The sequence below is a fragment of the Streptomyces nojiriensis genome (genome assembly GCF_017639205.1).
In the GTDB taxonomy this organism is placed as follows: domain Bacteria; phylum Actinomycetota; class Actinomycetes; order Streptomycetales; family Streptomycetaceae; genus Streptomyces; species Streptomyces nojiriensis.
In genome coordinates, this window is sequence record NZ_CP071139.1 from 6,455,002 (window position 1) to 6,512,672 (window position 57,671).

At 71.7% G+C, this 57,671-nt stretch carries 48 protein-coding genes and 1 pseudogene (2 of these 49 only partly in view); 27 read left to right on the forward strand and 22 right to left on the reverse strand.

Annotated features, from left to right (window positions below; translation table 11 throughout):
* From JYK04_RS30190 to JYK04_RS30230, 9 genes and pseudogenes are all read right to left on the reverse strand, one after another.
* Window positions 1–1,248 carry the 5' portion of an NAD(P)/FAD-dependent oxidoreductase gene (locus JYK04_RS30190; RefSeq protein ID WP_229876762.1) on the reverse strand. 156 nt of this gene lie to the left of the window's left edge, so only the first 1,248 of its 1,404 coding nucleotides appear in the window; its start codon is at window positions 1,246–1,248; the stop codon falls past the left edge of the window.
* Window positions 1,245–1,508 carry a ferredoxin gene (locus tag JYK04_RS30195; protein WP_030016402.1) on the reverse strand — a complete coding sequence of 88 codons (264 nt, stop codon included), beginning with the start codon at window positions 1,506–1,508 and terminating at the stop codon, window positions 1,245–1,247. Before JYK04_RS30195 ends, JYK04_RS30190 begins: the two co-directional genes overlap by 4 nt.
* Before the next feature lie 122 nt (window positions 1,509–1,630).
* The gene (locus JYK04_RS30200) at window positions 1,631–2,272 is read right to left on the reverse strand and encodes a hypothetical protein (protein WP_229876763.1); all 642 of its coding nucleotides are present in this window, start codon (window positions 2,270–2,272) and stop codon (window positions 1,631–1,633) included.
* A gap of 100 nt (window positions 2,273–2,372) precedes the next feature.
* Window positions 2,373–3,278, reverse strand: a complete 906-nt coding sequence (locus tag JYK04_RS30205) for a DMT family protein (protein ID WP_189745640.1) — start codon at window positions 3,276–3,278, stop codon at window positions 2,373–2,375.
* 80 nt (window positions 3,279–3,358) lie between these two features.
* Window positions 3,359–4,450, reverse strand: a complete 1,092-nt coding sequence (locus tag JYK04_RS30210) for an LOG family protein (RefSeq protein ID WP_189745642.1) — start codon at window positions 4,448–4,450, stop codon at window positions 3,359–3,361.
* Window positions 4,451–4,476: 26 nt separating this feature from the next.
* Window positions 4,477–5,550, reverse strand: a complete 1,074-nt coding sequence (locus JYK04_RS30215; RefSeq protein WP_189745644.1) for a hypothetical protein — start codon at window positions 5,548–5,550, stop codon at window positions 4,477–4,479.
* Window positions 5,532–6,191 (reverse strand): annotated as a pseudogene (locus JYK04_RS30220) (ABC transporter ATP-binding protein); the annotation flags it as partial. The gene JYK04_RS30215 and the pseudogene JYK04_RS30220, both read right to left, overlap by 19 nt.
* Window positions 6,192–6,502: 311 nt before the next feature.
* Window positions 6,503–7,864, reverse strand: coding sequence for an aspartate aminotransferase family protein (locus JYK04_RS30225; RefSeq protein WP_030008595.1), 1,362 nt, complete (start codon window positions 7,862–7,864; stop codon window positions 6,503–6,505).
* Between the two features lie 3 nt (window positions 7,865–7,867).
* Window positions 7,868–8,371, reverse strand: coding sequence for an Lrp/AsnC family transcriptional regulator (locus JYK04_RS30230; RefSeq protein ID WP_007266859.1), 504 nt, complete (start codon window positions 8,369–8,371; stop codon window positions 7,868–7,870).
* Window positions 8,372–8,539: 168 nt separating this feature from the next.
* Here JYK04_RS30230 and JYK04_RS30235 point away from each other — a divergent pair, with 168 nt between their 5' ends.
* The 3 genes from JYK04_RS30235 (at window position 8,540) to JYK04_RS30245 (ending at window position 11,792) form a co-directional block, all read left to right on the forward strand.
* The gene (locus tag JYK04_RS30235; RefSeq protein ID WP_189745648.1) at window positions 8,540–9,979 is read left to right on the forward strand and encodes a gamma-aminobutyraldehyde dehydrogenase; all 1,440 of its coding nucleotides are present in this window, start codon (window positions 8,540–8,542) and stop codon (window positions 9,977–9,979) included.
* A 92-nt stretch (window positions 9,980–10,071) separates the two neighbouring features.
* A complete protein-coding gene (locus JYK04_RS30240) occupies window positions 10,072–11,250 on the forward strand; it encodes a polyamine ABC transporter substrate-binding protein (RefSeq protein ID WP_229876764.1) in 1,179 nt (392 codons plus the stop codon).
* A 77-nt stretch (window positions 11,251–11,327) separates the two neighbouring features.
* Window positions 11,328–11,792: a hypothetical protein gene (locus tag JYK04_RS30245; protein WP_189745653.1), complete on the forward strand. Its 465-nt coding sequence runs from the start codon at window positions 11,328–11,330 to the stop codon at window positions 11,790–11,792.
* 3 nt (window positions 11,793–11,795) lie between these two features.
* Here the strand turns inward: JYK04_RS30245 and JYK04_RS30250 are convergent, their stop codons facing one another.
* From JYK04_RS30250 to JYK04_RS30270, 5 genes are all read right to left on the reverse strand, one after another.
* The gene (locus JYK04_RS30250; RefSeq protein ID WP_189745655.1) at window positions 11,796–12,995 is read right to left on the reverse strand and encodes a serine hydrolase domain-containing protein; all 1,200 of its coding nucleotides are present in this window, start codon (window positions 12,993–12,995) and stop codon (window positions 11,796–11,798) included.
* Window positions 12,996–13,145: 150 nt separating this feature from the next.
* Window positions 13,146–13,814 carry a response regulator gene (locus JYK04_RS30255; RefSeq protein WP_189745657.1) on the reverse strand — a complete coding sequence of 223 codons (669 nt, stop codon included), beginning with the start codon at window positions 13,812–13,814 and terminating at the stop codon, window positions 13,146–13,148.
* Window positions 13,811–14,977, reverse strand: a complete 1,167-nt coding sequence (locus JYK04_RS30260) for a sensor histidine kinase (protein WP_425282273.1) — start codon at window positions 14,975–14,977, stop codon at window positions 13,811–13,813. Before JYK04_RS30260 ends, JYK04_RS30255 begins: the two co-directional genes overlap by 4 nt.
* Window positions 14,974–15,663: a glycerophosphodiester phosphodiesterase gene (locus JYK04_RS30265; protein ID WP_189745659.1), complete on the reverse strand. Its 690-nt coding sequence runs from the start codon at window positions 15,661–15,663 to the stop codon at window positions 14,974–14,976. Before JYK04_RS30265 ends, JYK04_RS30260 begins: the two co-directional genes overlap by 4 nt.
* Window positions 15,664–15,699: 36 nt before the next feature.
* Window positions 15,700–16,725: an adenosine deaminase gene (locus JYK04_RS30270; protein ID WP_189745661.1), complete on the reverse strand. Its 1,026-nt coding sequence runs from the start codon at window positions 16,723–16,725 to the stop codon at window positions 15,700–15,702.
* Between the two features lie 110 nt (window positions 16,726–16,835).
* On the opposite strand from JYK04_RS30270, the gene JYK04_RS41985 reads away from it, so the two are divergent.
* On the forward strand, window positions 16,836–17,528 hold the full coding sequence (locus tag JYK04_RS41985; RefSeq protein ID WP_189745663.1) for a DUF4190 domain-containing protein: 693 nt from the start codon (window positions 16,836–16,838) through the stop codon (window positions 17,526–17,528).
* A 10-nt stretch (window positions 17,529–17,538) separates the two neighbouring features.
* Here JYK04_RS41985 and JYK04_RS30280 read toward each other — a convergent pair whose 3' ends face one another.
* Window positions 17,539–19,128, reverse strand: a complete 1,590-nt coding sequence (locus JYK04_RS30280) for a TROVE domain-containing protein (RefSeq protein ID WP_189745665.1) — start codon at window positions 19,126–19,128, stop codon at window positions 17,539–17,541.
* A 499-nt stretch (window positions 19,129–19,627) separates the two neighbouring features.
* A complete protein-coding gene (locus JYK04_RS30285; RefSeq protein WP_189745667.1) occupies window positions 19,628–20,182 on the reverse strand; it encodes an NADAR family protein in 555 nt (184 codons plus the stop codon).
* A 194-nt stretch (window positions 20,183–20,376) separates the two neighbouring features.
* On the opposite strand from JYK04_RS30285, the gene JYK04_RS30290 reads away from it, so the two are divergent.
* From JYK04_RS30290 to JYK04_RS30325, 8 genes are all read left to right on the forward strand, one after another.
* Window positions 20,377–21,894, forward strand: a complete 1,518-nt coding sequence (locus JYK04_RS30290; protein WP_189745669.1) for a gamma-aminobutyraldehyde dehydrogenase — start codon at window positions 20,377–20,379, stop codon at window positions 21,892–21,894.
* Between the two features lie 68 nt (window positions 21,895–21,962).
* Window positions 21,963–23,213 carry a polyamine ABC transporter substrate-binding protein gene (locus JYK04_RS30295; protein WP_189745671.1) on the forward strand — a complete coding sequence of 417 codons (1,251 nt, stop codon included), beginning with the start codon at window positions 21,963–21,965 and terminating at the stop codon, window positions 23,211–23,213.
* Window positions 23,214–23,341: 128 nt separating this feature from the next.
* Window positions 23,342–24,490, forward strand: a complete 1,149-nt coding sequence (locus JYK04_RS30300) for an ABC transporter ATP-binding protein (RefSeq protein ID WP_189745673.1) — start codon at window positions 23,342–23,344, stop codon at window positions 24,488–24,490.
* Window positions 24,487–25,416 (forward strand): ABC transporter permease, encoded by a 930-nt coding sequence (locus tag JYK04_RS30305; RefSeq protein WP_189745674.1) that lies wholly within the window; start codon window positions 24,487–24,489, stop codon window positions 25,414–25,416. The genes JYK04_RS30300 and JYK04_RS30305 overlap by 4 nt, the downstream gene beginning before the upstream one ends.
* On the forward strand, window positions 25,416–26,222 hold the full coding sequence (locus JYK04_RS30310) for an ABC transporter permease (RefSeq protein ID WP_189745676.1): 807 nt from the start codon (window positions 25,416–25,418) through the stop codon (window positions 26,220–26,222). The genes JYK04_RS30305 and JYK04_RS30310 overlap by 1 nt, the downstream gene beginning before the upstream one ends.
* A 42-nt stretch (window positions 26,223–26,264) precedes the next feature.
* Window positions 26,265–27,683: an NAD(P)/FAD-dependent oxidoreductase gene (locus JYK04_RS30315; protein WP_189745677.1), complete on the forward strand. Its 1,419-nt coding sequence runs from the start codon at window positions 26,265–26,267 to the stop codon at window positions 27,681–27,683.
* Between the two features lie 312 nt (window positions 27,684–27,995).
* Entirely contained in the window at window positions 27,996–28,496 is a 501-nt protein-coding gene (locus JYK04_RS30320) for a hypothetical protein (RefSeq protein WP_189745679.1), read from the forward strand.
* Between the two features lie 45 nt (window positions 28,497–28,541).
* Window positions 28,542–30,335, forward strand: a complete 1,794-nt coding sequence (locus JYK04_RS30325) for a chitinase (protein ID WP_373297510.1) — start codon at window positions 28,542–28,544, stop codon at window positions 30,333–30,335.
* Here the strand turns inward: JYK04_RS30325 and JYK04_RS30330 are convergent.
* Both JYK04_RS30330 and gabT read right to left on the reverse strand, forming a co-directional pair.
* Window positions 30,301–30,873 (reverse strand): phosphatase PAP2 family protein, encoded by a 573-nt coding sequence (locus JYK04_RS30330; RefSeq protein ID WP_308431130.1) that lies wholly within the window; start codon window positions 30,871–30,873, stop codon window positions 30,301–30,303. The genes JYK04_RS30325 and JYK04_RS30330 overlap by 35 nt on opposite strands.
* Window positions 30,874–31,267: 394 nt before the next feature.
* On the reverse strand, window positions 31,268–32,614 hold the full coding sequence (gene gabT / locus JYK04_RS30335; RefSeq protein ID WP_030012869.1) for a 4-aminobutyrate--2-oxoglutarate transaminase: 1,347 nt from the start codon (window positions 32,612–32,614) through the stop codon (window positions 31,268–31,270).
* 252 nt (window positions 32,615–32,866) lie between these two features.
* On the opposite strand from gabT, the gene JYK04_RS30340 reads away from it, so the two are divergent.
* From JYK04_RS30340 to JYK04_RS30390, 11 genes are all read left to right on the forward strand, one after another.
* A complete protein-coding gene (locus JYK04_RS30340) occupies window positions 32,867–34,963 on the forward strand; it encodes an ATP-binding protein (protein WP_189745684.1) in 2,097 nt (698 codons plus the stop codon).
* A 127-nt stretch (window positions 34,964–35,090) separates the two neighbouring features.
* On the forward strand, window positions 35,091–36,671 hold the full coding sequence (locus JYK04_RS30345) for a PucR family transcriptional regulator (RefSeq protein WP_189745686.1): 1,581 nt from the start codon (window positions 35,091–35,093) through the stop codon (window positions 36,669–36,671).
* 156 nt (window positions 36,672–36,827) lie between these two features.
* Window positions 36,828–38,273, forward strand: coding sequence for an aldehyde dehydrogenase family protein (locus tag JYK04_RS30350; RefSeq protein WP_189745688.1), 1,446 nt, complete (start codon window positions 36,828–36,830; stop codon window positions 38,271–38,273).
* A gap of 350 nt (window positions 38,274–38,623) precedes the next feature.
* Window positions 38,624–40,558 (forward strand): acyl-CoA dehydrogenase family protein, encoded by a 1,935-nt coding sequence (locus JYK04_RS30355; protein WP_189745690.1) that lies wholly within the window; start codon window positions 38,624–38,626, stop codon window positions 40,556–40,558.
* A 91-nt stretch (window positions 40,559–40,649) separates the two neighbouring features.
* A complete protein-coding gene (locus JYK04_RS30360) occupies window positions 40,650–41,978 on the forward strand; it encodes a hypothetical protein (RefSeq protein WP_189745692.1) in 1,329 nt (442 codons plus the stop codon).
* Window positions 41,979–41,999: 21 nt separating this feature from the next.
* On the forward strand, window positions 42,000–43,253 hold the full coding sequence (dxr, locus tag JYK04_RS30365; protein ID WP_189745694.1) for a 1-deoxy-D-xylulose-5-phosphate reductoisomerase: 1,254 nt from the start codon (window positions 42,000–42,002) through the stop codon (window positions 43,251–43,253).
* Window positions 43,250–44,551 carry a M50 family metallopeptidase gene (locus tag JYK04_RS30370; RefSeq protein WP_189745696.1) on the forward strand — a complete coding sequence of 434 codons (1,302 nt, stop codon included), beginning with the start codon at window positions 43,250–43,252 and terminating at the stop codon, window positions 44,549–44,551. The genes dxr and JYK04_RS30370 overlap by 4 nt, the downstream gene beginning before the upstream one ends.
* A 174-nt stretch (window positions 44,552–44,725) precedes the next feature.
* On the forward strand, window positions 44,726–45,883 hold the full coding sequence (gene ispG / locus JYK04_RS30375; RefSeq protein ID WP_189745698.1) for a flavodoxin-dependent (E)-4-hydroxy-3-methylbut-2-enyl-diphosphate synthase: 1,158 nt from the start codon (window positions 44,726–44,728) through the stop codon (window positions 45,881–45,883).
* Between the two features lie 185 nt (window positions 45,884–46,068).
* Window positions 46,069–46,911 (forward strand): GNAT family N-acetyltransferase, encoded by an 843-nt coding sequence (locus tag JYK04_RS30380; protein WP_189745776.1) that lies wholly within the window; start codon window positions 46,069–46,071, stop codon window positions 46,909–46,911.
* A gap of 113 nt (window positions 46,912–47,024) precedes the next feature.
* Window positions 47,025–47,567, forward strand: coding sequence for a GNAT family N-acetyltransferase (locus JYK04_RS30385; protein ID WP_189745700.1), 543 nt, complete (start codon window positions 47,025–47,027; stop codon window positions 47,565–47,567).
* Window positions 47,568–47,609: 42 nt separating this feature from the next.
* Window positions 47,610–49,313: a proline--tRNA ligase gene (locus JYK04_RS30390; protein WP_189745702.1), complete on the forward strand. Its 1,704-nt coding sequence runs from the start codon at window positions 47,610–47,612 to the stop codon at window positions 49,311–49,313.
* A 171-nt stretch (window positions 49,314–49,484) separates the two neighbouring features.
* Here JYK04_RS30390 and JYK04_RS30395 read toward each other — a convergent pair whose 3' ends face one another.
* Genes JYK04_RS30395 through JYK04_RS30410 form a run of 4 tightly spaced genes read right to left on the reverse strand, consistent with a single transcriptional unit; the run spans window position 49,485 to window position 52,418 of the window.
* The gene (locus JYK04_RS30395) at window positions 49,485–50,450 is read right to left on the reverse strand and encodes a slipin family protein (protein ID WP_189745704.1); all 966 of its coding nucleotides are present in this window, start codon (window positions 50,448–50,450) and stop codon (window positions 49,485–49,487) included.
* A gap of 42 nt (window positions 50,451–50,492) precedes the next feature.
* Complete coding sequence (locus tag JYK04_RS30400; RefSeq protein WP_189745706.1) at window positions 50,493–51,395, reverse strand: aminoglycoside phosphotransferase family protein; 903 nt, start codon at window positions 51,393–51,395, stop codon at window positions 50,493–50,495.
* A 16-nt stretch (window positions 51,396–51,411) separates the two neighbouring features.
* Window positions 51,412–51,879 (reverse strand): ferritin-like domain-containing protein, encoded by a 468-nt coding sequence (locus JYK04_RS30405; RefSeq protein ID WP_229876765.1) that lies wholly within the window; start codon window positions 51,877–51,879, stop codon window positions 51,412–51,414.
* Window positions 51,876–52,418 carry a hypothetical protein gene (locus JYK04_RS30410; protein WP_189745708.1) on the reverse strand — a complete coding sequence of 181 codons (543 nt, stop codon included), beginning with the start codon at window positions 52,416–52,418 and terminating at the stop codon, window positions 51,876–51,878. The genes JYK04_RS30405 and JYK04_RS30410 overlap by 4 nt, the downstream gene beginning before the upstream one ends.
* A 167-nt stretch (window positions 52,419–52,585) precedes the next feature.
* On the opposite strand from JYK04_RS30410, the gene rimP reads away from it, so the two are divergent.
* From rimP to infB, 4 genes are all read left to right on the forward strand, one after another.
* Complete coding sequence (gene rimP, locus JYK04_RS30415) at window positions 52,586–53,098, forward strand: ribosome maturation factor RimP (protein ID WP_189745710.1); 513 nt, start codon at window positions 52,586–52,588, stop codon at window positions 53,096–53,098.
* Window positions 53,099–53,100: 2 nt separating this feature from the next.
* The gene (nusA, locus tag JYK04_RS30420) at window positions 53,101–54,111 is read left to right on the forward strand and encodes a transcription termination factor NusA (RefSeq protein ID WP_189745712.1); all 1,011 of its coding nucleotides are present in this window, start codon (window positions 53,101–53,103) and stop codon (window positions 54,109–54,111) included.
* Between the two features lie 145 nt (window positions 54,112–54,256).
* Entirely contained in the window at window positions 54,257–54,544 is a 288-nt protein-coding gene (locus tag JYK04_RS30425; RefSeq protein WP_189745714.1) for a YlxR family protein, read from the forward strand.
* A gap of 148 nt (window positions 54,545–54,692) precedes the next feature.
* A protein-coding gene (infB, locus tag JYK04_RS30430; protein ID WP_189745716.1) for a translation initiation factor IF-2 crosses the window boundary here: on the forward strand, window positions 54,693–57,671 show its 5' portion. Its footprint extends 150 nt past the window's final position; only the first 2,979 of its 3,129 coding nucleotides appear in the window; it begins with the start codon at window positions 54,693–54,695; its stop codon lies off the right edge, out of view.

The following is a 57,671-nucleotide window of genomic DNA, read 5'->3' on the forward strand; positions in this document are numbered from 1 at the left end:
GAACGGCGCGGTGGCCTCGATCTGCTGCTCGTAGAACGGCAGCCACCGGCAGTTGTCGAAGGTGACGGCCGCGATCAGCCGCCCCTGGTACCCGTACGCGGCCGCGAACCGGCGTTCGGCGAGCGAGCCCTGGGTGATGAGGATCTCGGTCCCCATCGGCGGTACCCCGACCGACTTGATGTTCACGCCGAACTGGGAGGACCAGAACGCCGGAACCCAGAGGTGGGGACGGCGGTCGGCGCTCGCGCTGAGCATGTTGTGCGCGGCCGTGTCGGCCTGGGCGACGGCGTTGCCCCAGTGCTCCAGCGACAGGAACTGGTAGCCGAACAGGGCGTGCGGGGAACGTGCCACGTCACCCGCCACGTAGATGTCGTCGGTGACGATGCCCCGGATGTCGAAGGCCCGGCAGCCGGCGTCGCAGGCGATGCCCCGCGGACCCGCGCCCAGCCCGGAGCCGGAGAGCCACTCGGTGTTGCGCTGCGCGCCCAGCGAGACGACCACCACGTCCGCTTCCACGGTGGACCCGTCGGAGAAGTGCGCGGCGCGGACCCGCCCGGAGGGGTCGCCCTCAAGGGAGGTCACCATGACTCCGGTACGCAGGTCGACACCGTTCTCGCGGTGCATCTCGGCCGCCACCGCGCCGATCACGCCGCCCAGCGCCCCGACCAGCGGGGCATCGCCGCGCTCGGCGACGGTGACGTCCAGGCCGCGCTCCCGGCACGCGGAGGCGATCTCGGACCCGGTGAAGCCGGCTCCGATGACCAGCACCCGGCGGGGACCGGCGGCCAGGGCCCGTTGCAGCCCTTCGCCGTCGTCGCGGGTGCGCAGCACGAAGACACCCTTGAGGGCGCCTTCCTCCGCGTTGGGCCAGGGCCGGGCGCGTACGCCGGTGGCGATCAGCAGCCGGTCGTACTCGACCGCGTCGCCGTTGCCGAGCTCGACCCGGCGGGCGGCCATGTCCAGGCCCGTGGCCGGGACCCCGAGGCGCCACTCGGCCTCGATAGCCCGTCGTCGGGGGAGCGCCGTGTGGTCGGCGACCGCGTTGCCCAGCAGGACCTGCTTGGACAGCGGGGGCCGGTCGTACGGCTCGTACGGTTCGTCGCCGATCATCGTGAGCGAACCGGCGAAACCCTTCTCGCGCATGGTCTCGGCGGCCCGCAGGCCGGCCAGGGATGCGCCGACGACGACGATGCGGCCCTCGCGCTTGAGGCGCTCCAGGGATCCGTCGTGCGTTCCTGTACTCGTCACCGCGCGCCTCCGGAAGGAGATCCGGCGCCGGCCACGGCATCCGGGGCCACCATGTTCGCCATGTCCTCGTCCGTGATCTCCAGAAGGATGGCCTGGACCGGACAGGCGGCCACGGCACGCATGACGTCCTCGCGCTGCGCCGGATCCGCCTCCGGGTTGTAGAGCAGCGACTCGTCGCCGTGCATGGCGAAGACATCGGGAGCGAGGAATGCGCACTGGGCGTATCCCTGGCAGCGGTTGAGGTCGACGACAAGCCTCATGACGGTTCTGCCTTTCCTTGGCCGTCCATCCCCGTCACCCCCCCGGAGCCCCCGGGTCCGCCCCTTCCCACCAGCATGCACGCGGCGCCCATAGGCCGCCTGCCGGAGTAAGGATCCCCAGGTCAGGGCGGTTCGGTGGGGGTCGGAGGCCGACGCGGGGTGCCGCGTCGGACGCGCAGGATGTACAGGCTGAGGATCAGCGCCCAGACCGGGAACACGAGCTCGGACCAGGGCACTCCGGAACCGACCACGAGCAGGACCAGGCCGACGACGGTGCCCAGCAGGGCCAGTGGCCGCGGGAAGACGCCGAGCATCCGTCCGATGGTCGAGGTCGCGAGGACGAAGACGGCCGCCATCCTCATGGCGTACGTCGCGAGGAGCGTGTACGCGAAGTGGCGGCCGAAATCGGAGGGCGTGCCCTCGGCCAGCACGGTGCCCGCCGCCGCGGCGGAGGCGAACAGGGTGGCCACGAAGACGAATCCGCTGCCGAGGAACACGGTGGCGACGAACCGGTCCTCGGCCGGGCCCGTATGCGCGCGCAGGGCGCCCATGAACCAGAGGAAGAAGATGCCCGCGAAGGGCACGATCTCCAGTGCCACTTGGACCGCCCAGCGCTTGTCCTGGTCGACGGTCAGGTCGGCGGCGTTGCCCGACGGGACGGCGATCCGCATCAGGACGATCGCCGCCCCGAGCAGCAGGGCGAAGGCGACTCCGGCCATCCCGGCCGCGCGTGGCGTATCGAGCCGATCGGTCGTGGGACTCACGAACCCCTCACTCTCTCCCCTGGTCCAGCAAGCGGCAGCCACTGCCGCGCCACCACCGGGGGGCGGCCGACCGGGTGAGGGGGCCCGGCCGGCCGGTGGGTCAGCCGACCGGCTCCGGCACCGGGGCGGCGGCGCCCTCGTCGGCTCCTTCGTGCTTGCCGTACCAGGCGACGGCCACCGCTCCGGCGACGGCCATGACGAAGCCGAGGGCCGCGAGCCAGGCCAGGCCGGGGCGGGAGGCGTCGCCGAGCCACAGGACGCCGATCGCGCCGGGCAGCACGGTCTCGCCGACGACCAGGGCCGCCGTGGCGCCGTTCACCGAGCCGATCTGCAGGGCGACCGTGTGCAGGTACATGCCGCCGATGCCCGCCACCAGGATGGCGTAGAGGGCCGGGTCGGTGAGGAGGGTGCCGAGGTCGAACGGGTCCACGCCGTCGAGGATCCGGACGCCGACGCCGAGCGCGCCGAAGCCGAGGCCCGACAGCAGGCCCGCCAGGATCGCGGCGCCGCCGCCGAGGAGGCGTACGGCCACCGTGCCGCCCACCATCAGCAGCAGGGTGATCCCCAGCAGCCACCAGTGCGTGGACATCGGCGCGTGGTGGCCGCCCTCGTGGCCCGCGGCCGTCGCCAGCAGCACCAGCGCGGTGCAGACGACACCGATCGAGGCCCATTCCTTCCGGCTCAGCCGGATGCCGAGCATCTTCACGCTCAGCACGGCCGTGATCACCAGGTTGGCGCTGATCACCGTCTGGGAGAGGAAGAGGGGCAGGAGACGGGCGGCCAGGGCGCCGAGTCCGAAGCCCACGAAGTCCAGGATGGTGCCGACGATGAATTCCCAGGTCATCGCCGCTTTCGCGGTGGACGACAGGTTGGGGCCGCCGTGGGCGGTCACCCCGGCGGCGGCCGGGGACATGCGTGCGGCGCGGCGCGAGCCGACGGCTTGCAGCACGGATCCCGTGCCGTAGCAGATGGACGCCGCGACAGCGGTCAGCAGGCCTATGAGCACCAAGGGCTCCGTTCACGTCTGGCAGGTTTTGCGGTACCTCTGCCAGACGTCGGAACGGGCCGGGAAGTTGCTTCCGGAACTCAGCTCATCGAAGCGAGGACGTCAGGGACCTCGTCCACCGAATCGACGAGCGCGATGCGCGACTCCATCGCACGGCCGCGCGCCAGCGCCTGCAGCAGCGGCCAGGCCGGCAGGTGCTCGGTCCAGTGGGTGCGGCCGACCAGGATCATCGGGGCCGGCTCGCCCCGGGACTCGTAGTAGTTCGGCGTCCCGTTGTCGAAGATCTCCTGGACGGTGCCCGCCGCGCCGGGCAGGAAGACCACGCCCGCGTTGGAGCGGGCCAGCAGCCCGTCCTCACGGGTGGCGTTCGCGAAGTACTTCGCGATGTGGCCCGCGAACGCGTTCGGCGGTTCGTGCCCGTAGAACCAGGTCGGGATGCCGACCGAGTCCCCGCCGGCCGGGAAGCGCTCGCGCACGGCGAAGGCCGCGCGCGCCCAGTCGGACACCGACGGCGCGAAGGAGGGGGCCTTGGCGAGCATCTCCAGGGCCTCCGCGAGGGCCTCGTCCGGAGCCGGTGCCAGGTAGGCGCCGAGGTTGGCGGCCTCCATCGCGCCGGGGCCGCCGCCGGTGGCCACCGTCAGCCCGGACCGGGTCAGCGCCCGGCCCAGCTCCGCCGCACCGCGGTAGTCCGTACCGCCGCGGGCCATGGCATGGCCGCCCATCACACCGACGACCCGGACACCGCAGAGGTGCTCGTCGAGGGCGTCGGAGATGGCGTCGTCATGGACGGAACGGAGCATCGAGGAGAAGACGTCGCCGTCGGACTTCGTCTCCTGGAACCAGGCGTACGCCTCGGCGTCCGGAGTGTCCTCGTACCCGTCGGCCAGCCCGGTGAAGAGCTCCTCGGGCGAGTAGAGCAGGCCCCGGTACGGGTTGAACGGCAGGTCCGGCACGGGCGGGAAGACCAGCGCGCCGTCGGCGCGGACCTTCACCGCCGCGTCGGGCTCCATCGCGCAGCCCAGGAACACGGCCGCCGAGGTGTCGGCGGCCAGCAGGGCGAAGGTGCGCTCCAGCAGGTTGACCGACTGGATCCGGTAGCCGCTGAGCGAGCCGCGGGCCACGACCTGGTCGAATTCGGCGAGCGTCTCGATCTCGATGTCTGGGTTGACCATTCGGCCCACCCTAAGGGCTGCTCCGGTCAGCGGGTCAATGCCAGCGACGTCAGCTGCGCCACACCCCAGCTGAGCGGTACGCACACGGCCAGGAGCGCGGTGGCCCGCAGACTCGCGGCGCTGCGCAGGACGTTGGCGGGGGCACCCAGGTCGAGCAGGGCCGTGCGTCCGGGCTGCCGGATCCGGCGGGCCTCCACCACGGATGTGAGGAGGGTCGCGGCGGCGCACAGGGCCACCAGGACGACGGCCGGCCAGGTCAGCGGACCCAGCGGGACGGGCAGCCCGCCCCGGTCGCGCAGGGCGAACGCGGTCAGGGCACCAGTGGCCACCGAGCAGAGCACTCCCAGCGGGGGGCCGATCCGGGGGGCCTCCTCCTGGAGGGTCCGTCCGGCCAGCAGCCGCAGTGCTCCCGGGCGCACGGCCTGGACCAGGCTCCCGCAGGCGTAGGCGAGCCCCGGTCCGGCGAGGGCGAGCCCGACCGCGGTCAGCGACCAGCCGATGAGCGCCCCGGCGTCGCCCCGGCCCGCGTAGGCCGAGGCCGCGAGCCCGCAGGCGGTCAGCGCGATGCCCCAGGGCAGTCCGGTCTGGGGAGCCAGCGGCGGGCGCGGGCGCAGCGCGACGGCGGTGGCGGCCGAAGCGGTCAGCGGGATCAGGGCCAGCAGGGTGAGGGCGCCCGCCACCGGCAGCGGCTGGTCGGCGTGCAGCAGCTCGGCCCCGGTCCCGTCGAACGGCAGCCCTGCCAGCTCCCCGCGCAGGTGGAGGAAGGCGGCCAGGGCCAGGGCGCTGCCCAGGGCGCAGGCGACGGCGGTGGACATCGCGGCGGCCAGCATGAGCCGAACGGGTCCCAGCCCGACGGCGTCGAGTCCCTCGCGGGGCTGGGTCGCGGGGTCGGCCCGTGCCACGACGACGGCGAAGTGCACGGTGACGGCCAGCGGGATCAGGGCCCACAGCAGGCGAGGGAACGATCCGGCGGGCCGGGCCACGGCGCCGGCGAGTACATAGAGGAACAGGAAACCGGTTCCGGCCGAGGCCGCGGCGACGAGGAGCCGCCGCAGCTGGACGAGCGGCCGGGAACCACGGGCTAGGCGGAGAGCGAGCACGCGGCCTGGTCCTCCGTGGTGTCGGCGACGGGGGAGGCGGCGGCCGCGGCCCCCGCGAGGCGGCCGTCGAGCAGGGCGATCCGGCGGTCCGCGACGGACGCGGTGGCCTCGTCGTGGGTGGCCACCAGCACGGTGATGTCGTGGGAGCGGGCCGCGGTGGTCAGCGTCCGGAGCAGCAGGTCCCGCTCCGTGCGGTGCAGGGGGGCCGTGGGCTCGTCGGCGAAGATCACCGCGGGCTCGTTGACCAGGGCCCGGGCGAGTGCGACCCGCTGGCACTCGGCGCGGGTCAGGGCGCGGGGGCGCTTGCGGGCGAAGCCGGCGATGTCGAGGCGGTCCAGCCATTCGCAGGCGGCCATGCGGGCGGTGCGGTGGGAGGCACCGGCGAGCAGCAAGGGCAGGGCCGCGTTCTCCCAGACCTTCAGCTCGGGCAGCAGCTGGGGCTCGTGGCCGATCCAGCCGAACCGGTCGCGGCGCAGCCGTTCACGGACGAGGGCGCCCATGGTGTTCATGGGGACGCTGTTGAACCAGACCTCGCCCTGCTGGGGCCGCAGCTGCCCGGACAGACAGCGGAGCAGGGTGGTCTTGCCGCTGCCGCGGGGACCGGTCAGGGCGAGGATCTCGCCCGGGCGGACCCCGACGGAGATCTCTACGAGGGCGGGGGACCCTCCCCCGGACTTCGTCCGGGGGGACCCCCCGTGGGAGTAGTGAAGGGACCGAGCCCACAGGACGTCATTGTCAGGCGGGGCATTGTCCGGTGGAGACACCATGGCGTACACCTCCGTCCGAGGGAACGAAGCGGAGCCGGTCGAAGTCACTGGCGCCACAGTGAGATGTAAAGAGACGAACGTCTTGGATGGTGACAGCACACGGCCCGGACCCCCTCGTTCTCACTCGAACGGGGGATCCGGGCCGTGTGGTCGGACTACTGCGGCGCGGGCGGTTCAGGCTCCGGTTACAGCTTGGTCCATGCCTCGGTGAGCACCGAGCGCAGGATTCCCTCGATCTCGTCGAAGGTGCCCTGGTCGGCGATCAGCGGCGGCGCGAGCTGGATGACCGGGTCACCGCGGTCGTCGGCCCGGCAGTACAGGCCGTTCTCGAAGAGCGCCTTGGAGAGGAAGCCGTAGAGCACGCGCTCCGTCTCCTCGTCCGTGAAGGACTCCTTGGTGTCCTTGTCCTTGACGAGCTCGATGCCGTAGAAGTAGCCGTTGCCGCGGACGTCGCCGACGATCGGCAGGTCGTGCAGCTTCTCCAGCGTGGTGCGGAAGGCGTCCTCGTTGTTCAGCACGTGCTGATTGAGGCCTTCCTTGTCGAAGATGTCGAGGTTGGCGATCGCCACCGCCGAGGACACCGGGTGTCCGCCGAAGGTGTAGCCGTGCAGGAAGGTGTTCTCGCCCTTGTAGAACGGCTCCGCGATGCGGTCCGAGACGATGCAGGCACCGATCGGGGAGTAGCCCGAGGTCATGCCCTTGGCGCAGGTGATCATGTCCGGCACGTAGCCGAACTTGTCACAGGCGAACATCGTGCCGAGGCGGCCGAAGGCGCAGATCGTCTCGTCGGAGACGAGCAGCACGTCGTACTCGTCGCAGATCTCGCGGACGCGCTGGAAGTACCCGGGCGGCGGCGGGAAGCAGCCACCGGCGTTCTGCACCGGCTCCAGGAAGACGGCGGCGACGGTGTCGGCGCCCTCGAAGAGGATCTCCTGCTCGATCTGGTCGGCGCACCAGCGGCCGAAGGCCTCCGGGTCGTCGCCGTAGATCGGGGCGCGGTAGATGTTGGTGTTCGGCACCTTGTGCGCGCCGGGCACCAGCGGCTCGAAGGGGGCCTTCAGGGCCGGCAGGCCCGTGATGGACAGGGCGCCCTGCGGGGTGCCGTGGTAAGCGACCGCACGCGAGATGACCTTGTACTTCGTGTGCTTGCCCTGCAGCTTGTAGAACTGCTTGGCGAGCTTCCAGGCGGTTTCGACGGCCTCGCCGCCACCGGTGGTGAAGAAGACCTTGTTCAGGTCGCCCGGGGCGTAGTTCGCGAGGCGCTCGGCGAGTTCCACGGCCTTCGGGTGGGCGTACGACCACACCGGGAAGAAGGCGAGCTGCTGAGCCTGGTTGTAGGCGACCTCGGCCAGTTCCTTGCGGCCGTGACCTGCGTTGACCACGAACAGTCCGGCGAGACCGTCGAGGTAGCGCTTGCCCTTGTCGTCGAAGATGTAGGTGCCCTCACCACGCACGATGGTGGGGACGGGTGCGTTCTCGTACGACGACATGCGGGTGAAGTGCATCCACAGGTGGTCGTATGCGGTCTTGGAGAGGTCCTGGCTCACGGGCTATCGAGTTCCCCACATGTAGGTCTGCTTCTTCAGCTTCAGATAAACGAAGCTTTCGGTTGATCGCACGCCGGGGAGCGTGCGGATCTTCTTGTTGATCGTTTCGAGCAGGTGGTCGTCGTCCTCGCAGACGATCTCCACCATCAGGTCGAACGAACCTGCGGTCATGACCACGTACTCGCACTCGGCCATGGCGGTCAGCGCATCGGCCACCGGGTCGAGGTCGCCCTCGACGTTGATGCCGACCATGGCCTGGCGTCGCAGGCCCACGGTGAGCGGGTCGGTGACGGCGACGATCTGCATGACGCCCTGGTCGAGCAGCTTCTGCACCCGCTGGCGCACAGCGGCTTCGGAGAGGCCTACGGCCTTGCCGATCGAGGCGTAGGGACGGCGACCGTCCTCCTGCAGTTGCTCGATGATCGCCAGGGACACAGCATCGACCGAAGGGGACGGTTGTCTGTTCCTTGAATCTGCGCTTCGACTGACCACGACCTCACTGTGCACGAGGGTCGTCTGTTCCGCAAGACGGAATCGATGAAATCCGTTGTTTGAGAACTCAGATCTCACTGATTTCGTAGTTGGTGGCGTCTGGGTCTGTCGAAAGCCTCTGCCGAGAGGCTAGGCTTGGTATTCGTCTCAATCGTTGGACATGTGATCAGGAGTGTGGCTGTAGTGACCACCGAACTGCGTCGTCTGCGCAACTACATCGGCGGGGAGTTCAAGGACGCCGCCGACGGGCGGACCACCGAGGTGGTCAACCCGGCCACCGGCGAGGTGTACGCCACCGCCCCGCTCTCGGGCCAGGCCGATGTGGACGCCGCCATGGCCGCCGCCGCGGCCGCCTTCCCGGGCTGGCGCGACACCACCCCCGCGGAGCGCCAGAAGGCCCTGCTGAAGATCGCGGATGCCTTCGAGGCGCGCGCGGACGAGCTCGTCGCCGCCGAGTCGGAGAACACCGGCAAGCCGCTGGCCCTCACGGCCAGCGAGGAGCTGCCCCCGATGGTGGACCAGATCCGCTTCTTCGCGGGTGCCGCACGGCTCCTGGAGGGCCGCTCGGCCGGCGAGTACATGGAGGGGATGACCTCGATCATCCGCCGTGAGCCGGTCGGTGTCTGCGCCCAGGTCGCGCCGTGGAACTACCCGATGATGATGGCCGTGTGGAAGTTCGCCCCGGCCATCGCGGCGGGCAACACCGTCGTGCTCAAGCCCTCGGACACCACCCCGGCCTCCACCGTCCTGATGGCGGAGATCATCGACTCGGTGCTGCCCAAGGGCGTCTTCAACGTCATCTGCGGTGACCGCGAGACCGGCAAGGCCATGGTCGAGCACTCCACCCCGGCGATGGCCTCCATCACCGGCTCGGTGCGCGCGGGCATGCAGGTCGCCGAGAGCGCCTCCAAGGACGTCAAGCGCGTCCACCTGGAGCTGGGCGGCAAGGCCCCGGTCGTGGTCTTCGAGGACGCCGACATCGCCAAGGCCGTCGAGGACATCGCGGTCGCCGGCTACTTCAACGCCGGCCAGGACTGCACCGCCGCCACCCGCGTGCTCGTGCACGAGTCGATCCACGACGAGTTCGTGGCCGCGCTCGCCAAGGCCGCCGCCGACACCAAGACCGGCCAGCCGGACGACGAGGACGTGCTGTACGGCCCGCTGAACAACCCGAACCAGCTCAAGCAGGTCGCGGGCTTCATCGAGCGCCTCCCCGCCCACGCCAAGGTCGAGGCGGGTGGCCACCAGGTCGGCGAGAAGGGCTACTTCTACGCCCCGACCGTGGTCTCCGGCCTCAAGCAGGACGACGAGATCATCCAGAACGAGGTCTTCGGCCCCGTCATCACCGTCCAGTCCTTCGCGAGCGAGGGCCAGGCCCTGGAGTACGCGAACGGCGTCGAGTTCGCCCTCGCCTCCTCCGTGTGGACCAAGGACCACGGCCGCGCGATGCGGATGTCCAAGAACCTCGACTTCGGCTGCGTGTGGATCAACACCCACATCCCGCTCGTCGCCGAGATGCCGCACGGCGGCTTCAAGAAGTCCGGCTACGGCAAGGACCTCTCCGCCTACGGCTTCGAGGACTACACGCGCATCAAGCACGTGATGACCTCGCTCGACGGCTGATCGGCCGCATCGATCACAGCACAGCGTTGACGGGGCGGGCAGTAGACAACATGTCTATTGCCCGCCCCCTCGCGTTCGCCGAGGCTTTGCCCATGCCTGAACTCGCCTTCTCCCGCCGTTCTGCGCTGTACGGCCTCGGTGCCGCGGGCCTCGCGGCCGCCCTCGCCGGCTGCGGCGTGCCGGCCGCCTACGTTCCCGAGGAAGGGCGCGAGGGCCCGGACCGCTCCGAGCGGGACCGCAGCGTCACGTTCTCCAACTGGCCGCTCTACATCGACACCGACGAGGAGGACGAGGAGCGCCGCCCGACCCTGGAGGCCTTCTCGGAGCGGACCGGCATCGAGGTCCGGTACAGCGAGGAGATCAACGACAACGACGAGTTCTTCGGCAAGGTCAGCCCGGCGCTGATGAACCGCCAGGAGACCGGCCACGATCTGATCGTGGTCAGCGACTGGATGGCCGCCCGCTTCGTGCACCTGGGCTGGGCCCAGAAGCTGGACCGGTCGGCCCAGCCCAACGTGGCCCGGCACCTCGACCCGCAACTGCGTTCCCCCGCCTTCGACGAGGGCCGGCTGCACACCGTCCCCTGGCAGTCGGGTATCACCGGTATCGCCTACAACCGCAAGGCCCTGGGCCGGGAGATCAAGTCGGTCAAGGACCTGTGGCAGCCGGACCTGGCGGGCAAGGTCACCCTCTTCTCCGGCCTCGACGAGTCCTTCGCCCTACTCATGCAGGGCAACGGAGTGGACGTCACCCGCTGGACCGAGTCCGACTTCCACCGGATGTGCGACCAGGTCGAGAACATGGTGAAGAAGAAGCACATCCGCCGCTTCACCGGCAACGACTACACCTCCGATCTCAGCAAGGGCGATGTCCTGGCCTGCCAGGCCTACTCCGGTGACGCCATCCAGCTCCAGGCCGACAACCCGGACATCGAGTTCGTCGTCCCCGAGGAGGGGGCCGAGCTGTGGGCCGAAAGCCTGCTCGTCCCCAACCTGGCCCGGCACAAGGCCAATGCCGAGGCCCTCATCGACCACTACTACGCGCCCGAGGTGGCCGCCTCGCTCGCCGCCTCCGTCAACTACGTCTGCCCCGTCCCGGCCGCCCGGGAGGTCCTGGCCGCCTCCGACGACCAGGAGACCGCCGAACTGGCCGAGAACCCGCTGATCTTCCCGGACGACGACATGCGCAAGCGGCTCGTCGTGGCCCGGGACATCTCCTCGGCCGAGCGCCGGTCCCTCGCCAAGCGCTGGAACGCGATCGTCGGCCTCTGACCCCGCCGAGTGAGGGGTATTGAACACGTTCAGCAATTTGGCTGAACGTGTTCAGAAATGGGCGTAGGCTTCCTTCCATGAGCGAGAGAAGCGCCCTGCAGCGGCGTATCCGTGCCTGGTTGACCCTGTTCCTGATCTGCCTCGTGCTCAGCGGCCTCACCGCCTTCCCCCTGGTCAGCGAGCTCCGCTGGGCCAACGCCCTGATCGACAACGAGTGGCTGCGACGAGTGGGCGACGGGCTGGAGCGGGCCGACGCCGACTACCCCTTCCTCCTCTACGGAACCGACTGGCTCGCCTTCGCCCACCTCGTCATCGCCGTCTTCTTCTACGGGGTCCACCGCGACCCGGTCCGCAACATCTGGATCGTCGAAGCCGGCATGATCGCCTGCGCCGGAGTGATCCCGCTGGCCCTGATATGCGGCCCGATCCGAGGCATCCCCATCTGGTGGAGCGTCATCGACATGTCGTTCGGCGTCTTCGGCGTGATTCCCCTGCTGGTCCTCCACCGCATGATCAAGCGCCTTGAGTCGATGCCCGCTTGACGCCTACTGGGCGAAGGCCGCCATCACGACGCCCAACACCACCGGGTTCATGTCCTCGCCCTTGGCGTTCGTGGAGTTGACCGAGTAGACCAAGGTGCGGGACAGGTCCCGCGTCGCACCTATGCCGGTGTTGTACCCGTGCCGGCCACCGGACTTGCCCCACGCCACCGTTCCGTCCGGCAGGACGATCCTGGACAGTCCCGCGGTCATCGTGGCGTCCTTCCCGCTGCCGAAGGTCTTCACCGCGGGCACCGTGAACATCTCCTCCAGCTGGGCCGCCGGCACGACCCGCCCGCCGAACAGGGCCTTGGTGAACCGCTCCAGATCGGCCGTGGTCGAGATGATGTCCCCCGCCGCCCAGCGGTCCGAGGAGTTCCACTCGGTCACGTCCCGCAGCTCCCGGGAGCCGTCCGCCCCGACTGTCGCCTGGTACCCGTGGTTGTGCGGGCCGGGGATCGTCGTCTGCGTCCGGGACGGGAACGAGGTCTGGCGCAGACCGAGCGGCCTCAGGATCCGCCGCCCGACCGCCTCCTCGTACGAGGTGCCCGTCACCTTCTCGACGAGCACGCCCAGCAAGGTGTAGTTGATGTTCAGGTAGTGCTGGGCCGAGCCCGGGGCGAACTCCGGCTCCTTCCCCAGGGCGTCGGCCAGCTGGTCGTGCGGGTCGGTCACATCGAAGCGGTGCTCCCACTGCGCCTCGAACGAGTCGCCCGGGCCGTCCGCGGCCGGTATCCCGCTCGTGTGGTTGAGCAACTGCCGGACGGTGACCGCACCGTAGGCGTCGGGGACCGTCCCGGGCAGGTACCGCCGGACCGGCCGGTCCAGGTCCACCCGGCCCTCGGCCGCCAGCTGGAGGACCACCGCCGCGGTGAAGGTCTTGGTCACCGACCCCGCCCGGAACCTCCCCTGCTCGACGGCCGCCCGCCCGGTGACGATGTCCGCGACACCGGAACCGCCCCGCCAGCTGCCGCTCGTACCCCCGACGCGGACCAGCGCGGCAGTCGCGTCCTTGTGCTCCGCCCCCAGACCGGCGATCACCCGCTCCAGTACCGCCGCATTCGGCGGGGCCGGTACGAGGGGCGCCGAGACGCCCGCCGTACCCCCCGCCGGCGCGGGAACCGAAGCGGCGTGTGCGACGACGGGTCCGGACGCGATGCCCAGGACCAGAGCGGCTGCGATCAGCGTGCGCGTACGTGCGTTCATGGTGGTGTGCTCCCCCTGTGAGGTCATCGGCGCCGTCTGCCCCGATGACCTCAATGCTCCAGGTCAGAGGGGTAGTTGCGGATCACCCAGCAGAGGGGTCTTCAGCGGTACGACAACTACCCGGTGCGGGGGAGACGACACGCCGTCCCCTCACTCCCCGGAGGGAGTACCCGCCGCGATCAGGCCCGTCTCGTAGGCGCAGATCACCGCCTGGATCCGGTCCCGCAGCCCCAGCTTCGCCAGCACGTTCCCCACGTGCGACTTCACCGTGTGCTCGCTCACCACCAGCGCCCCCGCGATCTCCGCGTTGGACAGGCCCCGCCCCAGGTGCAGCAGCGTCTCCCGTTCCCGCGCCGTCAGCACCTCCAGCCGGTCCGCCGGAAGGGAGGGCCGCGCCGTCGCCGTCGTGTACTCCTCGATCAGCCGCCGCGCCACCGACGGCGCCAGCAGCGACTCGCCCGCCGCCACCACCCGTACGGCGTGCACCAGGTCGTCCCGCCGCACGTCCTTCAGCAGGAACCCGCTCGCCCCCGCGTGCAGCGCCTCGTACACGTACTCGTCCGAGTCGAAGGTCGTCAGCATCACCGTGCGGCACGCGCTCCCGGCCGAAATCGCCCGGCACGCCTCGATCCCGTCCAGCACCGGCATCCGGATGTCCAGCAGCGCCACGTCCGGCGCGAGCCGGGACACCGCCTCCACCGCCGCCGCGCCGTCCCCCACCTCCGCCACGACCTCGATGTCCTCCTGGACGTCCAGGATCATCGCGAAGCCGCTGCGCACCAGCTCCTGGTCATCGGCCACCACCACACGGATCGTCAATTCCCCACCTCCAGCGGCGAGGTTACAAGGGACACCCGCACCGAGTACCCGACCCCGTCCGGGCCCGGGCCGGACTCCGCAGTACCGCCGTGGGCCGCCGCCCGCTCGCGGATGCCGATCAGCCCGTGCCCGCCCGAGGCGCCACCGGGCCCCCGGCCGTCGTCCGTGACCGTCACCGTGAGCGTCCCCGGCCCGTACACGAGCGTCACGTCCGCCGCGGCGGCCCCGGCGTGCTTGACCACGTTGGTCAGGGCTTCCTGCACCACCCGGTGCACGGTCGCCTCCAGCGCTGCCGACAGCTCGCGCACCGCGCCGGTCCGTTCGTACGTCACGCGCAGCCCGCTGGCCAGTACCCGGTCCACCAGCTCGGCCAGCCCGGAGATCCCCGGCTGCGGACTCCGGGGCGCGGCTTCGTCGGTGCGCAGCACGCCCAGCATCGCGCGCAGCTGCGCCATCGCGTCCCGCCCCGTCTCCGCGATCGCCTCGAAGGCCGCCTCGGCCCGCTCCGGGGCCCGGCGCACGGCCACCGGTCCGGCCTCCGCCTGCACGATCATGATGCTGACCGCGTGCGAGAGGATGTCGTGCATCTCGCGCGCGATCCTGGCCCGTTCACGTGCGGCGGCCTGTTCCGCCTCGATCCGGTTGGCCCGCTCCAGTTCGGCGGCGCGCGCCTCCACGGCCGCCGTGTACGCCTGCCGCGTGTGCTGGAGCCGTCCCAGGGCGTAGGCCGCCGCCGAGACGAAGAGCGTGAACAGCAGTTCCCGCGCCGTCCCCGTCTCCCAGCCCACCGACAAGGCGACCGACACCACGGCGGCCACCCCCACGGCTGCACGGACCCGCGGGGCGCACTGCAGGGCGACCGTGTAGAAGGCGATGAGGCCCGCGTACGGCAGCGGCTGACCCGGCCCGTCGACGGCGACCTTGTAGATCCCCCCGACGGCCAGGATCGCCGCCAGTACCGCCACGGGTGCCCGCCGGCGCCAGACCAGGGGCAGCACGGCGGCCGTGGTCATCGCGTACGAGAGCCAGGTCACGGGCGGGAGGTCGGGCGACCGGGGCACGACGAACGGCATCGTGACGGCCAGCTGCACGAGCAGGGTCAGGCCCAGGTCCTGCCACCGCGGATCGGCGCCGCGGATCCCCTCCCGGAAGGCCCGTATCACCTTCCGAGGCCGGCGCGTACGGACGTCAGCGCGTCCAGCCGGTTCGTGGTGATCGCGTCGACCCCCGCCGCGACCAGGCCCTTCATCGTCCGCTTGGTGTCCGCGGTCCAGGCCGACACCAGCAGGCCGTCCCGGTGGAGCGCGTCCACCAGCTCCCGGCTCACCAGTCCGAAGCGGTAGTTGAGCCAGCGCGGCGCCACGGCGTCGATCAGCGTCCGCCGCGGCGGCGACAGCGAGGTCCAGGTCAGCGCGATCTCCGCGCCCGGATCGGCGGCCCGCACGGCCAGCATCGTGTTCGGGCCCGCGCAGTAGTAGGTCCGCTCGCGCGCCCCGCACTCGCGGACCTCGCCCACGACGATGCGGACCGCCTCGGGCGTGGCGCCGGGCAGGTCGAGCATCAGCCGGCCCGGCCCGGCGGCCGTCAGGGCGTCGCGGAGTGTGGGAACGCCGCCCAGGGTCAGCCCCTTCAGCTGCGGGGCCGTGACCTCGTCGAGGCGTAGGTCGTGGCCCCACAGCCGCTGCAGCGTCGCGTCGTGCAGGAGGACCGGCACGCCGTCCCGGGTCAGCCGTACGTCGATCTCGACGGCGTCCGCCCCGCGCGCGAAGGCGGAGCGGATCGACGCCAGGGTGTTCTCACGGACACGGTAGGGATCGCCGCGGTGGCCGACGGCAGTCAGAGTGCTCATGTCCCCATTCTCAGGGGCGCAGTTGCCCGGAACGCGTCAGCGCGCGAGCCATTCGGCGGTGTACGTGTCGATCTCCGCGTTCAGCTTCGCCTTGCCGGCCGGGTCCAGGAAGGAGGCCTCGACGGCGTTCTTGGCGAGCTGGGCGAGCCCGCGCTCGTCGAGGTCGAGGAGGCGGGCGGCCACCGCGTACTCGTTGTTCAGGTCGGAGCCGAACATCGGCGGGTCGTCGCTGTTGATGGTGACGAGCACGCCCGCCGCGACCATCTCCTTGACGGGGTGCCGGTCGAGGTCGGTCACCGCGCGGGTCGCGATGTTGGAGGTCGGGCAGACCTCCAGCGCGATCCGGTGCTCGGCGAGGTACGCGAGCAGCTCCGGGTCCTGGGTGGCACTGGTGCCGTGGCCGATGCGCTCGGCGCCGAGCTCGCGGATGGCGTCCCAGATCGTCTCCGGACCGGTGGTCTCGCCGGCGTGCGGGACGCTGCGCAGACCGGCGGCGCGGGCGGCGTCGAAGTACGGCTTGAACTGCGGGCGAGGGACGCCGATCTCGGGGCCGCCGAGGCCGAAGGAGACCAGCCCCTCGGGACGGTGGTCCACGGCGAGCCGGGCGGTCTCGGCGGCGGCCTCCAGGCCGGCCTCGCCGGGGATGTCGAAGCACCAGCGCAGGATGACGCCGAGTTCGGCCTCGGCGGCCCGGCGGGCGTCCTCGATGGCCTCCATGAAGGCCTTCTCGTCGATGCCGCGGCGGGTGGAGGAGTACGGGGTGATGGTCAGCTCGGCGTAGCGGATGTTCTGCCGGGCCATGTCGCGGGCGACTTCGAAGGTGAGGGTGCGCACGTCGTCCGGGGTGCGGACCAGGTCGACCACCGACAGGTAGACCTCGATGAAGTGCGCGAAGTCGGTGAAGGTGAAGTAGTCGGCGAGGGCCTCGGGATCGGTGGGGACCTTCGAGTCGGGGTGCCGGGAGGCGAGCTCGGCCACGATGCGCGGGGATGCCGAGCCGACGTGGTGGACGTGGAGTTCGGCCTTGGGCAGCCCCGCGATGAAGGGGTGCAGGTCGGTCATGGGGATGCCTCCGGGAGGACGCGGGTGCGGGCAGGTCGGGATTCATCGTAGGCACGCCCGTGACTGTCGGTGGCAGCGCTTAGCATGGCTGTACGAGAGGGGGGCGCCGTATGACCGACAGCAGTCCCGAGCCGCGAGACCCGTGGGCGCCGCTGGAGCGGCCGGCGGTGGAGCCGGGCAGGCCGCAGGGCGGGCCGGGGGCGCCGGGCGTGTCGGGCGCGCCGTCCGTGCACGACCAGCCGACGCTCGCCGGGATGCCGGGCGACCAGTTCACCCCGCCCGCGCCGACCCCGACCCCGGCGCCGATACCGACGCACACCCCGCCCCCGATGACCGGTCCGCCCGCGTCCGCGGCGTACGGGTATCCGGCCCAGCCCGGCTACGGATACCCCGGCGACGCCGGGTACCCCGGGCAGAGCGGCCACCCGGGGTACCCCGGGTACCAGGGATACCCGGGCCAGAGCGCGTACCCGCCCTACGGGGTGCAGCGCAGCAACGGCTTCGGTATCACCGCGCTCGTCCTCGGCATCCTCGCGGTCGTCGGCTGCATCACCAGCTTCTTCGCGATAGCGCTCGGGGCGGCCGCGGTCGTCTTCGGCGCGCTGGGCCGCGGCAAGGCGAGCCGCGGCGAGGCGGACAACGGCGGGATGGCGCTCGCCGGCATCATCCTGGGCTCGATCGGCATCCTGCTGGGCGCCGTGATGATCGCGGTCGTGTTCGCCGGCTTCATGGAGCGGGGCTCCGTCGACGACTCGCCCTACGACAGCCCCTACGACAACTCCCAGGTCCGCGAGAAGGTCTGACCGGGCCGCCTCAGGAGGCCCACGGCCAGTCGGCGTCTCGGCCGGCCTCGATCAGGGACACCATCCGGAAGGCCCCGTCGGTGAGCCCCCCGAAGGCGTGCCGGTTCGCGGTGCCGGAGGGTGCGTGCCCCACCCGGTAGCCGGCCAGGTTCCAGGTGTAGACCGGAACCGCGGGCGGCACCTCGGCCGTCGGATCGCCGCCGTTGCCGTACGAGGCGGCCTGCTCGTCGGTGACGATCAACACCCGGTCGTGGCCGTCGTAGTGCTGCTTCACCGCCTTGGCCGTGTAGGTCCCGCCGCGCTGTCCGAACCGCTCCAGCACCTTCAGCACGGACTCGCCGCGCTCGCACCGGACCGCCTCGCTGGTCGTACCGAACTGCACCAGGTCGGCCCGCTCGGCCCGCAGCGCCAGCGCCGTTCCGAAAATGGCCGCGGCGTCCGCCCGGTTGAGCTCGGAGCGGTCCGACAGCGGGGACCACATCGACCCGGACCGGTCGACGAGGACCAGGGTCCGGCCCGGCAGCGCCGGTACGTTGGCCAGCGAGTGGCCGAGTGCCTGCTCCAGCGGGTACGACCAGCGCAGCGAGGGCGCGTGCTGGTAGGCGGCCAGGTAGCGGAAGGGGAACTGCCGGGACCGCGCGACGACCTCCGGGTCGGAGATCCTCGCCGCGACCTGAGCGGCCACCGCGTCCGAGACCCCGGCCCGGTCGAAGTTGCGCAGGTTGCGCAGCAGCGCCATCGCGCCCATGGAGGGGATGACCGCCTCCCAGGCGGCCGCGTCCATCGGCCCCTGCAGCCAACCGGCCAGCGACTCCCAGGTCATGCCCGCCGCCGCGAGCCGCTCCGCCCCGTCGGGGGCGACGACCTGGGCCCGGCGCTCCCGTACCGGCAGCTCCATCAGCGCCCGGTGGGCCGCGAGGGTCCGGTTGCCCGCCGGGACCTCGGCGCTCTCCGGGTTGTGACTGCGGTCGAGGGCGTAGCGGAACAGCTCGCCCTGCCAGGGCTTGGCCGGGTCGGGGGAGGCGTGCACGAGGTTGAGGACGTCGCCGAAGCGGTAGGCCTTGGAGTCGGTGTCGTACTTCAGCAGCGAGGTGCCGGAGTAGAGCCGGCGCACGGCGTCGGCGATCCCGCGCTTGACGGGCTTGGGCACGTTGCGCCCGTACGCCGCCGTCCAGTAGGCCAGCAGCTCACCGGGTTCGTCCGCGCGCCGCAGCACGGAGTCGACCACCCGGCGGTTCGAAGGCCCGTCGGTGGCGCCCGCGTCGAGCCGGGCCTTCACGTACTCGGCGGCGCCGACGAGCGATGCGGTCCGCATGTTCGCGTCCCCGCGGAGCCAGCCCAGCAGGCCGGCCGTCCAGGCGGGATCCTCGACCGCGAGGGTGCGCACGAGCGCCGCGAACCGGTCGTCGCGTGCCTGGCCGCCCTCGTAGGCGGTCCGCTGCGTCACGAAGTTGGCTACGGCGAGCAGGAACAGCTCGGAGCGCGGGTCCCGCAGGTGGCCCGGGCCGCCCTGAGCGGTGCGGGCGGGGCCGGTGGAGCGTACCGGCGAAGTGGGCGAGGCGGGCGCCGACTTGGGCGCGCGCTGGTTGAAGCGAGCCATGAGAATCCCCCCGAATTCGATGGAAGCGGGGGAGGCGTTGCGTGAGGGATGCCCGAGATCGGGAGTCGGCGGCGGACTTTATGCCCGACGAGCTGCCTGGCTGCTCCACCGGCCCGTTCCCTTGCGGGTGACGAGCCGGGTGGGATTCGAACCCACGACCTCCGGGTCCCCAGAAGTAACCGTCGCCTGCGCACCGGGCATCCCCCACGCGGGCCTCCCGAGATCAAGGTGGCGGCGGCCTGGTTTCTTTGCAGAAGAAGGAGCCGCAGCCTGCGCACCGGGAGGTGCGTGACGTAGGTGTCCAGAGATCGAAGTCGGCGAAACCACAAGGTGCTCTACCAGCTGAGCTACACCGGCCTGAAGCCGGTGACGGGACTCGAACCCGCGGCCGCCCGATTATGAGTCGAAGTAGGTCTCGCCTGCGCACCTGGACGCTGCTCACGTTAGGCGGCCCGTCCGGGCCGCCGCCACGCATTTATCCGGTACCCGGGCCGCAGGGTCACCCGGCCGTCTCGCGCAGCCGCTCGCGGGCCTCCATGAGGGCGAAGCCCAGCAGGTTCAGTCCGCGCCAGCGCGCCGGGTCCAGGGCGCGTCCGTCGTCGGCGGCCAGCCCGATGCCCCAGATTCGGTCCATCGGACTCGCCTCCACCAGCACCCGGTTCCCGGTGCCCAGCAGGTACCCGCGCAGCGCGGGGTCGGAGCCGAACTTGTGCACGCTGCCCTCCACCACCAGGGCGAACCGCTCGCGCTCCCATATCGCGTTGTCGAAGCCGCGTACGAGCCGCCCGACCTTCTTCGCCTCCGCCGGGCTCTTCGCCGCCACCGCGGCGCGCTCCGCCTCGGCGTCCTCGAACAGCCGGGCCTTGCCGGCCATCATCCAGTGTTCCGCGGTCGCATAACGGACGTCACCGACGGTGAAGGAAGCGGGCCACCACTGGCTCAGGCAGCTCGGACCGAGCCTGCCGTCCGGCTGCGGGCGGTGCCCCCAGAACGGCAGGTACTTCACCCGCTCACCGCGGCTGACCTGCTTGATCAGTTCGTCCATCATCTCCATGCACGCGAGTCTGGCAGTCGCCACTGACACTTCGTACGGGATTTTCGGTGTGCCTCGACACATGGTCGACTGATTCCGTCGCGTAATCAAAAGGCAACAACGGAATCACTTGGCCGAGGGCGTCACCTCTGTCAGGATCGGCACTCAATTCGAGCTGTAGCTCGAACTGTAGCTACGGAGAGCGTGAGAGCGTTATGGGCAACCGCTTCCAGGTCAAAGACCGCTTCGCGGACGGCGCGCAGTACATCGACGGGCGACTGAGGTCCGGCACCTCCGGACAGTCACACACCGTGGTCGATCCGGCGACCGGCGACGAGGTCCTGACCTACGAGCTCGCGAGCACCGCGGACGTCGACGAGGCCGTCGCCGCCGCCAAGAGGGCCTTCCCGGGCTGGTCCGGCGCCACCCCCGGCGAGCGTTCGGACGCCCTGCACCGGCTGGCGGCCGTCCTGGCGGAGCAGGCGGAGGACTTCGCGTACGCCGAGTCCCTCCAGTGCGGCAAGCCGATCAAGCTGTCCACGGAGTTCGACGTACCGGGGACCATCGACAACACCGCCTTCTTCGCGGGCGCCGCCCGCCACCTCCAGGGGCAGGCGGCCGCCGAGTACTCGGGCGACCACACCTCGTACGTACGCCGCGAGGCCATCGGGGTCGTCGGCTCGATCGCGCCCTGGAACTATCCGCTCCAGATGGCCGCCTGGAAGATCCTCCCGGCGATCGCCGCGGGCAACACCATCGTCCTCAAGCCCGCCGAGCTCACCCCGCTCACTTCCCTGATGTTCGCGCAGGCGGCCAAGGACGCGGGCCTGCCCGACGGCGTGATCAACATCGTCACCGGCGCCGGCCGCGAAGCCGGAGAGCACCTGGTGGGCCACCCCGACGTGGTGATGACCTCCTTCACCGGCTCCACCGCCGTCGGCAAGCGGGTCGCCGAGATCGCCACCGCCACCGTCAAGCGGCTCCACCTGGAGCTCGGCGGCAAGGCCCCCTTCCTCGTCTTCGACGACGCCGACCTGGAGGCCGCCGCACACGGCGCCGTCGCCGCCTCCCTCATCAACACCGGCCAGGACTGCACGGCCGCCACCCGGGCCTACGTCCAGCGCCCCCTGCACGACGCCTTCGTCGCCCGGGTGGCCGAGCTGATGGAGAGCGTCCGCCTCGGCGACCCCTTCGCGCCCACCACCGACCTGGGACCGCTCGTCTCGCACGCCCAGCGCGACCGGGTCGCCGGGTTCGTCGAGCGCGCCCGCGCCTACGCCACCGTCGTCACCGGCGGCGAGATCCCGGCCGGGGACCTGGCCGAGGGCGCGTACTACCGGCCCACCCTCATCGCCGGCGCCGCCCAGGACAGCGAGGTGGTCCAGTCCGAGATCTTCGGCCCGGTCCTCGTCGTCCTGCCCTTCGACACCGACGACGAGGGCATCGCGCTGGCCAACGACACCCCGTACGGACTCGCGGCCTCCGCCTGGAGCCGTGACCTCTACCGGGCCAACCGGGCCACCCGCGAGATCAAGGCGGGCTGCGTCTGGGTCAACGACCACATTCCGATCATCAGCGAGATGCCCCACGGGGGCTACAAGGCCAGCGGCTTCGGAAAGGACATGTCGGCCTACTCCTTCGAGGAGTACACGCAGGTCAAGCACGTGATGTACGACAACACCGCGGTAGCCGAGAAGGACTGGCACCGCACGATCTTCGGGGACCGTCCGTAACCATCCGCGGCGACGCCGCGTGGGCCCACCGCCTGACCAGCGGTACACCTCCCGAAAGGGCACAGCGCATGGAGCAGTTCGAGCCCGACCGCCTCTCGGCGGCGCAACTCGCCGCGATGCGGCGCAGCCTCACCAGTGGGCGCGGGGCCCTCACCCGCCGCTCGCTGCTGCGCGCCTCCGGAGTCGGAGCGCTCACCCTCGGAGGGCTGTCCGCCCTCACCGCGTGCGGGATCCCGCCCGCCAAACGCGAGGGCGACGCGGCAGCGGCCTCCGACGACCACTCGGCCCAGGAGAAGGAGATCAACTTCTCCAACTGGACCGAGTACATGGACACCAGCGAGGACGAGAAGAGCCGTCCCACGCTGGAGGAGTTCACGAAGCGGACCGGCATCAAGGTCAAGTACACCGAGGACATCAACGACAACGTCGAGTTCTTCGGCAAGATCCGCCCCCAGCTCGCGGCCGGCCAGGACACCGGCCGCGACCTGATCGTGGTCACCGACTGGCTGGCCGCGCGCATCATCCGCCTCGGCTGGGCGCAGAAGCTGGACCCCGCGCACCTCCCGCACGCCTACGCCAACCTGATCCCGCAGTTCCGCACCCCCGACTGGGACCCGGGGCGGTCCTACAGCTATCCCTGGACCGGCATCGACACCGTCATCGCCTACAACGAGAAGGCGACCGGCGGCAAGAAGGTCGACTCCGTCACCCAGCTGCTCGACGACCCCTCCCTCAAGGGCCGCGTCGGCTTCCTCACCGAGATGCGCGACAGCGTCGGCATGACCCTGCTCGACCAGGGCAAGGACCCGGCGAAATTCACCACCGCCGACTTCGACGAGGCCATCGGACGGCTCCAGAAGGGTGTGGACAAGAACCAGATCCGCCGCTTCACCGGCAACGACTACACCTCCGACCTGGACAAGGGCGACCTGGCCGCCTGCCTCGCCTGGGCAGGCGACGTCATCCAGCTCCAGGCCGGCAACCCGGACATCAAGTACGCCATCCCGGCCCCCGGATACATCACCTCCAGCGACAACCTGCTGGTCCCCGCCAAGGCCCGGCACAAGGCCAACGCGGAGAAGCTGATCGACTTCTACTACGAGCCCGAGATCGCCGCCCAGCTGGCCGCGTACATCAGCTACGTCTGCCCGGTCGAGGGCGTCAAGGACGAGCTGGCCAAGATCGACCCCGCGCTCGCGGACAACCCCCTGATCGTCCCGGACAAGGCGATGGCCGCCAAGGCCCACGCCTTCCGCTCCCTCACCAGCGAGGAAGAGACGGCGTACGAGGAGAAGTTCGCCAAGCTCATCGGCGCCTGACGCACGCCCTGCGGCGGGCCGGTCCCGCCGGACCGCGGCGCCGACCGCCGGACCCTCCGGCGGCGGCCCGGCCCGGCCCGCTCCGCCGAGCCTTCGACCCCTTGCCCCACCCAACCCCGGGACCATTCATGACTGACAAGACCGCGGGCGGCGACGTCCGCCTCTCCGGGATCAGCAAGCACTACGGCACCTTCACCGCCGTGCACCCGCTGGATCTCACCATCCCCCAGGGCTCCTTCTTCGCCCTGCTCGGCGCCTCGGGCTGCGGGAAGACCACCACCCTGCGCATGATCGCCGGCCTGGAGGAGCCCTCCACCGGCACGGTGCACCTCGGCGACCGGGAGGTCACCGACCTGCAGCCGTACAAGCGCCCGGTCAACACGGTCTTCCAGAGCTACGCGCTCTTCCCGCACCTGAGCATCTTCGAGAACATCGCCTTCGGGCTGCGCCGCCGCGGCATCAAGTCGGTCAAGAAGCAGGTCGACGACATGCTGGAGCTGGTCCAGCTCGGCCAGTTCGCCCAGCGCAAGCCCCACCAGCTCTCCGGCGGCCAGCAGCAGCGCGTCGCCGTCGCCCGCGCCCTGATCAACCACCCGCAGGTGCTCCTCCTCGACGAGCCGCTCGGCGCCCTCGACCTCAAGCTGCGCCGCCAGATGCAGCTGGAGCTCAAGCGGATCCAGACCGAGGTCGGCATCACCTTCGTGCACGTCACGCACGACCAGGAGGAGGCCATGACCATGGCCGACACGGTCGCCGTGATGAACGGCGGCCGCGTCGAGCAGCTGGGCGCCCCCGCCGAGCTGTACGAGAACCCGGGCACCACCTTCGTGGCCAACTTCCTCGGCACCTCGAACCTCATCGAGGCCTCGGTGGAATCCGCCGGCTCCGACGTCGTCGTCTCCGCCTCCGGTACCACCCTCCGGCTGCCCGCCGCCCGATGTTCGACCACTCCCCGCGCCGGCGGAAAGCTCCTGGTCGGGGTGCGCCCGGAGAAGGTGTCCCTGGTCCCGGCCGAGGAGGAGGACGCCATCGCGACGGGCCGGAACAAGATCACCGGCCGCATAGCCGCCTCCTCCTTCATCGGAGTCTCCACCCAGTTCGTCATCGACAGCCCCGTCTGCCCCGAGCTCGAGGTCTACGTCCAGAACATCGAGCGCGACGGCCGCCTGGTCCCGGGCGCCGAGGTGGTCCTGCACTGGAACCCGGAGCACACGTTCGGCCTCGACGCGGCCCAGGACATCGACGCGGGCATCGAGACGGTGGAGGAGAGCGCATGACGACCACCGCGGCGCCGCCCCAGGCGCCCGCCTCCACCGAACCCCCGGTCCACAAGCCGTCCGTGCGCAAGCGGCTGGTCCCGTACTGGCTGCTGCTCCCCGGCATCCTGTGGCTGCTGGTGTTCTTCGTGCTGCCGATGGTCTACCAGGCCTCCACCTCGGTGCAGACCGGCTCCCTCGAAGAGGGCTTCCAGGTCACCTGGCACTTCGGGACCTACTGGGACGCCTTCACCGAGTACTACCCGCAGTTCCTGCGCTCCCTGCTCTACGCGGGCACCGCGACCGTGCTGTGCCTGCTGCTCGGGTACCCGCTGGCCTACCTGATCGCCTTCAAGGCCGGCCGCTGGCGCAACCTGCTCCTCGTCCTGGTGATCGCCCCGTTCTTCACCAGCTTCCTGATCCGCACGCTGGCCTGGAAGACGATCCTGGCCGACGGCGGCCCGGTGGTCGCCGTCCTCAACAACATCGGCTTCCTCGACGTCACCAGCTGGCTCGGCATGACCGAGGGGGACCGGGTCCTGGCCACACCGCTCGCGGTGGTCTGCGGTCTGACGTACAACTTCCTCCCGTTCATGATCCTTCCGCTGTACTCCTCGCTGGAGCGCATCGACACCCGCCTCCACGAGGCGGCCGGGGACCTGTACGCCCGCCCCGCCACGGTCTTCCGGAAGGTGACCTTCCCGCTCTCGATGCCGGGCGTGGTCTCCGGGACCCTGCTCACCTTCATCCCGGCGAGCGGCGACTACGTGAACGCCGAGCTGCTCGGCTCCACGGACACCCGGATGATCGGCAACGTCATCCAGTCGCAGTACCTGCGGATCCTCGACTACCCGACGGCGGCCGCGCTGTCCTTCATTCTCATGGCGATCGTGCTGATCATGGTCACCATCTACATCCGCCGAGCGGGGACGGAGGACCTGGTCTGATGCGCAATCCCCTCACCTGGCTCCGGCGCAACCTGGTCGTCATCGCGGGCCTCGGCACGCTCGCGTACATGATCCTGCCGAACGTCGTCGTCACCGTCTTCTCCTTCAACAACCCCACCGGGCGTTTCAACTACGCCTGGCAGGAGTTCTCCCTCGACGCGTGGAAGGACCCCTGCGGGGTCGCCGACATGTGCGGCTCCCTGTCGCTCTCGCTCCAGATCGCCCTCTGGTCCACCCTCGTCGCGACCGCGCTGGGCACCGCGATCGCCTTCGCGCTCGTGCGCTACCGCTTCCGGGCGCGCGGGGCGGTCAACTCGCTGATCTTCCTGCCCATGGCCATGCCCGAGATCGTGATGGCGGCCTCGCTGCTCGCGCTCTTCCTCAACATGGGCATCGAGCTGGGCTTCTGGACGATCCTGATCGCCCACATCATGTTCTGCCTCAGCTTCGTCGTCGCCGCCGTGAAGGCGCGTGTCCTGTCCATGGACCCGCGGCTGGAGGAGGCGGCCCGGGACCTCTACGCCGGCCCGGTGCAGACCTTCGTACGGGTCACCCTGCCGATCGCGGCACCCGGTATCGCGGCGGGCGCGCTGCTCTCCTTCGCGCTCTCGTTCGACGACTTCATCATCACCAACTTCAACTCGGGCAACACCGTCACCTTCCCCATGTTCGTGTGGGGATCGGCCCAGCGCGGTACGCCCGTGCAGATCAACGTCATCGGTACGGCGATGTTCGTCATCGCGGTGCTGGTGGTCCTCGCCGGCCAGATGGTCGGCAACCGCCGCAAGAAGGCACAACCGAAGTAATTCGGGAAAGCACGTCATCAGTTCCGTAGGGAGTTGGAAGCCATGGCCCCAGTCGCCATGCGTAGTGTTGCTGCATCACTTTCCGAAGCGAAGCCGGTCTCGTACTGGCTGGACGACCCCGGCAAGCCCGCCGCCGAGCCGGCGCTCACCTCCGACGAGCGCTGCGACCTGCTGGTCATCGGCGGCGGCTACAGCGGACTGTGGACCGCCCTGATCGCCAAGGAGCGCGACCCCGGACGGGACGTCGTGCTGATCGAGAGCAAGGAGGCGGGCTGGGCCGCCTCCGGCCGCAACGGCGGATTCTGCGCCGCCTCCCTCACCCACGGCCTGAGCAACGGGCTCGCCCGCTGGCCCGGCGAGCTGGCCAAGCTGGAGCAGCTGGGCGCCCGCAACCTCGACGCCATCGAGGAGGCCGTCGCCCGCTACGGCATCGACTGCGACTTCGAGCGGACCGGCGAGATCGACGTCGCCACCGAACCGCACCAGGTCGAGGAGCTGCGCGAACTGCACGAGGAGGCCCTGCGCCTGGGCCTCGCCGACGGCTCCGAATGGCTGGACGGCGAGGCCGTGCGTGCCGAGGTCGACTCGCCGACCTTCCTCGCGGGCCTCTGGGACCGCGACGGCGTTGCCATGCTCAACCCGGCCAAGCTGGCCTGGGGCCTCAAGCGGGCCTGCCTGGAGCTCGGGGTGCGGATCTACGAGAACACCCGCGGCCTCAAGCTGGCCGCGGCCGGCTCCGGCATGACCGTGACGACCCCCTACGGCACCATCCTGGCGCGCCGGGTCGCCCTCGGCACCAACATCTTCCCCTCGCTGGTCCGCCGGGTCCGCCCGTTCACCGTCCCGGTCTACGACTACGCGCTGATGAGCGAGCCGCTCGACGAGGCCCAGCTGGCCGCGATCGGCTGGAAGAGGCGCCAGGGGCTCGGCGACAGCGCCAACCAGTTCCACTACTTCCGGATCACCCGCGACAACCGGATCCTGTGGGGCGGCTACGACGCGATCTACCCCTACCGCGGCAAGCTCGACTCCGAGTACGACCACCGCCCCGAGACCTACCTCAAGCTCGCGGAGCACTTCTTCACGGCCTTCCCGCAGCTGGAGGGGCTGAAGTTCAGCCACGCCTGGGGCGGCGCCATCGACACCTGCTCGCGCTTCTCCGCCTTCTTCGGCACCGCGTACTCGGGGAAGGTGGCCTACGCCGCCGGGTACACCGGCCTCGGTGTGGGGGCCACGCGGTTCGGGGCGGACGTGATGCTGGACCTGCTGGACGGGCTCTCCACCGAGCGCACGCGGCTGGAGATGGTGAAGTCCAAGCCGATGCCGTTCCCGCCCGAGCCCTTCGCCTGGACCGGGATCGCGCTCACCAAGTGGTCGCTGGCCCGCGCGGACGCCCGCGGCGGACACCGGAACCTGTGGCTCAAGACGCTGGACCGCTTCGGCCTCGGCTTCGACAGCTAGGTCGTCTCTTTCGGATCTTGCCGGGCTCGCGACGTCCGGCACCGCACCTGGCCGCGTTGTCGGGGCGCCCGAGTACGTCCAGTACACGGTGCGCTTCTCCGCCTTGCCATGTACGGCACCGGACGCCGCGGGCTCGGCCGACAAGATCCGAAAGAGACGACCTAGGCCCGAGCGCCCGCCACCGGCAGGGACCGGCGGTCACCGTGTGACCCGATTCACCGCCATGGGGTAACGGAACCCGCGTCATACCTGCGCCCGGCCCCGCTCTCTCCAGATGAGAACCCCTCATCTACAGGGAGCGGAGGCCGGGCGATGACGATTCCGGGGGCCAAGACGGCGGTTGACTGGCTGGTATCGGTGGCGCCGGATCCGGACGCCTGCCGGTGGGAATGGGAGCGCAACCCCCTCGGGATCGCCCTGCTCCCCGCCGGCCGGCGCTGGGACGTGCTGATCCTGCCGGCGGTGCTGGGCCGGCCCGCCCTCGACGTGCTCCGCCTGCTGCTCGACCGGCCCGGCCCGGTGCTCGCCGACTTCGGCGACTCCAGGGTGGGCTTCTTCGTGCCCGCGGGCACGGCGTCGCGGTGGCTCGGCACGGGGGTACGGGGTGCCGGGCTCGGGAGTTGGATCGTGGTCCCGTATCCCGGCCGGGCGACCGGCGGGGTGCGCTGGCTGGTGCTCCCGGACGGCGAGGGAACGCTCACCGATCCGGCCGTACTGGAGCTCGCGATGCATGAGGCCGCCGCGCGCGTACGGACGAAGGAGGCCGGGAGCCTTGACAAGGGTATTGGTCTGGACCATCTTGGGCGCCGCTGACCCCCTCCATCCCCCCATGCACCGGAGGCAGTTGTGCGCAGAGCCATCCCCCTCCTCACGGCCGCCGCCCTCGCGGTGGCCGGCTTCCTCGCGGCGGGCCCGCCCGCCGCGGCGGCCGACGCCGACCTCGTACGCAACGGCGGCTTCGAGGCCGGCCTCGACGGCTGGAGCTGCTCGGGCGGCAGCGGAGCCGTCGTCACCACCCCCGTCCACGGCGGAAGTTCCGCCCTGCGGGCCACCCCGGCCGGCCAGGACAACGCCCGCTGCTCCCAGACCGTCACCGTGCAGCCCGACTCGACGTACACGCTCGGCGCGTGGGTGCAGGGCGCCTACGTCTACCTCGGCGCGACCGGCACCGGCACCACCGACGTGTCGGCCTGGACGCAGACACCGGGAGCCTGGAAGCAGCTGACCACCACCTTCCGCACCGGCCCGGCCACCACCTCGGTGACCGTCTACACCCACGGCTGGTACGGCCAGCCCGCCCACGTCACCGACGACCTCACCCTGGTCGGCCCGGACCCCGGCGGTCCCGGGCAGCCCCGGCCTCCGGCCGCCCCCACCGGCCTGACCGCCTCCGCCACCTCCTCGACCTCGGTCGCCCTGTCCTGGTCCGCGGTCCCGGGCGCCACCTCGTACACCGTCCACCGGGACGCCGCCGCGCCCCTGAGCGTCACCTCCGCCTCGGCCGCCGTGACCGGCCTGGCCGCGGCCACCACGTACACCTTCCGGGTCGGCGCGGTGAATGCGGCGGGCGAGTCCCCGCAGAGCGCGCCCGCCTCCGCGACCACGCCCGGCGGTGGCGGGGGCGGCGGGGGCGGCCTCCCCGCCCACGCACTCGTCGGCTACCTGCACGCGAGCTTCGCCAACGGCTCCGGATACGTCCGGATGGCCGACGTGCCCGCCTCCTGGGACGTCATCAACCTCGCCTTCGGCGAACCCACTTCGGTGACCTCGGGCGACATCCGCTTCCGGCTCTGCCCGGTCGCGGAATGCCCGAACGCCGAAACCCCGGCGGAGTTCAAGGCGGCGATCAAGGCCAAGCAGGCGGCCGGCAAGAAGGTGCTGATCTCGATCGGCGGCCAGAACGGCCAGGTCCAGCTCGCGAGCACGGCCGCCCGGGACGCCTTCGTCGCCTCCGTCAGCAAGATCATCGACGAGTACGGCCTCGACGGCCTGGACATCGACTTCGAGGGCCACTCCCTGTCCCTGGCCGCCGGGGACACCGACTTCCGGGCGCCCACCACCCCGGTGGTCGTCAACCTGATCTCGGCCGTGAAGACCCTGAAGGCCCGCTACGGACCGGACTTCGTCCTGACCATGGCCCCGGAGACCTTCTTCGTCCAGTTGGGCTACCAGTACTACGGCTCAGGCCCCTGGGGCGGCCAGGACCCGCGCGCCGGCGCGTACCTCCCGGTCATCCACGCCCTGCGCGACGACCTCACCCTGCTCCACGTCCAGGACTACAACTCGGGCTCGATCATGGGTCTCGACAACCAGTACCACTCCATGGGCGGCGCCGACTTCCACATCGCCATGACCGACATGCTGCTCACCGGCTTCCCGGTCGCCGGGAACACCGCCCGGGTCTTCCCGGCCCTGCGCCCGGACCAGGTCGCCATCGGCCTGCCGGCCACGACCAACGCGGGCAACGGGCACACCTCGCCCGCGGAGGTGACCAAGGCCCTGAACTGCCTGACGAAGAGGACCGACTGCGGGAGCTACCAGACCCACGGCACCTGGCCGGGGCTGCGCGGCCTGATGACGTGGTCGATCAACTGGGACCGCTTCGGGGGCTGGGAGTTCAGCCGGAACTTCGACGCGTACTTCGGCGGCTGAGCCGACCGGGCCCACCGGCCCCACCGGCCCGATGGGCCCGGTCGGCCCACGCCACGCCGAGCAGCAGGGGAGTGCACATCAGCAGGCTGGCGAGGACGTCCAGCGGCCAGTGCCACCCCCGCAGGATCAGCCCGGCGGCCGTCGCCCCCGTGAGGACCAGGGCGGCGGCCGTCGGCCATGCCCGGCGGGTGTACGGGCGTACGAGCAGGGCCGCGCCGAAGTAGGCGACGGCCGCGGTGGCCGTGTGGCCCGAGGGGAAGTAGCCGGCGGCCCAGGGCTCCAGGGGTCCCGGCCGGGCGGTCCACTCCTTGAACGGGATGACCAGGGCCGGCACCAGGGCCATGGCCAGGCCCGCGGCCCCGGCGGCGAGGGCCCGCCCGCGGCGGGCGGCGTAGGCCATGGCGAGGACGAGGACGGGCACGGCGACCGGGATGTTGCCGAGGTCGGAGAGGCGCTCGGTGACGGAGTCCGGGACCGTGCGCACCAGGGCGCGGCTGAGCGCGTGGTCCGGGGCCAGCAGCGGGCCGGAGACCAGCACCTGCCAGGTGGCCAGGGAGAAGAGGAGGCCGCAGACCGCGGCGATCAGGAGAGGAGTGGCCGGCCGTCCCGGAACAGGGGGGATGGTTCCGGGACGGCCGCCCGGATCGGGTTGCCGGGCGCCCCGGGGGGTTTGGGGCGAACGGCTGTCCGATCGGTGAGGAGTGTGCGCGAACGCATGCCCAGTACGGTGCTGGGGAAGCCCAGTACTGGTGTCGCCCCCGGTTTCCCTGGAGCGGGGTGTCTCACTCATCTGCAGAAACCGTACGGCAGTGAAAGGGGGACCGACAGCAGGATCGCGCTCCCGCCATCGGCCCCCCACAGCTTCTTCACAGCGTCCGCCCGTTACCGCCGGTAGGGGCCGGTCGCTGCGTGCGAACGTTCTAGCCGTTCGATCAGATGGCCGTGCCGATGGCCGCGAACGCGGCCTCGATCAGGTCCAGGCCCTCGTTCAGCAGGTCCTCGCCGATGACGATCGGCGGGAGGAAGCGGAGCACGTTGCCGTAGGTGCCGCAGGTGAGGACGAGCAGGCCCTCGGCGTGGCAGGCCTTGGCGAGCGCGCCGGCCGCCTCCGGGAACGGGGTCTTGGACACCGGGTCCTTGACCAGCTCGATCGCGATCATGGCGCCGCGGCCGCGGATGTCGCCGATGATGTCGTACTTCTCCTGCATGGCCGTCAGGCGGGCCTTCATGACGGACTCGATCTTCTTCGCCGCGGCGTTGAGGTCGAGCTCCTTCATGGTCTCGATGGAGCCGAGCGCACCGGCGCAGGCCACCGGGTTACCGCCGTAGGTGCCGCCCAGGCCACCCGCGTGCGCGGCGTCCATGATCTCGGCGCGGCCGGTCACGGCGGCGAGCGGCAGACCGCCCGCGATGCCCTTGGCGGTGGTGATCAGGTCCGGGACGATGCCCTCGTCCTCGCACGCGAACCACTGGCCGGTGCGGCAGAAGCCGGACTGGATCTCGTCGGCGACGAAGACGATGCCGTTGTCGTTGGCGAACTTCACGATCGCGGGCAGGAAGCCCTTGGCCGGCTCGATGAAGCCGCCCTCGCCGAGGACCGGCTCGATGATGATCGCGGCGACGTTCTCGGCGCCGATCTGCTTGGTGATCTGGTCGATCGCCTGGGCGGCGGCCTCGGGGCCGCAGTTCTCGGCACCGGTGGGCCAGCGGTAGCCGTAGGCGACCGGGACGCGGTAGACCTCGGGGGCGAACGGACCGAAGCCCTGCTTGTAGGGCATGTTCTTCGCGGTCAGCGCCATGGTGAGGTTCGTACGGCCGTGGTAGCCGTGGTCGAAGACGACGACGGCCTGGCGCTTGGTGTACGAACGGGCGATCTTGACGGCGTTCTCGACGGCCTCGGCGCCGGAGTTGAACAGGGCCGACTTCTTGGCGTGGGTGCCCGGGGTCAGTTCGGCGAGGGCCTCGCAGACCTCGACGTAGCCCTCGTACGGGGTGACCATGAAACAGGTGTGGGTGAAGTCGGCGAGCTGCGCGGAGGCGCGGCGCACGACGGCCTCGGCGGAGGCGCCGACCGAGGTCACGGCGATGCCGGAGCCGAAGTCGATCAGGCGGTTGCCGTCGACGTCCTCGATGATGCCGCCGCCCGCGCGGGCCGTGAAGACGGGCAGCACGGAGCCCACGCCACCGGCCACGGTCTGGAGGCGGCGGGCCTGCAGCTCCTGCGACTTGGGGCCGGGGATCGCGGTGACGATCTTGCGCTCCTGCGGAACAGCGGTCATAGGGGGCTCCTGGGGGGTGTTTTCGGACGCACTTGTCTCTTTGTCCGCAGGCTAGGCCCGGGAGCGGTGGTCCTGCATGCTCCGTTCGGTAGTGATCACCGCGTGTCCTTGTCCGTGACGGCCATAGGAAGGACACGGGCGCGCGTCTTGTGGACGGCGCGGCGAACGGGAGCGCGAGTACGGGCCCGCGGCCGACGCCGGGCAACTACATTGAGCGACGCAGCGCAGGCACGGGCAGGGGGCAGGGGTTTCATGGACACCGACGGCACGCACGAGACGCGCCCACCCCGGGTGGGGCACGTCCCGAAACCGGCTTCCCCGCCGTCCCCGGGTCTCCCCCCGAAGCCCTCGCACGCGCCGACGGCCGGCCCGACGCTGAGCGACTGGCTGCGCGTCCCGCGCTCCTCGGACGGGCCGGGCGTGTGGACGTACGGGCACGTGCCGCGGGCCGTCGAGGAGCCCGAGCGGACACCGACACGGCAGCTGATCAGCGGTGCGCTGATCTCGCTGCTGGCGGGGGCGCTCCTGTGGTCCCTGCTCTGGAACGGCTACCTGGGCGGCTTTTGGCTCTGGCCGCTCTACGCCTTCACCCCCGACGACTGGAACCACGACTCCTTCTCCGTGGTCACCTCCTACACCTGGTACGCCCTGGTCATCACGGCGCTCGCCGTCGGCTTCGGCCGCCTGGGCCGCTGGCCCGAGCTGCTCCGCAGGCTGATCGGGAGCCGCGCGCTGCGGGCGGCGCGGGCGGTGGTCCCGGCCGCCGGGCCCGAGGAGCAGGAAGACGACCTCGCGCGGTGGCCGCAGTTGCGGGCCGCCGGGTTGGGGGAGGCTGCCGAGCGGTTGGAGGCCGAGGCCGGGGGTGGGCGGATGAATGACGTGGACTACGCCCGGATCCGGCGGGCGTGGGATTCCGTACGCGTCGACCCCTCGCGGATGCGGGCCTTCGCCGACGCCGTCCGCGACAAGGGCGCCGGGGCCTGTGTGCACCCGTCCGGGGCGCGGGACCTGCCCGTGCGGGCCGCCCGGCACGATCTGCTGGCCCGGCAGGTGCTGCTGGGCACCGTCGAGGACGGCGCCCGCAACCCGTACTCCCGCCGCGGCACCGCCCTCGCCCTCGACCCCGACGTGCTCGGCACCTCCCTGCTCGCCGTCGGGCCCTCCGGCACCGGCAAGACCCGGCGGCTGGTGCGGCCCGTCGTCGAGTCGCTCTCGCTCCAGGCCCTCGCCGGCCAGGCCGCCGTCGTCGCCGTCGGCGCGGCCGGCGCCCAGCTCGGGCCGGACGCCGCCTTCGACGTCGTCGTCCGGGTCGGCGATCCCGCCTCCGTCTACGACCTCGACCTCTACGGCGGCACCACCGACCCCGACGAGGCGGCCACCCTCCTCGCCGAGGCCTTCGTCGGGGACGTCCCCGGGATCGACGTACGCCGGGCCGCGACCGCCCTCGCCCAGCTCCTCGGGCCGTTCCGGGCGGCGTACGACCGCTTCCCGACCGTGCCCGAACTGCGCGAGCTGCTCGACCAGGTCCCCACCGCCTTCGACACGCTGCGCCGCGACCTCGCCGGGCAGCACGCCATGCTGCGCGAGCTCGACGCCCGGGCCCGCCAGCACGGGGCCCACGCGGACCCCGGTCCGGCCCTCGCCGACCGGGTGGCCCTGCTGGACCGGCCCGCCTTCGCCGGCTTCTTCGACACCACCGGCCAGGGCCGGCCGTTCTCGCTGCGCGCCCTGGAGCACCCCATCCGGGTCCGCGTGGACCTGCCCGAGCGCGGGCACGCCGACGCCTCCCGGATGCTGGCCCGGCTGCTGCTCGCCCAGTTCAACGCCGCCGCGGCCGCCCGCGCCGACCGCTCCCTCTTCGCCTTCCTCGCCTTCGACGACGCCTCCCACACCCTGACCGCCGAGACCGTGCGGGGCGTCCAGCGGCTGCGCTCGGCGCATGCGGGGGTCCTGCTCACGTTGCGCACGCTGGACGACGTACCGGAGGCGCTGCGGACACCGCTGCTCGGGGCGGTCGGCTGCCGGATGGCCTTCTCCGGGGTCACCACCTGGGACGGCAAGCGTTTCGCCGAGGCCTGGGGCACGGAGTGGGTGGAGACGCGGGACGTCACCCACCGCACCGTCTTCGCCGACCAGCCGCTCACCCGCCTGATGCACTCCTTCCGCAAGCTCGTCACCGGCAAGGCGGTCACCACGGACGCGGTGACCGTGCGCCAGGTGGAGCGGGAGCGGTGGTCCGCTTCGGACCTGGCGCACACGGTGCCGCCGGGGCACGCGGTGCTGTCGCTGACCTCGGTGCGCGGGGAACGGGCGGCTCCGCTGCTGGTCCGCCTGGCCGGAACGTCCTGACCCGCACCCCGACCCGTACGAGGTGGCAGAATCGAGGGGAGTCGTTCGTACGACACGGCGAAAACCGTCGGCGGTCTGCCTCCTGACCCTCCCCCTCGCCCCCTCCCGCTAAGGCCACTGGTAACCGATGCCGCTCACCCTCGCCTCACTCGTCCAGCACTCGGCGCTCAAGCTCAGCGTCCGGGCCGGGGAGGGCCGCCTCGACACCCCGGTGCGCTGGGCCCACGTCAGCGAGCTCGCCGACCCCGTCCCCTACATGGAGGGCGGGGAGCTGCTCCTGATCACCGCGATGAAGCTGGACGCGGGCGACCCCGAGGAGATGCGCGCCTACGTGCGCCGCCTCGCCGCGGCCGGGGTCGTCGGCATCGGCTTCGCGATCGGCGTCAACTACGAGGAGATCCCCGAGGCGCTGGTCGAGGCCGCGCGGAGCGAGGACATGCCGCTGCTGGAGGTACCGCGGCGGACCCCCTTCCTGGCGATCAGCAAGGCGGTCTCCGCGGCCCTCGCGGCAGACCAGTACCGGGCCGTCACCGCCGGCTTCGAGGCCCAGCGGGAGCTGACGCGCGCCGCGCTCTCCGTCGACGGCCCCACCGAGCTGCTGGTGAAGCTGGCCGCGCACGTGCACGGCTGGGCCGCGCTGTACGACACCTCGGGCGCGGTCGTCGCCGCCGCCCCCGACTGGGCCGCGCGCCGCGCCGCCCGGCTCACCCCCGACGTGGAACGGCTGCGGGAGCGCCCGGCGCCCGCGAGCGCCGTGGTCGGCGGCTCCGAGGACCGTGTGGAACTCCAGTCCCTGGGCACGGGCCGGCGGGCGCGCGGCGCGCTCGCCGTCGGTACCGCGGCCCCGCTGGGCACGGCCGAGCGGTACGCCGTCCACTCCGCGGTCGCGCTGCTCACCCTCACCACCGAGCGCTCGCGCTCGCTGCACGACGCCGAGTCCCGCCTGGGGGCGGCGGTGCTGCGGATGCTGCTCGCGGGCGAGGCGGACCACGCGCGGTCCGTGGCCGGCGACCTGTACGGGGCCCTGCTGGAGGCACCGTTCCGGATCGTCGTGGCCGAGCCGGCCCTGGCGGGGACCGCGCAGCCGGAAGGCCTGGCGCTGCTGTCCGACACGGTGGAGTCGGCGGCGGCCCGGACCGGGGAGGCGCTGCTCGTCGTCCCGGAGGCGGGCCGGCTCGTGGTCCTGGCCTCCGACGGGGGCTCGGCCGTCCAGGCGTGCGTGGACCACGCCGAGGTGCTGGAGGCCCGGCGCGGCCGGGACGCGGCCGGTCCGGAGCCGGACGAACTGGTGGTCGGCATGTCCGCGCCGGCCGGACCGGGCGGTGTGGCGGCGGCCCTCAAGCAGGCCGACCAGGCCCTGGCCGTGGCCCGGCGCCGCGGCCGGCCGATGGTGGAGCACGAGGACATGGCGGCGGGCTCGGTCCTGCCGCTGCTGGCCGACGACGCCGTACGGGCCTTCGCGGACGGCACCCTGCGCGCCCTGCGGGAGCACGACGCGACCGGGCGCGGCGACCTGGTGGCCTCGCTCCAGGCCTGGCTCTCCCGACACGGGCAGTGGGACGCGGCCGCCGCCGACCTCGGCGTGCACCGGCACACCCTGCGCTACCGGATGAAGCGGGTCGAGGAGATCCTCGGCCGCTCCCTGGAGGACCCGGACGTCCGCATGGAACTGTGGCTCGCCCTCAAGGCGACCTCGACCCCGGCCTGACCCGGGCAGGAGCGCGCACCCGGCCGGCCGGACAGTGACAAAGCGGCGAAGCGCGACGACCCGCCGCTCCATCAGGGACAAACGCCGAAACGCCCACGGAGTTCTACGGTGGAGTGGTCAGGACCCACCGCACACTTCCGAAGGGCCGGGATTCGCATGACTTCCACCCACGCCTTCTGGCTCGCCGGCCGCCAGGCCACCGGCGAGGACAGCTTCGACGTCCACTCCCCGTGGGACGGCCGCCTGGTCGGCACCGTCAGCGTGCCCACCGACGAGCAGGTCGAAGAGGCCGTGGCCGCGGCGTACGCCGTGACGGCGGAGTTCTCCGCGACCCCCGCCCACGTACGGGCCGCGGCCCTGGACCACGTGTCCAAGCGGCTCGCCGAGCGCACCGAGGAGATCGCACAGCTGATCTCCGCCGAGAACGGCAAGCCCGTCAAGTGGGCCCGCGGTGAGGTCGGCCGTGCGGTGTCCGTGTTCCGCTTCGCCGCCGAAGAGGCCCGCCGCTTCAACGGCGGAGAGGCCCAGCGCCTCGACACCGACGCCGGTGGTGTCGGCCGTCTCGCGCTGACCCGCCGCTTCGTCAAGGGCCCGGTCCTCGGCATCGCGCCGTTCAACTTCCCGCTGAACCTGTGCGCCCACAAGGTGGCCCCGGCCATCGCCGTCGGCGCGCCGATCATCCTCAAGCCCGCCCCGGCCACGCCCCTGTCCGGGCTGATCCTGGGTGAGCTGCTCGCCGAGACCGACCTCCCGGCCGGCTCCTGGTCGGTCCTGCCGGTCGCCAACGAGAAGATGCCGGCCCTGGTCAAGGACGAGCGCCTGCCCGTCATCTCCTTCACCGGCTCCGACACCGTCGGCTACGCCATCCAGCAGTCGGTGCCCCACAAGCACTGCACGCTGGAGCTCGGCGGCAACGCCGCGGCCGTCGTCCTGGACGACTGGTCCTCCGAGGCCGACCTCGACTGGGCCGCGACCCGCATCGCGACCTTCTCGAACTACCAGGCCGGCCAGTCCTGCATCTCCGTGCAGCGCGTGATCGCCGACGCCTCCGTCTACGACCGCCTCGTCGAGAAGGTCGTCGAGAAGGTCCAGTCCCAGGTCACCGGCGACCCGTCCGACTCGGCCACCGACGTCGGCCCGCTCGTCTCCGAGGCCGCCGCCCAGCGCGTCGAGTCCTGGGTCGACGAGGCCGTGGCCGGCGGAGCCAAGCTGCTCACCGGCGGCAAGCGTGCCGGTGCCTCGTACGAGCCCACCGTCCTGGCCCACGTGCCGGACGGCGTCAAGCTCGCCACCGAGGAGGTCTTCGGGCCGGTCCTGACGCTGAAGAAGGTCGAGAACACCGACGAGGCCTTCGCCGCCGTCAACGACTCGAAGTTCGGTCTGCAGACCGGCGTCTTCACGCGCAACGTCCAGACCGCGTTCCGCGCCCACCGCGAGCTCGAGGTCGGCGGTGTGATCATCGGCGACGCGCCGTCCTACCGCGCCGACCAGATGCCGTACGGCGGCGTCAAGCAGTCCGGTGTGGGCCGCGAGGGCGTCCGCTACGCGATGGACGACTACACGTACGAGCGGGTCCTGGTCCTGACCGGCCTCGACATCTGATCTCGTACGGCCCAGAGCCGACGGCCGGAGCCTACTGTGCGGGGGCTCCGGCCGTCCCCCTTTTCTCCGGGCCCGGTTCGCCTCCGGGGCGCTGATGCCGGCTCCAGGACGCCGTACGTGCTCGGAACCGCTCGTACCTCGCGGTTCCTCCGGGCGCTCGGCGTCCTTCGCCGGCGCGCCCCTTCGGCTCACCCGCCCGGGCGTAGCCGCGCCGCCGGGCCGGATTTCCCCCGCTCGGACGGCCCCGGCTTTTCCCGGCGGGCCGGAGAGGGTACGACTCACAGGTAGCACCGGCTGGTAACGCCGGTGGACCCCCGACTTCCGACTTCGGCGGCGAGGTGAGTCCCCTCATGTCCGCAACACAGCCCAAGGTGACCGAGCGCGAGGCACGGCAGGTCGCGGAGGCGGCCCGGGAACAGGACTGGCGCAAACCCAGTTTCGCCAAGGAACTGTTCCTCGGACGTTTCCGGCTCGACCTGATCCACCCCCATCCGCTCCCCGCCGACGAGGACGTCCGGCGGGGCGAGGCCTTCATGGCCCGGCTGCGGGAGTTCTGCGAGACCCGCATCGACGGGGCCCGCATCGAGCGCGAGGCGAAGATCCCCGACGAGACCGTGCGCGGTCTCAAGGAGCTCGGCGCCCTCGGCATGAAGATCGACCCCAAGTACGGCGGCCTCGGTCTCACCCAGGTCTACTACAACAAGGCGCTGGCCCTCGTCGGCTCGGTGAGCCCGGCCATCGGGGCCCTGCTCTCCGCCCACCAGTCGATCGGCGTGCCCCAGCCGCTGAAGATGTTCGGCACGCAGGAGCAGAAGGACGCCTACCTGCCCCGCTGCGCCACCACCGCCATCAGCGCCTTCCTGCTCACCGAGCCCGACGTGGGGTCCGACCCGGCGCGCCTGGCCACCACGGCGGTCCCGGACGGGGACGACACGTACGTGCTCGACGGCGTGAAGCTGTGGACGACCAACGGGGTCGTCGCGGACCTGCTCGTCGTGATGGCCCGGGTCCCGAAGTCCGACAACCACCGGGGCGGGATCACCGCCTTCGTCGTCGAGGCCGACTCGCCCGGCATCACCGTCGAGCACCGCAACGCCTTCATGGGCCTGCGCGGCCTGGAGAACGGCGTGACCCGCTTCCACCGGGTACGGGTCCCCGCGGCCCAGCGCATCGGCGCCGAGGGCGCCGGGCTCAAGATCGCCCTGACCACGCTCAACACCGGCCGGCTGTCCCTGCCCGCCATGTGCGTCGGTGCCGGGAAGTGGTGCCTGAAGATCGCCCGCGAGTGGTCCGGCGTCCGCGAGCAGTGGGGCCGGCCGGTCGCGCGGCACGAGGCGGTCGGCGCCAAGATCTCCTTCATCGCCGCCACCACCTTCGCCCTCGAAGCGGTGGTCGACCTCGCCTCCCAGATGGCCGACGAGGACCGCAACGACATCCGCATCGAGGCCGCCCTCGCCAAGCTCTACGGCTCCGAGATGGCCTGCCTGATGGCCGACGAACTGGTCCAGATCCGCGGCGGGCGCGGCTTCGAGACCGCCGAGTCCCTGGCCGCCCGCGGCGAACGCGCCGTCCCCGCCGAGCAGATGCTCCGCGACCTGCGCATCAACCGGATCTTCGAGGGCTCCACCGAGATCATGCACCTGCTGATCGCCCGCGAGGCCGTCGACGCCCACCTCTCGGTGGCGGGCGACCTCATCGACCCCGAGAAGGCACTCGGCGACAAGGCGAAGGCCGGAGCCCGCGCCGCCGGGTTCTACGCCCGCTGGCTGCCCAAGCTCGCCACCGGCCCCGGCCAGGTCCCCGGCACCTACCGCGCCTTCCACCCCTCCGGCCACCCCGACCTCTCCCCCCACCTGCGCTACGTGGAGCGCAGCGCCCGCAAACTCGCCCGCTCGACCTTCTACGCCATGTCCCGCTGGCAGGGCCGGATGGAGACCAAACAGGGCTTCCTCGGCCGGATCGTCGACATCGGCGCCGAGCTCTTCGCCATGAGCGCGGCCTGCGTCCGCGCCGAGCACCTGCGCGCCACCGGCGCCCACGGCCGCGAGGCCTACCAGCTGGCCGACGCCTTCTGCGAGCAGTCCAGGCTGCGCGTGGAGGAGCTCTTCGGCCGGCTCTGGTCCAACACCGACGACCTCGACCGCAAGGTGGTCGCGGGCGTCCTGTCCGGCACCTACACCTGGCTGGAGGAGGGCGTACTCGACCCCTCCGGCGAGGGCCCCTGGATCGCGGACGCGGCGCCCGGACCCTCGACACAGAAAAACGTGCACCGCCCCATCCGCTGACCTGCGATCATCGCCGGACGTCGGACAGACGTACGAGGATGAGTACGAGTACGGGTACCCGTACGAGCACAGCGCGAGGCGGACGAGAACGATGCCGACGGCCGAGGAAGACCGCACCAGCCGACGGCTGGCCTGGTGCGTGGCGCACCTGCTGCGCCACGCACCGGACCACGTCGTCACCGACATGATCGCCAGGCTGGACGAGCCCACCCGCAAATACCTGTGCCGGGACGAGTGGCTGTCGGCCTCGACCGTCACCCTGCTGCTGCGCCACGGCGGCGCGGCCGACCGGACCTTCATCGCGCGCAACCCCCGGGTCGTGGGCCGGCCGCTGCCCGGCCTGCCCGGACCCGCCCGCTACGCCCGCCGCCGCACACCGCCCGAACTCCTGCCGGTGCTGCGCGCCGAACTCGGCAGGGACCTCGGCGAAGGACCGCTCGACGCGGCCGAGCTGGCCGGCCTGCTGCGCCGGCACGGCAGGCGCGGGCCGCGGGTACCGCTGGACATCCTGGCACTGCACCACCGGCCCGACCCCGAGCCGCTGCTCGCCGAGCACCTGCGCGAGCCGCTGCCCGCCGGCGCGGTCGAGGCCCTGCTGCTCGTCGCGAACCTGCCCCTGGAGACCGTCCACGCGTTCCTGGCCGCCCCGGCGGCGCCGCCGGACGCGCGCTCCTGGCACCGGCCCGCCGTCCGCGCCGTGCGGATGGGAGCGGTCACGCACGAGGAGCTCGTCACCCACGTCGCCCCCGCGCACCGGACCCTGCTGCTCGCCCGCCTCCCCGACACCCGCGGCCTGCGCTGGACCCTGCCCGAACAGGCCGGCATGCAGACGGCCGTCCTGCGGGCCCTGCGCCCGCTCGGGGACGACCCCCGGCTGTGGGCGGAGCTGCTGCGGCACGCCCCCGGCCACCGGGGCCCGCTGCCCGAGCTGGTCGCCGCCCTGGCCGACGGCACCGTGCCCGAGGCCGCCGACGCCGGTGCGCCCGGCCCCGACCTCGTCCGCGCGGTGCGCCACCTGGCCCCGACGGCCGCCGAGCCGTACGGGGGCGTGGAGCGCGAGCTGGCCCTGGCGAGCCTCGCCGTGCCGATGGACAGCGTCGGGGAGGACATCCGCTGGGTGCGCGACTGCATCGACCGCGGCCTGCTCACCGGCCATGACGTGATCCGGCACAAGCTGCCGGCCTGCTGGGCGCTCGACCAGGACCACTGGCTCGGCGACGTGGACCACCCCGACCGGCACGACCGCCCCGCAGCCGTCCTCGCCTCCCACGCCGAGGCCGACCAGCTCCTCGCCCTCGCCCTCGACGAGGACCCCGAGGCCTGGTGGAGCGTCGCCCGGACGCTCCCGGAGTTCGCCGGAACGCTCCCGCACCTGCTTCTGCGGGTAACGGAAGGGGGCTCCGTGTCCGGCCGCTCATGACTTGCGGCAACAATGGGGGGCATGAGCGACCGCCCAGCCCCCCTCGCCGATCCGCACCTCCTCTTCGACCCCGCGGCCGGCCTCCGGGACATCGTCATCCTCGGGTCCACCGGGTCCATCGGGACCCAGGCCATCGACCTCGCCCTGCGCAACCCGGACCGGTTCAGGGTCACCGCCCTGTCCGCCGCCGGCGGGCGGGTGGAGCTGCTGGCCGAGCAGGCCCGGCAGCTGCGGGTCGAGACCGTGGCCGTCGCCCGCGAGGACGTCGTACCGGCCCTGAAAGAGGCGCTGAGCGCCCGGTACGGGCCGTCCGAGCCGCTGCCCGAAATCCTGGCCGGTCCGGACGCCGCGGCCGAACTCGCCGCCTCCGAGTGCCACACCGTCCTCAACGGCATCACCGGTTCCATCGGCCTCGCCCCGACCCTCGCCGCTCTGCGGGCGGGCCGGACCCTGGCCCTGGCCAACAAGGAGTCGCTGATCGTCGGCGGCCCGCTGGTCAAGGCCCTCGCGAAGCCCGGCCAGATCATCCCGGTGGACTCCGAGCACGCGGCGCTCTTCCAGGCGCTCGCCGCCGGCACCCGGGCCGACGTCCGCAAGCTCGTGGTGACCGCCTCCGGCGGGCCCTTCCGCGGCCGCACCCGCGCCGAGCTCGCGAGCGTGACCGTCCAGGACGCGCTCGCGCACCCCACCTGGGCCATGGGCCCGGTGATCACTGTGAACTCCGCGACCCTGGTCAACAAGGGACTGGAGGTCATCGAGGCGCACCTGCTCTACGACATCCCCTTCGACCGCATCGAGGTCGTGGTCCATCCGCAGTCCTACGTGCACTCGATGGTGGAGTTCACCGACGGCTCCACGCTCGCCCAGGCCACCCCGCCGGACATGCGCGGCCCGATCGCGATCGGCCTCGGCTGGCCCGAGCGGATCCCGGACGCGGCCCCCGCCTTCGACTGGACCAAGGCCTCCACCTGGGAATTCTTCCCGCTGGACACCGAGGCCTTCCCGTCGGTGGGCCTCGCCCGGCACGTGGGCACCCTCGGCGGCACCGCCCCGGCGGTGTTCAACGCGGCCAACGAGGAGTGCGTGGAAGCATTCCTGGCAGGTCGGCTGCCGTTCACAGCAATCATGGATACGGTCTCTGCCGTGGTCGATGAGCACGGGACACCTGAGTCGGGAACCTCCCTGACGGTCCAGGACGTCCTAGAAGCGGAGGCCTGGGCCAGGGCCCGGGCGCGGGAGATGGCGGCACGGGCCGCCGTGGAGGCGCGCGCATGACACTACTGATGACGGTGCTCGGGGTCGTTGTCTTCGCGGTCGGCCTGCTGGTCTCGATCGCCTGGCACGAGCTGGGGCACCTCTCCACGGCCAAGATCTTCGGCATTCGCGTGCCGCAGTACATGGTGGGCTTCGGGCCGACCATCTGGTCGCGGAGGAAGGGCGATACCGAGTACGGGATCAAGGCCATCCCGATGGGCGGCTACATCCGCATGATCGGGATGTTCCCGCCCGGCGAGGACGGCAAGGTCACCGCCCGCTCCACCTCGCCGTTCCGGTCGATGATCGAGGACGCGCGCTCGGCCGCGTACGAGGAGCTCCAGCCCGGGGACGAGAGCCGGCTTTTTTACACGCGCAAGCCGTGGAAGCGCGTGATCGTGATGTTCGCCGGTCCGTTCATGAACCTGATCCTGGCCGTGGCGATCTTCCTCACGACCCTGATGACCTTCGGGCTCAACACCCAGACCACCTCGGTCGCCACCGTCTCGGACTGCGTCATCCAGCAGAGCGAGAAGCGCGACAAGTGCGCCCCCGGCGACCCGGCCGCCCCCGCCAGGGCCGCGGGCCTCAAGGCGGGCGACAAGATCGTCGCCTTCAACGGCCGGTCGGTCGGCGACTGGTCCGCCCTGCAGAAGGACATCCGCGCCACCGTCGGCCCCGCCACGATCACGGTGGAGCGGGCCGGACAGCGCGTGGACCTCAAGGCGAACCTGATCGAGAACAAGGTCGCCAAGACGGACGGCAGCGGCCGGTACGTCAAGGACGAGTACGTCACCGCGGGCTTCCTCGGCTTCGCCCCCGCCTCCGGCTACGTCCCGCAGTCCTTCGGCCAGTCCGTCGAGCGCATGGGCGAGATGATGGAAGCCGGCGTGCAGTCGCTGGTCGCCCTGCCCTCCAAGGTCCCGGACCTGTGGAACGCGGCCTTCAACGGGGCCGAGCGCAAGCAGGACAGCCCCATGGGCGTCGTCGGCGCGGCGCGGGTCAGCGGTGAGATCTTCACCCTCGACATCCCCGCCCAGCACCAGCTGGTCTTCTTCCTCAACCTGCTGGCCGGCTTCAACCTCTCGCTGTTCCTGTTCAACATGCTGCCGCTGCTCCCGCTCGACGGCGGGCACATCGCCGGCGCCCTGTGGGAATCGCTCCGGCGCACCGTCGCACGGGTCTTCCGGCGCCCCGACCCCGGCCCGTTCGACGTGGCGAAGCTGATGCCCGTCGCGTACGTGGTCGCGGGCCTGTTCATCTGCTTCACCCTGCTGGTGATGGTGGCGGACGTGGTCAACCCGATCAAGATCACCTAGTTTGCGGGGGCTCCGCCCCAGCGCTGACGGAGCCGGGCACACATCGTGCCCGGCTCCCTACGTTCGGGTGGCGCACCCCTCGGATGCACGGGCCGCGCCCGGGTTGGCGTAATCTCGAAGCCTGGAGCCCGCCGATCTCGGGACCTTGATCCACACCTTGGGGTTGCACAGCAGATGACTGCCATCTCTCTCGGAATGCCGTCCGTACCGACGAAGCTTGCCGACCGCAGGGTCAGCCGCAAGATCCAGGTCGGTTCCGTGGCCGTCGGCGGCGACGCACCCATCTCGGTGCAGTCGATGACCACGACCCGCACCTCCGACATCGGCGCCACGCTCCAGCAGATCGCCGAGCTCACCGCCTCCGGCTGCAACATCGTCCGCGTCGCCTGCCCGACCCAGGACGACGCCGACGCACTGGCCGTGATCGCGAAGAAGTCGCAGATCCCGGTCATCGCCGACATCCACTTCCAGCCGAAGTACGTGTTCGCCGCGATCGACGCCGGCTGCGCCGCGGTCCGCGTCAACCCGGGCAACATCAAGCAGTTCGACGACAAGGTCAAGGAGATCGCGCGGGCCGCGAAGGACGCGGGCACCCCGATCCGCATCGGCGTCAACGCCGGCTCCCTCGACGCCCGCCTGCTGAAGAAGTACGGCAAGGCCACCCCCGAGGCGCTTGTCGAGTCCGCGCTGTGGGAAGCCTCCCTCTTCGAGGAGCACGGCTTCAGCGACATCAAGATCTCGGTCAAGCACAACGACCCGGTCGTCATGGTCAACGCCTACCGCCAGCTCGCCGCCGCCTGCGACTACCCGCTGCACCTCGGCGTCACCGAGGCCGGCCCCGCCTTCCAGGGCACCATCAAGTCCGCCGTCGCCTTCGGCGCGCTGCTCTCCGAGGGCATCGGCGACACCATCCGCGTCTCCCTCTCCGCCCCGCCGGCGGAGGAGGTCAAGGTCGGCATCCAGATCCTGGAGTCGCTGAACCTCAAGCCGCGCCGCCTGGAGATCGTCTCCTGCCCGTCCTGCGGCCGCGCCCAGGTCGACGTCTACAAGCTGGCCGAGGAGGTCACGGCGGGCTTGGAGGGCATGGAGGTCCCGCTGCGCGTCGCGGTCATGGGCTGCGTCGTCAACGGCCCGGGCGAGGCCCGCGAGGCCGACCTCGGCGTCGCCTCCGGCAACGGCAAGGGCCAGATCTTCGTGAAGGGCGAGGTCATCAAGACCGTCCCCGAGTCGAAGATCGTGGAGACCCTCATCGAAGAGGCCCTGAAGATCGCCGCTCAGATGGAGGCGGACGGCATCGCCAGCGGCGAGCCCACCGTCGCGATCGGCGTCTGACCCTCGGGCTCGGCCCGCCCTGCGTCTCGGGGCTCGGCCCGCCTCCCGGCTTCGTCAGTGGCCCCGGTACCGTTCCCGCAGCTCGGGGGCGGTCCGGGGCTCTTTCGTGACCTCGGACGCGGCATCCCCGGGCCCCGCCGGGTACAGTGCGGAGATCAGCAGACTTGCATGGTGAGGCCCCAGTGTTGACGCAGACCACCACCCGGGTCCTTGAGCCCAGTGATCTCGACGCCGCGATGGAAATCCTCGGACGCGCGCCGGTCGAGAACGCCTTCGTCACCTCCCGGGTCCAGGTCGCCGGACTCGACCCCTGGCGCCTGGGCGGCGAGATGTGGGGCTGGTACGCCGACGGCGAACTCCGCTCGCTCTGCTACGCGGGCGCCAACCTGGTCCCCGTCTGCGCCGGACCCGACGCCGTACGCGCCTTCGCCGACCGGGCCCGCCGCACCGGCCGCCGCTGCTCCTCCATCGTCGGCCCCGCCGAGGCCACCCGGCTGCTGTGGCAGCTCCTGGAGCCCAGCTGGGGGCCGGCCCGCGAGATCCGGTCGCACCAGCCGCTCATGGTGATCGAACGCCCGTCCAGCACGGTCGAGGCCGACCCCCGGGTCCGCCGGATCCGCAAGGACGAGATGGACCTGATCATGCCCGCCTGCGTGGCCATGTTCACCGAGGAGGTCGGCATCTCGCCGATGGCCGGGGACGGCGGGCTGCTCTACCAGGCCCGCGTCGCCGAACTCGTCGCCGGCGGCCGTTCCTTCGCCCGCGTCGACGACGGCAAGGTCGTCTTCAAGGCCGAGATCGGCGCCGCCACCGCCCGCGCCTGCCAGATCCAGGGCGTGTGGGTGGACCCCGAGTTCCGCGGCCTCGGCCACTCGGAGACCGGTATGGCCGCCGTCGTCGAATACGCCCTGCGGGACGTGGCCCCCGTGGTCAGCCTGTACGTGAACGATTTCAACACCGCCGCGCGCGCGGCCTACCGCCGCGTGGGCTTCCGCGAGGTCGGCGCGTTCATGAGCGTCCTCTTCTGACACCCGGTTCCAGCCCCCGGTTCCGACACCCGGCCGCACCTGATCCGAAAGGCGGGCCACGGACCCCTGCTGCGGCATTCCGGCAGCCCCGTACCGCGAAGTAAGGTCGCCGCATGCTGCCTTCCGGAGTCCGAATCGGTCCCCTCGACCTCGCCGCCCGCGTGGACGAGGCCCTGCGCGTGCAGGCCGTCGCCTTCGGCCTCAGCGAGGAGGAGGTCGGCATCCGGCGCTACATCGTCCAGCGCCACATGACCTGCCGCGGCGCCCGCGCCCTCGGGGCGTTCGCCGAGGACGGCGCGCTCACCGGATTCGTGTACGGGATGCCGAACGACCGCACCCACTGGTGGTCCACCATCGTCGAGCCCTACCTGCGGGCCGGCGGGCACGAGGACTGGCTCGACGGCTCCTTCGTGATCACCGAGCTGCACGTCCACCCCGGCTTCCAGGGCCACGGCGTCGGCCGCGCCCTCATCACCGGCATCACCGACGCCGCCGCCGAGCCCCGCTCGATCCTCTCCGCCATCGACACCGAGAGCCCCGCCCGCGGCCTCTACCGGGCCCTCGGCTACACCGACCTCGCCCGCCAGGTCCACTTCCCGAGCGCGAGCATGCCGTACGCCGTCATGGGCGCCACCCTGCCGCTGAGCAGGCCCTGAAACCGGTACCGCGGGCCGCCGGGCCCCCGGTAATCTCCCGACATGTCTACGCAACACGTGCAGCGCATGTCCCGCCTCATGGCCAAGACCCTCCGCGAGGACCCGGCCGACGCCGAAACCCTCAGCCATCGGCTCCTGGTCCGCGCCGGCTACGTCCGGCGCAGCTCGGCCGGGGTGTGGGCGTGGCTGCCGCTCGGCAAGCGGGTCCTGGACAACGTCTCGCGCGTCGTCCGCGAGGAGATGGACGCGATCGGGGCCCAGGAGGTGCTGCTCCCGGCCCTGCTGCCGAAGGAGCCGTACGAGGTCAGCGGCCGCTGGTCGGAGTACGGGGACCTGCTGTTCCGGCTCAAGGACCGCAAGGGCGCGGACTACCTGCTCGGTCCGACGCACGAGGAGATCTTCACCCTCGTGGTGAAGGACCAGTGCACCTCGTACAAGGACCTGCCGGTCATGCTGTACCAGATCCAGACCAAGTACCGCGACGAGGCGCGGCCCCGGTCCGGGGTGCTGCGCGGGCGCGAGTTCCAGATGAAGGACTCGTACTCCTTCGACGTGTCCGAGGAGGGGCTGGAGGAGTCCTACCGGCTCCACCGCGAGGCGTACGTCCGCATCTTCGAGCGGCTCGGCCTGGACCACCGGATCGTGTCGGCCGTGTCGGGCGCGATGGGCGGCTCGGCGTCGGAGGAGTTCTTGGCCCCGGCCGAGGCGGGCGAGGACACCTTCGTGGACTGCCCCTCGTGCGACTACGCGGCGAACACGGAGGCCGTGACCTTCGCCCTCGCTCCCGCCCCCGTCTCCGCGGAGCACCCGGCGCTGGAGGAGGTGGACACCCCGGACACCCCGACGATCGAGACCCTGGCCGCACACCTGGGCGTACCCGCCTCGGCGACGCTGAAGAACCTCCTGGTCAAGGTCGACGGCGAGATCACGGCCGTGGGCGTGCCGGGGGACCGGGAGGTGGACCTCGGCAAGCTGGGCGAGCATCTGGCCCCGGCGGTGGTGGAGTTGGTGACGGCCGAGGACTTCGAGGGCCGGCCGGACCTGGTGCGCGGCTACGTGGGCCCGCAGGGTCTGGAGAAGGTCCGCTACCTGGCCGACCCCCGGGTCGCGCCCGGCACTTCGTGGGTGACGGGGGCCAACCGGGCGGACACGCACGCCCGGAACGTCGTCTGCGGGCGGGACTTCGAGGTCGACCGCTACCTGGACGTGGTGGTCGTGGAACCGGGTGACCCCTGCCCGTCCTGCGGAGCGGGGCTCAAGCTCGACCGGGCCATCGAGATCGGGCACATCTTCCAGCTGGGCCGCAAGTACGCGGACGCCTTCGGGCTGGACGTCCTCGGCCGCGAGGGCAAGCCGGTCCGGGTCACGATGGGCTCGTACGGCATCGGCGTCTCCCGCGCGGTGGCGGCGCTGGCCGAGCAGACGGCCGACGAGCGCGGCCTGTGCTGGCCCGCGGCGGTGGCCCCGGCCGACGTGCACGTGGTGGCGGCGGGCAAGGCGGTGCCGCTCGCGCTGGCGGAGGAGGCGGCGACGGCCCTGGCCGCGGCGGGCCTGCGGGTGCTGCTGGACGACCGCCCCGGCCTGTCGCCCGGCGTGAAGCTCACGGACGCGGAACTGATCGGCGTGCCGTGGATCCTGGTGGCGGGCCGCCGCTCCGCCGACGGGGTCGTCGAACTCCAGGACCGCGCCTCGGGCACCCGCGAGGAACTCCCCCTGACGGAAGCCCTGTCCCGCCTGACGCCGTAGCCCTGCGCGCCCCGGCTTCCCGGGGCTCCGCCCCGGATTCCGCGCCTCAATCGCCGGCGGGGCTGGATATGTCCGGCCGGACCGGCACGGAGCCGGCGGGCTGGGTTGCGCGGAGCACAATCTCAGCCCGCCGGCGATTGAGGCGCGGGTCCGGGCAGAGCCCGGGAGGGGCTACTCGCGCAGCCCCTCCCGCTCCTCCTCCGGCGGGGGCGCGTCGAGCATCAGCCCGTCCACCGGCCCGCCGAGGGCGTCCGGCACCGGAGCTCCGTCGAGCGCATCCGCATCCGCATCGGTATCCGCGACCTCGGCCGGCCCGGGGCCTTCGGAAGCCGGGCCGGCCGGGGCCGGTTCCTCCCGCGCGGGCGTCGCCGCAGGCGGAGGGGCCGAGCGCTCGAGGAAGCGCAACAGCTCCACCGGGAACGGCAGCACCAGCGTGGAGTTCTTCTCGGCGGCGACCGCCACGATCGTGTGCAGCAGGCGCAACTGCAACGCCGCCGGCTGCTCCGACATGACCTCCGCCGCCTCGGCGAGCTTGTGCGAGGCCTGCAGCTCCGCGTCCGCGTTGATCACGCGGGCCCGGCGCTCACGGTCCGCCTCCGCCTGCCTGGCCATCGACCGCTTCATCGTCTCCGGCAGCGAGACGTCCTTGATCTCGACCCGGTCGATCTGCACGCCCCAGCCCACCGCCGGGCTGTCGATCATCAGCTCCAGGCCCTGGTTGAGCATCTCCCGATTGGACAGCAGATCGTCCAGGTCGGACTTTCCGATGATCGACCTGAGGGAGGTCTGCGCCATCTGCGAGACGGCGAAGCGGTAGTCCTCCACCGCCACGATCGCGCTCGCCGGGTCGACGACCTTGAAGTACACGACCGCGTCCACCCGCACCGTGACGTTGTCCCGGGTGATGCCCTCCTGTGCGGGCACCGGCAGCGTCACGATCTGCATGTTCACCTTGCGGAGCCGTTCCACGAAGGGAACGATCGTCGTGAATCCGGGCCCGCGGACCTCCTCGCGCAGCCTGCCGAAGCGGAAGACCAGGCCCCGCTCGTACTGCTTCACCACCCGGGCGGCGGCGCCCACGTAGACCACGACGCCCACACCCGTGGCGATGGCCGCTGTCAGCAGTTCTTCGACCATGACGGCCCCCTGCCGGACATACCTTGATATCTACGGTATGCCCTACAACCAGGCCGCGAACTCCAGCAGCAGCTCCGCGTCGCGGCGCCGCCCGGCGGCCAGGGCGCGGTTGCCCGACTCCACCGCCCGGAACAGCGTCCAGCCCCGCAGCCGCTCCCGGTCCACGTCCAGCGCGTCCGCCAGCTTGTTCACCCGGCGCCGGGCCCCCGCCGCCCCCGCCGAGGAGGCCACCTGGTCCTCCAGCCGGTCCCGGACCAGCCGCGCCAGGTCGTACGCCCGCTCGCCGACCAGCGGATCGGGGCCCACCGTCAGCCACGGAGCCCGCTCGCCCGCCAGCACCTTGCCCTGCCGGAAGTTCCCGTGCAGCAGCAGCTCCTCCGGCGGGGCCGCAGCCAGCTCCGCCCGCATCGCCAGCGCCGTGTCCGCCAGGGCCCGGGTCTCCGCCGGGGCCGCCCGCAGGGCCGCCGACTGCCCCTCGGTGCGCTCCGCCACCGTCTCCCACCCGTGCCCGGCCGGCGGCGCCACCCACAGCCTGCGCAGCGTGCCGCTCGCCTCCAGCAGGGCCTTGGCCTCCGGCAGCGACCGCAGCGACACCTCCGGGTGCAGCCGCTCCAGCAGCAGCGCCCCGTCGTCGTCGTGGTGCCGGGTGTCGAGGACCCGTACGGCCCCGAAACCGCCCCAGTGGGCCAGCGCGGCCAGCTCGCGGTCGGGCCGGGCGTGCGGGGGCGCCAGTTTCAGCGCGGCCGGGGTCCCGTCGGCGTACGCGACGAGGACCACCAGGCTGCTGCGGCCGCCCGGGGCCTGCACCCGCCGGGCCTCCACCCCGCGCCGGGACAGCGCGGCCTCGGTGAGTCGGGGCAACTGCCCCAGCCAGTCCGCGTCCTGCGCCGTTTCCGGCATCTCGCCGAGCGCCCGTACAAGCCGCTGCGGCGGTTCGAAAGCCATGCGTGCGTGGTCCCTTTCAGCTGTGCTGGGCCCGTTGCGCCTCGTCAGCGCGTTCCGTGAGCCCAGGGAAGGCTACGCCGACACCACGCCAGCGTGCCGCGCGCACTGCCGCCGCGCTCAGCGCGTCGGCCGCCTCGCGGCGCAGCGGACCCTCCGCCGCGCGCACCAGATCGGAGTACGCGCCGGCCACCCGGTCCTCGATCTCGGCGGCCAGCCGCTCGGCGTCGGCCGGCGTGCGCACCTCGAACGGCAGGGCGTACGCGGCCTCCGCGGGCCGGGGCGCACCGCCCAGCTCCCGTACGGTCCGGGCGAGCGCGTCGCGCCGCGCGAGGTGGCCGCCGTACGACTCCCGGGCCTGCGTGGCGCGGGCGCCGGAGGTCCGGGCGCCGATCACCCCGTAGCCGTACGCGGCGGCGTGCTCGGCGGCGAGCGCGGCCTGGGCGGCCTCCAGGGCCCGGCCGGCGGGGGAGGGTTCGGGCTTCACGAGGTGGCTCCGGGGTTCGAGGTCAGCAGGTACGCGTGTACGGCGCCGCAGGCGGCCACCGAGGCCAGCAGCCGGGCCAGCTCCCCGGGGGCCCCGGCCAGGTCGATGGTCCGGGACTCGGACAGGCTGCGCTCGGCGTCGGCGAGCGCGGTCAGGGCCTCGTCGGGCTTCGGCGGTACCGGCTCGCCGCTCGCCGCGGGCGCGGCGGCCCCCGTACCGCCGGAGGGGGACGGGACGGGGGGCGGCGGGGCCGAAGGGGTGGGGGACAGGGCCGCGGTGTGGGCGGCGACGGCGGCGCGCAGCGGAGCGAGCCGCGCGGCCAGGGCCGGATGGGCGGTCGCCGTGGCGTCGTAACGCTCCAGCAGTCGCGTACTGTCACGAACGGCTGCCTCCCGCATCCGCCGTTCGGGTGGAATCGTGGGGGCGACGTCGGCCGCGCGGCCGTCGGAGCACCCGGTCAGCAGCGCGGCGCCGGCCGCGCCGGCCGCACCGGCGAGCAGGCTCCTGCGCGAGGGTCTCGAAGGCAGAGTCCAGGACACGGCGACGTCCTCCGGGTGATGGCGGGGCTGATGGCGGGGCAGGGTGTGATCACGGTACCCGGGGCCTTGTCCACAGGGCGGACGGCAACACCCTCCGACACCGGATACCCTTTGACCTGACACACGACGGAAACCACAACAGCACACGCGGCCGAGGAGTCACCCGGATGAGCACCACCCAGAGCGACAGGCTGCGCGGACTGCTGAAGCCGCTCGTCGCCGCCAAGGGCCTGGACCTCGAAGAGATCGAGATGACGCGGGCGGGCAAGCGCCGGATGCTGCGGATCATCGTGGACTCCGACGAGGGCGTGGAGCTGGACGCGTGTGCCGAGCTGAGTCGCGAGGTCTCCGACAAGCTCGACGAAACCGATGTGATGGGTGAGGACGAGTACGTCCTCGAAGTCAGCTCGCCGGGCGCCGACCGCCCGCTGACCGAGCACCGTCACTACGTACGGGCCGTCGGCCGCCTCGTGAAGTTCCAGCTGTCCGCCGAGGGCGAGAAGGGTGCCGGGGAACTGGTCGCCCGGATCCTCGGCGTCGACGACGAGGGCCTGGACCTCGAAGTACCGGGCGTGAAGGGCCGCAAGGCGACCGCCCGGCGTATCGCATTCACCGACATCGCCAAGGCGCGTGTCGAGATCGAGTTCAACCGCAAGGACAAGAAGGAAGAGGAGGCGTAGCCGTGGACATCGACATGAGTGCCCTGCGGGGTCTGGTCCGGGAGAAGGAGATCTCCTTCGACCTGCTCGTCGAGGCGATCGAGTCGGCCCTCCTCATCGCGTACCACCGGACCGAGGGGAGCTTCCGCCGCGCTCGCGTCGTGCTGGACCGCACCAACGGTCACGTGGTCGTGTGGGCGACGGAAGACCCGAGGGATCTCGAAGAGGGCCAGGAGCCCAAGGAGTTCGACGACACCCCGTCGGACTTCGGCCGGATCGCCGCGACGACCGCCAAGCAGGTGATCCTGCAGCGTCTGCGCGACGCCGAGGACGACCTGACCTTCGGCGAGTTCGCCGGCCGGGAGGGCGACGTCATCACCGGCGTCGTCCAGCAGGGCAAGGACCCCAAGAACGTCCTCGTCGACATCGGCAAGCTGGAGGCCATCCTGCCCGTGCAGGAGCAGGTCCCCGGTGAGGAGTACACGCACGGTCTGCGCCTGAAGGCGTACGTCGTGCGGGTGGCGAAGGGTGTCCGCGGTCCGTCGGTGACCCTCTCGCGCACCCACCCGAACCTCGTGAAGAAGCTCTTCTCGCTGGAGGTCCCGGAGATCGCCGACGGCAGCGTCGAGATCTCGGCGATCGCCCGTGAGGCCGGTCACCGCACCAAGATCGCCGTCCGGTCCACCCGTTCGGGTCTGAACCCGAAGGGCGCCTGCATCGGCCCGATGGGCAGCCGCGTGCGCAACGTGATGGCCGAACTGCACGGCGAGAAGATCGACATCGTCGACTGGTCGGACGACCCGGCGGAGATGGTCGCGAACGCGCTGTCACCCGCCCGGGTGAGCAAGGTCGAGGTCGTCGACTGGGACTCCCGCTCCGCCCGGGTGACCGTGCCGGACTACCAGCTGTCGCTGGCCATCGGCAAGGAGGGCCAGAACGCCCGCCTCGCCGCGCGGCTCACCGGCTGGCGCATCGACATCCGTCCCGACACCGAGGCGTCCCCGGACGCCGACCGGGACCGGGGCGGGGAATAAACCGGTACCGTCCGGGCTTGCCCGGACGGTAGACAGGGTGCACGGCCGCTGCCGAGGCGGCGGATACAAGACAACACAACAGCCGTTCGATCTTTCCCCCGCGACTTGTCGGGAGAGAGGTCGGTGCGGGGAGGTAGACTTAGGCGTGTCTGGCCGGACGCAAGCCCGCGCATGCCCCGAACGCACCTGTGTGGGGTGCCGGGAGCGAGCGGCCAAGAACGATCTGCTGCGCGTCGTGGCGGATGGGGACGCATGCGTCCCCGATCCACGCGGTACGCGGCCGGGACGGGGTGCTTATGTGCACCCCGCCGTGGTCTGCCTCGACCAGGCGGTCCGCCGTCGTGCGTTCCCCCGGGCCCTTCGGTCCGCCGGAGCGCTCGACACGGAGAACCTGCGCAAAGCCGTGGCCCCTGAGGCCGGGGCCACACCGTAAAGAAGTAGTACGGCACGGATAACCGTGCGGTCAGGTACCTCGCGAGTTGGAAGTAGGTCGAGATTGCGATGAGCACTCGATGAGTACGCGATGAGTACGCCCATGAAGTAGCGACGGTCCGGCGTAACCCGGACCTAAAAGGAGCGAAGTGGCTAAGGTCCGGGTATACGAACTCGCCAAGGAGTTCGGGGTGGAGAGCAAGGTCGTCATGGCCAAGCTCCAAGAACTCGGTGAATTCGTCCGTTCGGCGTCCTCGACGATCGAGGCGCCGGTTGTACGCAAGTTGACTGACGCACTGCAGGGGCCCGGCGGCAACGCCGGCAAGTCCGCTGCGAAGCCCGGCGCGCCCCGCAAGGCCGCGCCCGCCAAGCCCGCAGCGCCCTCCCCGGCCGCTGCGGCACGTCCCGCTGCCCCGAAGCCCGGTGCACCGGCCCCCAAGCCGGTCGTCGCCGAGGCTCCGGCCGCAAGCACCCCGGTGACTCCGGCCGCCTCCGGCCCGCGTCCCGGCCCGAAGGCTCCGGCCGCCCCGAAGCCCGCTCCGGCGGCGCCCGTGGCGACCGAGTTCTCCGCGCCTCCGGCGGCCCCGGCCGCCCCGGCGCGCACCGAGCGTCCCGCCGCGGCTCCCGGCCCCCGTCCGGCGCAGCAGCGTCCGGCCCAGGGTCAGGGCGGCCAGGGCGGTGCCCGTCCCGGCGCCCCGCGCCCGGCCGGCGCCACCCCCGGTGCCCAGACGCAGCGTCCCGCCGGAGCCCCCGGCTCCCAGGCGCCGCGTCCGCAGGGTGCCCGTCCGGCGGGTCCCCGTCCGGGCAACAACCCCTTCACCTCCGGCGGCTCCACCGGAATGGCGCGCCCCCAGGCGCCCCGTCCGGCCGGCGCGCCCCGTCCCGGTGCCCCCGGCGCCGGTGGCGGCCAGGGTGCTCCCCGCCCGCAGGGTGGTCCCGGTGGCGCTCCGCGTCCGCAGGGTCCCGGCGGCGCCCGTCCGACCCCGGGCGGCATGCCGCGTCCGCAGGGCGGCGCCCCGCGTCCCGGTGGTGCTCCCGGTGGTAACCGTCCGAACCCGGGCATGATGCCGCAGCGTCCCGCTGCCGGTGGTCCCGGTCCCCGTCCCGGTGGCGGCCCCGGTGGCCGTGGTCCCGGTGCGGGCGGCGCAGGTCGTCCCGGCGGTGCCGGTCGTCCCGCGGGCGGCGGCTTCGCCGGTCGTCCGGCCGGTCCGGGCTCGCGTCCCGGCGGCGGTGGCGGCTTCGGCGGCCCGCGTCCCGGTGGCGGCGGCTTCGGCGGCGGTCCGGCCGGTGCCGGTGGCGGCGGTCGTCCCGGCTTCGGTGGTCGTCCCGGTGGTCCCGGTGCCCGTGGTGGCACGCAGGGCGCCTTCGGCCGTCCCGGTGGTCCGGCCCGTCGTGGTCGCAAGTCCAAGCGTCAGAGGCGCCAGGAGTACGAGGCCATGCAGGCCCCGTCCGTCGGCGGCGTGATGCTGCCGCGCGGTGGCGGCGAGACCGTGCGCCTGTCGCGCGGTGCCTCCCTCACCGACTTCGCGGAGAAGATCAACGCCAACCCGGCGTCGCTCGTCGCCGTGATGATGAACCTCGGCGAGATGGTCACTGCCACGCAGTCCGTCTCCGACGAGACGCTCGAGATGCTGGCCGGCGAGATGAACTACGTCGTCCAGATCGTCAGCCCGGAGGAAGAGGACCGCGAGCTCCTCGAGGGCTTCGACATCGAGTTCGGCGAGGACGAGGGCGGCGAGGAATACCTCATGCCGCGTCCGCCGGTCGTGACCGTCATGGGTCACGTCGACCACGGTAAGACCCGACTGCTCGACGCCATCCGCAAGACGAACGTCGTTGCGGGCGAGGCCGGCGGCATCACGCAGCACATCGGTGCGTACCAGGTCACCACCCAGGTCAACGACGAAGACCGCAAGATCACCTTCATCGACACCCCGGGTCACGAGGCGTTCACCGCCATGCGTGCCCGTGGTGCGAAGTCGACCGACATCGCGATCCTCGTGGTCGCGGCCAACGACGGCGTCATGCCGCAGACGATCGAGGCGCTCAACCACGCCAAGGCCGCCGGCGTCCCGATCGTCGTCGCGGTCAACAAGATCGACGTCGAGGGTGCCGACCCGGTCAAGGTGCGCGGTCAGCTCACCGAGTTCGGTCTGGTCGCCGAGGAGTACGGCGGCGACACGATGTTCGTCGACATCTCCGCCAAGCAGGGTCTGCACATCGACTCCCTGCTCGAGGCCGTCGTCCTCACCGCCGACGCCTCGCTCGACCTCCGCGCCAACCCGGAGCAGGACGCTCAGGGTATTGCGATCGAGTCCCACCTCGACCGCGGCCGCGGTGCCGTCGCCACCGTCCTCGTCCAGCGCGGTACCCTCCGCGTCGGCGACACGATGGTCGTGGGCGACGCCTACGGCCGAGTGCGCGCCATGCTCGACGACAAGGGCAACAACGTCGAGGAAGCGGGTCCGTCGACCCCCGTCCTGGTCCTGGGTCTCACCAACGTCCCCGGCGCCGGCGACAACTTCCTCGTCGTCGACGAGGACCGCACCGCCCGTCAGATCGCCGAGAAGCGTGCTGCGCGTGAGCGCAACGCCAACTTCGCCAAGCGCGTCCGCCGGGTGTCCCTGGAAGACCTCGACTCGGTCCTCAAGGCCGGTCTGGTCCAGGAACTCAACCTCATCATCAAGGGCGACGCGTCCGGTGCGGTCGAGGCTCTCGAGTCCTCGCTGCTCCAGCTCGACGTCGGTGAAGAGGTCGACATCCGCGTCCTGCACCGCGGTGTGGGTGCGGTCACCGAGTCCGACATCTCGCTGGCGATGGGCTCCGACGCCATCGTCATCGGTTACAACGTCCGTGCGGCCGGCCGTGCCGCGCAGATGGCGGACCGCGAGGGCGTCGACGTTCGCTACTACTCGGTGATCTACCAGGCCATCGAGGAGATCGAGGCGGCCCTGAAGGGTCTCCTCAAGCCGGAGTACGAAGAGGTCGAGCTCGGTACGGCGGAGGTCCGCGAGATCTTCCGCTCGTCCAAGCTGGGCAACATCGCCGGTGTCCTCATCCGGTCCGGCGAGGTCAAGCGCAACACCAAGGCGCGGCTCCTGCGCGACGGCAAGGTCGTCGCCGAGAAC

Excerpts from the sequence above, each read along its gene's own strand:
- JYK04_RS30195 (WP_030016402.1), bottom strand. The coding sequence starts at position 1,508 with ATGAGGCTTGTCGTCGACCTCAACCGCTGCCAGGGATACGCCCAGTGC.
- JYK04_RS30210 (WP_189745642.1), bottom strand. The coding sequence starts at position 4,450 with ATGGTCAACCCAGACATCGAGATCGAGACGCTCGCCGAATTCGACCAG.
- JYK04_RS30240 (WP_229876764.1), top strand. The coding sequence starts at position 10,072 with ATGCCTGAACTCGCCTTCTCCCGCCGTTCTGCGCTGTACGGCCTCGGT.
- JYK04_RS30245 (WP_189745653.1), top strand. The coding sequence starts at position 11,328 with ATGAGCGAGAGAAGCGCCCTGCAGCGGCGTATCCGTGCCTGGTTGACC.
- JYK04_RS30250 (WP_189745655.1), bottom strand. The coding sequence starts at position 12,995 with ATGAACGCACGTACGCGCACGCTGATCGCAGCCGCTCTGGTCCTGGGC.
- JYK04_RS30265 (WP_189745659.1), bottom strand. The coding sequence starts at position 15,663 with ATGAGCACTCTGACTGCCGTCGGCCACCGCGGCGATCCCTACCGTGTC.
- JYK04_RS30270 (WP_189745661.1), bottom strand. The coding sequence starts at position 16,725 with ATGACCGACCTGCACCCCTTCATCGCGGGGCTGCCCAAGGCCGAACTC.
- JYK04_RS41985 (WP_189745663.1), top strand. The coding sequence starts at position 16,836 with ATGACCGACAGCAGTCCCGAGCCGCGAGACCCGTGGGCGCCGCTGGAG.
- JYK04_RS30280 (WP_189745665.1), bottom strand. The coding sequence starts at position 19,128 with ATGGCTCGCTTCAACCAGCGCGCGCCCAAGTCGGCGCCCGCCTCGCCC.
- JYK04_RS30285 (WP_189745667.1), bottom strand. The coding sequence starts at position 20,182 with ATGGAGATGATGGACGAACTGATCAAGCAGGTCAGCCGCGGTGAGCGG.
- JYK04_RS30290 (WP_189745669.1), top strand. The coding sequence starts at position 20,377 with ATGGGCAACCGCTTCCAGGTCAAAGACCGCTTCGCGGACGGCGCGCAG.
- JYK04_RS30295 (WP_189745671.1), top strand. The coding sequence starts at position 21,963 with ATGGAGCAGTTCGAGCCCGACCGCCTCTCGGCGGCGCAACTCGCCGCG.
- JYK04_RS30300 (WP_189745673.1), top strand. The coding sequence starts at position 23,342 with ATGACTGACAAGACCGCGGGCGGCGACGTCCGCCTCTCCGGGATCAGC.
- JYK04_RS30305 (WP_189745674.1), top strand. The coding sequence starts at position 24,487 with ATGACGACCACCGCGGCGCCGCCCCAGGCGCCCGCCTCCACCGAACCC.
- JYK04_RS30310 (WP_189745676.1), top strand. The coding sequence starts at position 25,416 with ATGCGCAATCCCCTCACCTGGCTCCGGCGCAACCTGGTCGTCATCGCG.
- JYK04_RS30315 (WP_189745677.1), top strand. The coding sequence starts at position 26,265 with ATGGCCCCAGTCGCCATGCGTAGTGTTGCTGCATCACTTTCCGAAGCG.
- JYK04_RS30320 (WP_189745679.1), top strand. The coding sequence starts at position 27,996 with ATGACGATTCCGGGGGCCAAGACGGCGGTTGACTGGCTGGTATCGGTG.
- gabT (WP_030012869.1), bottom strand. The coding sequence starts at position 32,614 with ATGACCGCTGTTCCGCAGGAGCGCAAGATCGTCACCGCGATCCCCGGC.
- JYK04_RS30340 (WP_189745684.1), top strand. The coding sequence starts at position 32,867 with ATGGACACCGACGGCACGCACGAGACGCGCCCACCCCGGGTGGGGCAC.
- JYK04_RS30345 (WP_189745686.1), top strand. The coding sequence starts at position 35,091 with ATGCCGCTCACCCTCGCCTCACTCGTCCAGCACTCGGCGCTCAAGCTC.
- JYK04_RS30350 (WP_189745688.1), top strand. The coding sequence starts at position 36,828 with ATGACTTCCACCCACGCCTTCTGGCTCGCCGGCCGCCAGGCCACCGGC.
- JYK04_RS30355 (WP_189745690.1), top strand. The coding sequence starts at position 38,624 with ATGTCCGCAACACAGCCCAAGGTGACCGAGCGCGAGGCACGGCAGGTC.
- JYK04_RS30360 (WP_189745692.1), top strand. The coding sequence starts at position 40,650 with ATGCCGACGGCCGAGGAAGACCGCACCAGCCGACGGCTGGCCTGGTGC.
- dxr (WP_189745694.1), top strand. The coding sequence starts at position 42,000 with ATGAGCGACCGCCCAGCCCCCCTCGCCGATCCGCACCTCCTCTTCGAC.
- JYK04_RS30370 (WP_189745696.1), top strand. The coding sequence starts at position 43,250 with ATGACACTACTGATGACGGTGCTCGGGGTCGTTGTCTTCGCGGTCGGC.
- ispG (WP_189745698.1), top strand. The coding sequence starts at position 44,726 with ATGACTGCCATCTCTCTCGGAATGCCGTCCGTACCGACGAAGCTTGCC.
- JYK04_RS30385 (WP_189745700.1), top strand. The coding sequence starts at position 47,025 with ATGCTGCCTTCCGGAGTCCGAATCGGTCCCCTCGACCTCGCCGCCCGC.
- JYK04_RS30390 (WP_189745702.1), top strand. The coding sequence starts at position 47,610 with ATGTCTACGCAACACGTGCAGCGCATGTCCCGCCTCATGGCCAAGACC.
- JYK04_RS30395 (WP_189745704.1), bottom strand. The coding sequence starts at position 50,450 with ATGGTCGAAGAACTGCTGACAGCGGCCATCGCCACGGGTGTGGGCGTC.
- JYK04_RS30400 (WP_189745706.1), bottom strand. The coding sequence starts at position 51,395 with ATGGCTTTCGAACCGCCGCAGCGGCTTGTACGGGCGCTCGGCGAGATG.
- rimP (WP_189745710.1), top strand. The coding sequence starts at position 52,586 with ATGAGCACCACCCAGAGCGACAGGCTGCGCGGACTGCTGAAGCCGCTC.